44 protein-coding genes and 2 pseudogenes (1 of these 46 running past the window's edge) are annotated in these 57,671 nt (G+C 63.7%); 27 read left to right on the forward strand and 19 right to left on the reverse strand.

Annotation, left to right across the window (positions count from 1 at the left end; translation table 11 throughout):
- Window positions 1-274 precede the first annotated feature (274 nt).
- Window positions 275-1,331, reverse strand: a pseudogene (locus tag NF876_RS14435) (IS110 family RNA-guided transposase).
- A 109-nt stretch (window positions 1,332-1,440) separates the two neighbouring features.
- Between NF876_RS14435 and NF876_RS14440 the strand changes: the two are divergent.
- Together NF876_RS14440 and NF876_RS14445 are read left to right on the forward strand one after the other, a co-directional pair.
- Window positions 1,441-1,953, forward strand: a pseudogene (locus NF876_RS14440) (transposase); the annotation flags it as partial.
- A gap of 94 nt (window positions 1,954-2,047) precedes the next feature.
- On the forward strand, window positions 2,048-3,202 hold the full coding sequence (locus NF876_RS14445; protein WP_262269488.1) for a sensor histidine kinase: 1,155 nt from the start codon (window positions 2,048-2,050) through the stop codon (window positions 3,200-3,202).
- Between the two features lie 407 nt (window positions 3,203-3,609).
- On the opposite strand, the gene NF876_RS14450 is transcribed toward NF876_RS14445, so the two are convergent.
- From NF876_RS14450 to NF876_RS14470, 5 genes are all read right to left on the reverse strand, one after another.
- Window positions 3,610-4,014, reverse strand: a complete 405-nt coding sequence (locus tag NF876_RS14450) for a PRC-barrel domain-containing protein (protein ID WP_262269489.1) — start codon at window positions 4,012-4,014, stop codon at window positions 3,610-3,612.
- 70 nt (window positions 4,015-4,084) lie between these two features.
- Window positions 4,085-4,675: a hypothetical protein gene (locus tag NF876_RS14455; protein WP_262269557.1), complete on the reverse strand. Its 591-nt coding sequence runs from the start codon at window positions 4,673-4,675 to the stop codon at window positions 4,085-4,087.
- 276 nt (window positions 4,676-4,951) lie between these two features.
- Window positions 4,952-5,596 carry a PRC-barrel domain-containing protein gene (locus NF876_RS14460; protein ID WP_262269490.1) on the reverse strand — a complete coding sequence of 215 codons (645 nt, stop codon included), beginning with the start codon at window positions 5,594-5,596 and terminating at the stop codon, window positions 4,952-4,954.
- Window positions 5,597-5,920: 324 nt separating this feature from the next.
- Window positions 5,921-6,133: a hypothetical protein gene (locus NF876_RS14465; protein WP_262269491.1), complete on the reverse strand. Its 213-nt coding sequence runs from the start codon at window positions 6,131-6,133 to the stop codon at window positions 5,921-5,923.
- Between the two features lie 134 nt (window positions 6,134-6,267).
- The gene (locus NF876_RS14470; protein ID WP_262269492.1) at window positions 6,268-6,696 is read right to left on the reverse strand and encodes a YybH family protein; all 429 of its coding nucleotides are present in this window, start codon (window positions 6,694-6,696) and stop codon (window positions 6,268-6,270) included.
- 367 nt (window positions 6,697-7,063) lie between these two features.
- Here NF876_RS14470 and NF876_RS14475 point away from each other — a divergent pair, with 367 nt between their 5' ends.
- The 6 genes from NF876_RS14475 to NF876_RS14500 all read left to right on the forward strand — a co-directional run bounded on the left by NF876_RS14475 (window position 7,064) and on the right by NF876_RS14500 (window position 17,803).
- Window positions 7,064-7,366: a hypothetical protein gene (locus tag NF876_RS14475; RefSeq protein ID WP_262269493.1), complete on the forward strand. Its 303-nt coding sequence runs from the start codon at window positions 7,064-7,066 to the stop codon at window positions 7,364-7,366.
- Between the two features lie 126 nt (window positions 7,367-7,492).
- Window positions 7,493-8,245 carry a LuxR C-terminal-related transcriptional regulator gene (locus tag NF876_RS14480; RefSeq protein ID WP_262269494.1) on the forward strand — a complete coding sequence of 251 codons (753 nt, stop codon included), beginning with the start codon at window positions 7,493-7,495 and terminating at the stop codon, window positions 8,243-8,245.
- A gap of 291 nt (window positions 8,246-8,536) precedes the next feature.
- Complete coding sequence (locus NF876_RS14485) at window positions 8,537-8,782, forward strand: hypothetical protein (RefSeq protein ID WP_262269495.1); 246 nt, start codon at window positions 8,537-8,539, stop codon at window positions 8,780-8,782.
- A 204-nt stretch (window positions 8,783-8,986) separates the two neighbouring features.
- Window positions 8,987-9,199, forward strand: coding sequence for a hypothetical protein (locus NF876_RS14490; protein WP_262269496.1), 213 nt, complete (start codon window positions 8,987-8,989; stop codon window positions 9,197-9,199).
- Window positions 9,200-9,848: 649 nt separating this feature from the next.
- On the forward strand, window positions 9,849-15,698 hold the full coding sequence (locus NF876_RS14495; RefSeq protein ID WP_262269497.1) for a HAMP domain-containing protein: 5,850 nt from the start codon (window positions 9,849-9,851) through the stop codon (window positions 15,696-15,698).
- Complete coding sequence (locus NF876_RS14500) at window positions 15,695-17,803, forward strand: response regulator (RefSeq protein WP_262269498.1); 2,109 nt, start codon at window positions 15,695-15,697, stop codon at window positions 17,801-17,803. Before NF876_RS14495 ends, NF876_RS14500 begins: the two co-directional genes overlap by 4 nt.
- 481 nt (window positions 17,804-18,284) lie before the next feature.
- Here the strand turns inward: NF876_RS14500 and NF876_RS14505 are convergent, their stop codons facing one another.
- Window positions 18,285-19,049: an SDR family oxidoreductase gene (locus tag NF876_RS14505; protein ID WP_262269499.1), complete on the reverse strand. Its 765-nt coding sequence runs from the start codon at window positions 19,047-19,049 to the stop codon at window positions 18,285-18,287.
- 407 nt (window positions 19,050-19,456) lie between these two features.
- On the opposite strand from NF876_RS14505, the gene denD reads away from it, so the two are divergent.
- Window positions 19,457-20,437, forward strand: coding sequence for a D-erythronate dehydrogenase (denD, locus tag NF876_RS14510; protein WP_262269500.1), 981 nt, complete (start codon window positions 19,457-19,459; stop codon window positions 20,435-20,437).
- Window positions 20,438-20,482: 45 nt separating this feature from the next.
- Here denD and NF876_RS14515 read toward each other — a convergent pair whose 3' ends face one another.
- Window positions 20,483-20,809, reverse strand: a complete 327-nt coding sequence (locus NF876_RS14515) for a hypothetical protein (RefSeq protein ID WP_262269501.1) — start codon at window positions 20,807-20,809, stop codon at window positions 20,483-20,485.
- A gap of 362 nt (window positions 20,810-21,171) precedes the next feature.
- A complete protein-coding gene (locus NF876_RS14520) occupies window positions 21,172-21,399 on the reverse strand; it encodes a hypothetical protein (RefSeq protein ID WP_262269502.1) in 228 nt (75 codons plus the stop codon).
- 242 nt (window positions 21,400-21,641) lie between these two features.
- Here NF876_RS14520 and NF876_RS14525 point away from each other — a divergent pair, with 242 nt between their 5' ends.
- The 7 genes from NF876_RS14525 to NF876_RS14555 all read left to right on the forward strand — a co-directional run bounded on the left by NF876_RS14525 (window position 21,642) and on the right by NF876_RS14555 (window position 28,387).
- Window positions 21,642-22,058, forward strand: coding sequence for a protoglobin domain-containing protein (locus NF876_RS14525; RefSeq protein WP_262269503.1), 417 nt, complete (start codon window positions 21,642-21,644; stop codon window positions 22,056-22,058).
- A 300-nt stretch (window positions 22,059-22,358) separates the two neighbouring features.
- Window positions 22,359-24,323: a recombinase family protein gene (locus tag NF876_RS14530; RefSeq protein ID WP_262269504.1), complete on the forward strand. Its 1,965-nt coding sequence runs from the start codon at window positions 22,359-22,361 to the stop codon at window positions 24,321-24,323.
- Window positions 24,274-24,939 (forward strand): methyl-accepting chemotaxis protein, encoded by a 666-nt coding sequence (locus tag NF876_RS14535; protein WP_262269505.1) that lies wholly within the window; start codon window positions 24,274-24,276, stop codon window positions 24,937-24,939. The genes NF876_RS14530 and NF876_RS14535 overlap by 50 nt, the downstream gene beginning before the upstream one ends.
- Window positions 24,940-25,208: 269 nt before the next feature.
- On the forward strand, window positions 25,209-25,421 hold the full coding sequence (locus NF876_RS14540; RefSeq protein WP_262269506.1) for a hypothetical protein: 213 nt from the start codon (window positions 25,209-25,211) through the stop codon (window positions 25,419-25,421).
- A 175-nt stretch (window positions 25,422-25,596) separates the two neighbouring features.
- The gene (locus tag NF876_RS14545) at window positions 25,597-26,577 is read left to right on the forward strand and encodes a S1C family serine protease (protein ID WP_262269507.1); all 981 of its coding nucleotides are present in this window, start codon (window positions 25,597-25,599) and stop codon (window positions 26,575-26,577) included.
- A 103-nt stretch (window positions 26,578-26,680) separates the two neighbouring features.
- Complete coding sequence (locus NF876_RS14550) at window positions 26,681-27,517, forward strand: aldo/keto reductase (RefSeq protein WP_262269508.1); 837 nt, start codon at window positions 26,681-26,683, stop codon at window positions 27,515-27,517.
- 30 nt (window positions 27,518-27,547) lie between these two features.
- A complete protein-coding gene (locus NF876_RS14555; protein ID WP_373696665.1) occupies window positions 27,548-28,387 on the forward strand; it encodes an inositol monophosphatase family protein in 840 nt (279 codons plus the stop codon).
- Here NF876_RS14555 and NF876_RS14560 read toward each other — a convergent pair.
- Window positions 28,291-28,869: a helix-turn-helix transcriptional regulator gene (locus tag NF876_RS14560; RefSeq protein ID WP_315975041.1), complete on the reverse strand. Its 579-nt coding sequence runs from the start codon at window positions 28,867-28,869 to the stop codon at window positions 28,291-28,293. The genes NF876_RS14555 and NF876_RS14560 overlap by 97 nt on opposite strands.
- Between NF876_RS14560 and NF876_RS14565 the strand changes: the two genes are divergently transcribed.
- On the forward strand, window positions 28,834-29,067 hold the full coding sequence (locus NF876_RS14565; protein WP_262269510.1) for a hypothetical protein: 234 nt from the start codon (window positions 28,834-28,836) through the stop codon (window positions 29,065-29,067). The genes NF876_RS14560 and NF876_RS14565 overlap by 36 nt on opposite strands.
- 261 nt (window positions 29,068-29,328) lie before the next feature.
- On the opposite strand, the gene NF876_RS14570 is transcribed toward NF876_RS14565, so the two are convergent.
- The 3 genes from NF876_RS14570 to serA form a co-directional block, all read right to left on the reverse strand.
- Window positions 29,329-29,934, reverse strand: a complete 606-nt coding sequence (locus NF876_RS14570) for a hypothetical protein (protein ID WP_262269511.1) — start codon at window positions 29,932-29,934, stop codon at window positions 29,329-29,331.
- A 181-nt stretch (window positions 29,935-30,115) separates the two neighbouring features.
- Window positions 30,116-30,421, reverse strand: a complete 306-nt coding sequence (locus tag NF876_RS14575; RefSeq protein ID WP_262269512.1) for a hypothetical protein — start codon at window positions 30,419-30,421, stop codon at window positions 30,116-30,118.
- A 387-nt stretch (window positions 30,422-30,808) separates the two neighbouring features.
- The gene (gene serA / locus NF876_RS14580; RefSeq protein ID WP_262269513.1) at window positions 30,809-32,056 is read right to left on the reverse strand and encodes a phosphoglycerate dehydrogenase; all 1,248 of its coding nucleotides are present in this window, start codon (window positions 32,054-32,056) and stop codon (window positions 30,809-30,811) included.
- Window positions 32,057-32,744: 688 nt separating this feature from the next.
- On the opposite strand from serA, the gene NF876_RS14585 reads away from it, so the two are divergent.
- From NF876_RS14585 to NF876_RS14595, 3 genes are all read left to right on the forward strand, one after another.
- Window positions 32,745-33,986 carry an O-antigen ligase family protein gene (locus NF876_RS14585; protein ID WP_262269514.1) on the forward strand — a complete coding sequence of 414 codons (1,242 nt, stop codon included), beginning with the start codon at window positions 32,745-32,747 and terminating at the stop codon, window positions 33,984-33,986.
- A 114-nt stretch (window positions 33,987-34,100) separates the two neighbouring features.
- Window positions 34,101-34,868, forward strand: a complete 768-nt coding sequence (locus tag NF876_RS14590; RefSeq protein WP_262269515.1) for an endonuclease/exonuclease/phosphatase family protein — start codon at window positions 34,101-34,103, stop codon at window positions 34,866-34,868.
- 105 nt (window positions 34,869-34,973) lie between these two features.
- A complete protein-coding gene (locus NF876_RS14595; RefSeq protein ID WP_262269516.1) occupies window positions 34,974-35,918 on the forward strand; it encodes a lysylphosphatidylglycerol synthase domain-containing protein in 945 nt (314 codons plus the stop codon).
- A gap of 3 nt (window positions 35,919-35,921) precedes the next feature.
- Here the strand turns inward: NF876_RS14595 and NF876_RS14600 are convergent, their stop codons facing one another.
- The gene (locus tag NF876_RS14600; RefSeq protein WP_262269517.1) at window positions 35,922-37,418 is read right to left on the reverse strand and encodes a phospholipase D-like domain-containing protein; all 1,497 of its coding nucleotides are present in this window, start codon (window positions 37,416-37,418) and stop codon (window positions 35,922-35,924) included.
- Window positions 37,419-37,735: 317 nt separating this feature from the next.
- On the opposite strand from NF876_RS14600, the gene NF876_RS14605 reads away from it, so the two are divergent.
- The 4 genes from NF876_RS14605 (at window position 37,736) to glgA (NF876_RS14620) (ending at window position 41,772) form a co-directional block, all read left to right on the forward strand.
- The gene (locus tag NF876_RS14605) at window positions 37,736-38,353 is read left to right on the forward strand and encodes a DedA family protein (RefSeq protein WP_262269518.1); all 618 of its coding nucleotides are present in this window, start codon (window positions 37,736-37,738) and stop codon (window positions 38,351-38,353) included.
- Between the two features lie 196 nt (window positions 38,354-38,549).
- The gene (locus NF876_RS14610; protein WP_262269519.1) at window positions 38,550-38,888 is read left to right on the forward strand and encodes a DUF2934 domain-containing protein; all 339 of its coding nucleotides are present in this window, start codon (window positions 38,550-38,552) and stop codon (window positions 38,886-38,888) included.
- A gap of 152 nt (window positions 38,889-39,040) precedes the next feature.
- Complete coding sequence (gene glgC / locus NF876_RS14615) at window positions 39,041-40,324, forward strand: glucose-1-phosphate adenylyltransferase (RefSeq protein ID WP_262269520.1); 1,284 nt, start codon at window positions 39,041-39,043, stop codon at window positions 40,322-40,324.
- Entirely contained in the window at window positions 40,321-41,772 is a 1,452-nt protein-coding gene (gene glgA, locus NF876_RS14620) for a glycogen synthase GlgA (protein ID WP_262269521.1), read from the forward strand. Before glgC ends, glgA (NF876_RS14620) begins: the two co-directional genes overlap by 4 nt.
- A 541-nt stretch (window positions 41,773-42,313) precedes the next feature.
- Here glgA (NF876_RS14620) and NF876_RS14625 read toward each other — a convergent pair.
- From NF876_RS14625 to treZ, 5 genes are all read right to left on the reverse strand, one after another.
- Window positions 42,314-42,706 (reverse strand): GFA family protein, encoded by a 393-nt coding sequence (locus NF876_RS14625; protein ID WP_262269522.1) that lies wholly within the window; start codon window positions 42,704-42,706, stop codon window positions 42,314-42,316.
- Between the two features lie 78 nt (window positions 42,707-42,784).
- Window positions 42,785-44,992 (reverse strand): glycogen debranching protein GlgX, encoded by a 2,208-nt coding sequence (gene glgX / locus NF876_RS14630; protein WP_262269523.1) that lies wholly within the window; start codon window positions 44,990-44,992, stop codon window positions 42,785-42,787.
- Window positions 44,993-45,073: 81 nt separating this feature from the next.
- On the reverse strand, window positions 45,074-47,320 hold the full coding sequence (gene glgB, locus NF876_RS14635; RefSeq protein ID WP_262269524.1) for a 1,4-alpha-glucan branching protein GlgB: 2,247 nt from the start codon (window positions 47,318-47,320) through the stop codon (window positions 45,074-45,076).
- Between the two features lie 166 nt (window positions 47,321-47,486).
- Window positions 47,487-52,331, reverse strand: coding sequence for a malto-oligosyltrehalose synthase (locus NF876_RS14640; protein ID WP_262269525.1), 4,845 nt, complete (start codon window positions 52,329-52,331; stop codon window positions 47,487-47,489).
- Entirely contained in the window at window positions 52,328-54,148 is a 1,821-nt protein-coding gene (treZ, locus tag NF876_RS14645) for a malto-oligosyltrehalose trehalohydrolase (RefSeq protein WP_262269526.1), read from the reverse strand. Before treZ ends, NF876_RS14640 begins: the two co-directional genes overlap by 4 nt.
- A 256-nt stretch (window positions 54,149-54,404) precedes the next feature.
- Between treZ and glgA (NF876_RS14650) the strand changes: the two genes are divergently transcribed.
- The 3 genes from glgA (NF876_RS14650) to urtB all read left to right on the forward strand — a co-directional run.
- Window positions 54,405-55,931, forward strand: a complete 1,527-nt coding sequence (gene glgA, locus NF876_RS14650; RefSeq protein ID WP_262269527.1) for a glycogen synthase GlgA — start codon at window positions 54,405-54,407, stop codon at window positions 55,929-55,931.
- A 312-nt stretch (window positions 55,932-56,243) separates the two neighbouring features.
- Window positions 56,244-57,500, forward strand: coding sequence for an urea ABC transporter substrate-binding protein (urtA, locus tag NF876_RS14655; protein WP_262269552.1), 1,257 nt, complete (start codon window positions 56,244-56,246; stop codon window positions 57,498-57,500).
- 68 nt (window positions 57,501-57,568) lie between these two features.
- Window positions 57,569-57,671: the 5' portion of an urea ABC transporter permease subunit UrtB gene (gene urtB / locus NF876_RS14660; RefSeq protein ID WP_373696666.1), read on the forward strand. 1,487 nt of this gene lie beyond the right edge of the window; 103 of the gene's 1,590 nt are visible here — the first part of the coding sequence; it begins with the start codon at window positions 57,569-57,571; its stop codon lies off the right edge, out of view.

Here is a 57,671-nt window from a genome sequence, read left to right on the forward strand (position 1 = left end):
AAAAATCTATGGACCGGCCGTGCGTTGCAAGAGGGCTGTGGCAGATTGGATGATGGACGGTTCGCATCAATCTATCCGGCCTCTGGATGGAGCCTGAGCTCCGGGCCATCATGGGAATCCGCGCGCACCAGGCCTGCTTAGTCGCGAGACCTCGGAGGCCATTTTTTTAATCAGGTTTCCGATGCGCCGGGCAACCGTTCATCCATCCTGTCACATCCTTCTCGCGAACCTCGGCGGGAACGCTATCCTCGAACTGTCTGCCGTCTGAGCAGGCTCAGGCCGTCCGTGCGGCAAACTCCGGATCGTAACCGTTCGCGTGGGACAGCACGCTCCAGGCGATGCGCGCGAGCTTGTTCGCCAAGGCGGCCGCCAGCACATTCCGGTGGCAGCCGGGCCCGTGCCGCGGCCAACCAGCGGCCGAAGCCGTGCCCGTCCCAGTGGCGCGGTCGCTGCAGGAGAACCTGCGCTCCTCCGACGAAGAGCGTGCGCAAGTAGCGGTTGCCGCGCTTGGAGAGGCCACCCAGGATGGTGCGATTGCCGGTCGAGATCTGCTTGGGTACGAGACCGAGCCAGGCGGCAAAATCGCGGCCTTTGGCGAACGCCGCTCCGGTGCCAATCGCCGCCACCATGGCGCTGGCGGTGATCACGCCGACGCCCGGGATCCCCATCAGGCGCTGGCAGCCCCCATCCTGACGGGCCAGAGCCGTGATGTCCCCGGTGATCGCGTCAATGCGCTCATCCAACCGATGCCAGTCTCCCGCCAGATCCTCGATCAGGTGGATCATGCGCGGCGAGAGCACGTCCGTGCGTTGGGACAGCAGAGTGGGCAGAGCCTCTCGTAAACCGGCAAGTCCCTGCCTCACCGGGATGCCGCATTCGAGCAGGAAGCCGCGGATCTGGTTGATCACCGCCGTGCGCTGCCCGACCAGGCGGCTGCGCACCCGGTGCAGGGCTTGCAGATCGAGCTGCTCCGCCGACTTCAGCGGCACCGGACGCATGGTGGGCCGTTGCGCCGCCTCGGCGATCGCTTCAGCGTCGCGATAGTCGTTCTTGTGCCCCTTGAGAAACGGTTTGACATACTGGGCCGGCAGCAGGCGGACGTCATGGCCCAGAGCGGCGAGCTGACGCCCAACGTGATGGGCGCCCGCGCAGGCCTCCATGCCGATCAGGCAGACCGGCACATTGGCCAGGCAGGACAACAGCTGCCCGCGCGAGACTTTGCGGCGCAGCACGATCCTGCCGCGGGCATCCATGCCGATCAGGTGGAAGGTGGTTTTGCCCAGGTCGATGCCGATGGTGGCAATGGTCTCAGCTGTAGTCTGCTGTGTCATGACGTGGCTCCTTCGCTGCGGGACAATCCCGTGCTCCCATGCTCCACCCGGGAGCACGGCCGGTCCATGCCATTAGGCGCGCCGGGAGCACCGCACGCTCCTCCTCTGGGACGAGACCGGCCATAGCTTCCGGGCGCGGCCAGCCACGACCTGGGCCCGGCGCGGCCTGACCCCGGTGTTGCGGCGGGTCAGCAAGCGGCGCGAGGTCTCGAGCATCGTGGCGATCACGCCGGATGGCCGGCTGTATGCCCGTCACGTCCGCACGAGCGTCTCGAGCCGCTGTGTCATCCAGGCCTTGCGCTTCTTCCGCCGGAAGGTCGGCACGCCGCTGCTGGTGGTGTGGGATCGGCTGAATGCCCACCGCTCCCGAGCAACCAGCGCCTTCATCGCGGCCTACCCGCAGGACTACGCGGTGGCCTATCTGCCGGCCTATGCGCCAGAGCTCAACCCGGAGGAGCAATGCAATGCCCTCGTCAAATGCGCCATGGCGAACGCGCTGCCCGGGTCAGTTGCTGATCTACACCGTCTGGCCCGACGTGAATTCTGTCGCTTGCAAGGTCAACCCGAGATGATTGTCAGCTTCTTTCGCCACGCAGGCCTCTCTGTTGCAGGCCTTCCGTGAAGATCATTAAACTATCAGAAATAGTAGGGTATTTGGCCTGAACCCAAGCGCGCCGAGCCCGTTTTCATTCCTGTGACGTTGGTGTTAGCTCCCCGTGTTGAACGACAAATTGGCCCCGCACTGGAACGAGGGTGACCGGCTCGCAGCCCTGCGCAGCTATCGGATTCTCGATACGCCGCCGGAGCCGGAGTTCGATGGTCTCGTCCACCTTGCCGCCCGTAACTGTCGGGCTCCGGTCGCCATGATCAGCCTCATCGACGAGCGCAGACAATGGTTCAAGGCCGAGGTGGGGCTTGGAGTGCGAGAGACGCCGCTGGATTGTTCAATCTGTCTCACTGCCATGCTCGAGCCTGGAACCATGATCGTTCCAAACCTGAGCGAAGACCCCCGGTTTGCTCATAATGCGCTCGTCGCCGGGGAACCGCGTCTGCGGTTCTATGCTGGCGCGGGGCTGAGGACGCCCGATGGGTATCCGCTGGGGGCGCTGTGTGTGCTCGACTATGCTCCACGGGACCTGACTGAGGATCAAACGGCCACGCTCCGGTTGCTTGCTCAACAGGTGATGTCACAACTGAACTTGCGCCGTGCCATAGCCGAGCGGGACGAGCGGTTGGAGGTCGCCAGCCGGATCGAGAAACGACAGTCTCTCCTTGTCAGAGAGCTTCATCATCGGGTGAAGAATACCCTGGCGACCGTTCAGGCACTCGTTGGAGCGACAGGCCGGTCCGCGGGCAGCTTTGAAGAGTTCTATCGCTCCTTCGCCAATCGCATCACCTCGCTGGCGAAAACCCACAATCTTCTGACCGAGGGCTACTGGCAGACAGCCCCGCTGCGGGAGATCGTCCTCAATGAACTCAGGCCATTCACTGAGAGCAGAGTGCCTCGGTTCATGCTAATTGGTCCGCCCCTTGAGTTGGCGGCGGAACTCGCCGTGCCGGTTGGCATGGCGCTGCACGAACTGACCTCAAATGCCGTCCGGCACGGGGCGCTGTCGGTCCCGGCTGGGTACATCCAGGTTCGTTGGAACGTGGTCGAAACGAATACGGGCAGAACGCTCCATCTGGAATGGAGAGAGTTCGGCGGCCCACCCGTGAGCCAGCCGCAGCATCAAGGCTTTGGCTCGACGCTGTTACAGCGAGTCCTGCCCATGCAATGCAATGCCGACGTTGAGATTCTTTACGACGTGCAGGGAGTGCAGTTCCAGATGGATGCGCCACTGGTCGAGCAACGTCTTGTTCCAGGCTACTGAGACATACTTTGAAGACGAGGGTATGGCCGGAGTCAGCCCTTGGCTTTCCTTCGAGTTCCCGTCGCGGCATTCTTGGATGAGCGTGTCTTCGCCGACGTCCGAGGCTTAGGTCGCGTCATGTCGTTCAGCATAGATCTCTGCTGACGGTGCATCTCCGCCGACCAGAAACCACGGGCAGCACCAGCCCAAGTGTTTGCGGCACTCAGCCAGAGGCTGAGCCACGGGTTCTTCGTCATGTTGACCTTGGCCTCCAGCAGCTTTGTGGATGGGATCGAAGAGAAGCGCCGAAGCCGAATGCAGATTCAGACTATCCGGCATTCCTCAGTTCCCTCGTTCATACGCGCCAAAGGGGCCTTGGGGCTCCTCTGGCCATCGACGGCACCGTGAGTGTTGATCGGGCCGGAAACTCATATGCCCCAATAGTAAGGAGTTCTCCAATAGTCATGGAGCTCGCGCTCACGCTCCCGGTCCGTCCAGTCGTAGTCGTCACGATCTCGGTAGAAGCTCGGGGCTCCGCGTAACTGCTCTTCCGTGATGTCCGTGCGGTAGCCACCCAAGCCTGTGTCATAGGTGAGCTTGCTCCACGGGATGGTGTGCTCGTCCTCACCTATTCCGAGAAAGCCGCCGAACGACATCACGGCATAGGCGACTTTGCCGCTGATCTTCTCGATCATCATGCGCTTGATCGAGCCAAGGTGGTTGCCTTGCGGATCGTACACGGCGGTGCCCTCAACCCGATCACTCTCGATCAATGGCTTACCCGTCATCTCACCAGAGGCATCCGTGCGAGTCGTCGTATCGACTTGAGCCATCACTTCCTCCTTTCAAAAGCGTATCATTGATCTCGCTTCCTGCGTATGTGCTGGTGTGCGCCTCTTCCTGTTAGTGCTGACCTTGCGAAGCAAAGTTGCGTCTGGTTCTGGCATAATCCGGCACGTGCCTGCCTCGGTTTCGCCTCTCGCCATGGATCATCCAAGCCATCGCATAGCCGAGGGCTCCAGCGACGACGAGCGCGAGGAGTGGGTTCCCAGTCGTATATCGGCCCACGAGACTTTGGCCTTCACGAATATAGCGCTCAGCTTGAGGGTACTGTTCGCCCGCTTGCCGCACGTAGCCCTTGCCTCGGTCGTATACAGTGCCGGCGGCCTCAGAGGCACTCTCGGCAATGTCGTTGAGCGCCTCCCGCACCTGATCCAGAACTTGCTCAGTGGAGCCTTGCTCCGGTTGGCCCTGTTGATCATCCGCCAATGAGGAATGGGACTCCTGGGCAGAGTGATCAGGCGCCGGACCTTTGGTGATGGTCACAGAAACCGGATCGCTGGTTGGGAAGGTCTCCTCGATGGCATGGTCGAGCCTTGCATCGAGGTTCTCCTTCGAATTTTCGGGCAGCTTGCTATCCGGGGGACACTCCGGGGACTTAGGCACTTTACTGTCGGAATTAGGTTGGCTGCTAATACTGGACGCGTTCACCATAGGAGCCCTCCAGGATACTCAGAGTGGTTTGTCAGCCCCGCACCCCATTGTAACGCCACGGCTGCGAGCACCGTTCCAGGATAGTTTAACCTATGTGAAGTCCATGGCTGATGAGCTGAGCCCACCCGCTCGCCAATCCTGCCAAGTCTCCAAACGTTGCGGCGGCAGACCGCTTGCTCTCAAGGCGAGGCAAGAAGGTGCATCAACGCAGCCGCCGAAAGCAGCCGCAACATAGCGAAAGGGGCCTCGCGGCCCCCCGTGGCAGGATCGATCGTCTCAGCGGGCGTATTTGAACTCGGGAGCCGCCTTCAGCTGATCCTTGGTCATGTTCGTTGTCAGTTCGGCATGATCCGGAGCGGAGCGGACCGCATTGTCGGGGGACCGATCCGTCGCCACTGTGCCGGTCGTGGTCGGCGGTGTCGGGCTGACCGTTCCCGGAGCGGCTGGGGCTGTCGCGGTGGCTCTTGGAGCCGCCGGGCCATTCGGATCGGTCGCGGTCGCTGTGGTCGCCACCGCACGGGGCTCGTTCACGAACCTGATCTGGTCGAACGGGATCGCCACATCGCGCTCGCCGATGCCCAGGAACCCGCCGACACCCACGACGACGGCCTGGACCTTACCGCTGCTGTCCAAGAGAAGTTCGCTGACGTCACCGATCTTCTCATTGTTCTGATTGTAGATGTCCAAGCCTTCGAGCTTGGAGGCTCGCCATTGCCCTGGCTGCTCCTGGGTCATCCAGTTGCCGGTGTTCATGCGGGCCGGTTCATTCGCGCCGAAGCCGGGGTCACCCGCCGAAGGTGCTGGCGTTGAACTCGTCGGAGGAGCCGTGGTCGAGCCTGCGGGCTGGTTGGTCTGGGACAGCGCCGAGGCCGAGATGAGGATCGTACCGAGAAGAGCCAATGCGAGGGGCTTGCCAGGCATGTCTTCCTCCATTGCCATATCCGCGCCAAGTGGCGCATGTGATGACAACGGGAAGCTACGCCCCTTCGTTCGGTTCACCTTTCTTTCGTCAGGGGCAGGAACTGCCTCAGGTGAGGTGACATTGCCCTGCGCAGCAGGATTTCCCCTGAGCCATCGAGAGCGTCGGACGCTTGCACGGACACATATTATGCCGCCACCAGCTGCTCCTTATACCTGAAGCCGCACCGGCACAGGCAGCCTGAGAGCATGGCCGGGACGGCCACCACCCCATGTTCCTCCAGCAGCCTTGCGGCGAGTTCAGGCCTAGAGCATCGGATCGATCCCTTAAGCGGCGCATCGTTCGGCGCGGGCCCGGCGGGCCACGTCAGCGACCCGGAGGGCCACTTGGACGGCATCAAGGGCGCTCGGCCGAGACACTGTCGCCTGCGGTGTTGGCGATCCGGCCTCGTCCCGGTTCATCAGGCGCGATGAGCCTGCCACATCAGCGGCGAAGATCGCCGCCAGTCGTCGCTCGATCCTGTGTTCCTGCCGATCCATGGGACCCTCGGCGCGAACTCGGAGGGAGTTATGCTGTGGGCTTGGTGAGGTGTTCAGCCTCCCTAGCTGAAAGGCAGTGCTCGAAAAGCTTTGCTGCTCAGCTTAGGCTGGAAGCGCCCGAGCGGTCATCTAAGCTACTTGTTCGTGTTCCATATATCGGTTGCGAGCTTCCAATCACCCCCGACCTTCTCCCAAACCACGACATACTTGCCGGTGATCTCCTGCGGCTGCGCTCCTTTCGTCCGGAACGTAAAGGTGCCGATCTCTCGTGCTGCCTCGCTGCCGAGCGGCTTCACATCGACGGTCGTGAGCTTCCCGTCGCCGAGTTGCTCGGCAGCGCCTTTCCAGAACGCCTGAATGGCACTTTTGCCCTTCGCCATCTCACCCCCAGGCGGAAGGATGACGGCATCTTCCGTGTAGAGGGCCGCGATCGCTGCGACATCCCCGGCATTGAAGGCTTTGGCGAACTGATCGCTCAGGCTTTGAATTGTGGCTTTGTCCTGCGCCATGGCGGGAGCCGAGAAGCACAGGCAGATCGCTGCAGCAATGACTTGGATACGCATAGCTTCCTCCCTCGGCCAAGCATAAATGTCGTATAGCGAAGCTACTATTATAGTTTGATCTGTCGGAGGAGATATCATCCTGCTGCCGCAGGCTAGCCTATACGAAATAGTTATATGTTGTGTCGGGTTTCCAACAGACAGATACCATCTTCTCCAGTACTTCGTGCCGCGTCTTCGGCAGAAACATCTAAGCAGTACGGATCAGCACCAATCAGTAATCTCTTACTGAGGTGATCAGAGCCGTACCATAACCGACATATGCTGAAGCAGGATGGTTTAGGGATGAACGTTTCTTGAAGTCGAGTCTGTGCCGAGCTTGGCGACCTGAGAGCAGGTGCGGCTCGGCACAGGCCAATCGGGGGCTCCAATGCAGAACCAGCAGCCTGTCTCCTCTGCGCTGAACCGCCTGATCGTCAGCGCAAACCAAAGCTTCGACCTGCATAGCCTGTTGCAGAGCACGTCGCGAACCCTGTCGAACCTTGATTTCGAGCATTTGCACGAGCTGCAGCGGCTCGAGCGCAGCCGAACTGATCCGATGCTGAAGAAGCAGATCGTGGAGAACCTTCAGCGAAGGCACCGCGAGCGGCGTCAGCCCTATGTGATGCTGATTGCTGAACTCCAGAGGCACCTCCCGTCAGCCATGGCGGGCGACCTTCAGGCCGCAGGCTGACCCGCTGTGACTGCATGTCACAGTTAGGAGTCTTCTTCTAACTGGAGGATTGTCTGGAATACGACAGACGCAGCTCTCCTGATCTATTAATTTTCTCTTAACGGGAGAAATTAAGCAGGGGCGCAAATGACTACGCTGACGCTTGCAGATGATCGCTCATCGAGCACGACCACATCGTCCAATACCCATACCGCATCAATTCCGACGGTCCTGATCGGCGACAGCCTTATCGTGCGCTCAGGACTTCGGCACATCCTACGGGACACACCGTTCGATCTCGCCACAGCACAATCTGAAACAAAGTTGCTTCAGTCTGGTAACTTCGAGCCTGCCCTGATCCTAATCGATGCTCATCAGACCACCGGTCGCATGCTTGGGACCATCCGGCAGATGCGAGAGCGCTTCCCACAGGCGCGGATTGTGGCTCTGGCGGATCGGTTCGATCTCGGCTTTGTACGCTCAGGTGATGAGGCCGGGTTGAACGGCTTCTGTTCACCAGCCGGAGCCCCCGACGTTCTGATCAAGTCGCTTGAACTGGTCATGCTCGGCGAGACCGTACTGCCCTTCGAGGCCCTGCGCCCCGTCATGGGCAGTGCTCCCCAGGCCCCGGAGCAGTCGCTCCACGGCTGCACGGCAGAGCCGAATTCGTCTGACCTGAAAGCCTGCAAGCTCTCGGTGCGAGAACGGGAAATCCTGGCATGCTTGACGCAAGGCGAACCGAACAAGGTCATCGCGCGCAAGCTCGACATCACGGAAGCCACCATCAAGGTCCATGTCAAAGCCATCCTGCGCAAGATCGGAGCGTCCAACCGCACGCAAGCTGCTCTTTGGGCCTCTCAGCGCCTGATCCCACGGGGTGGAGCATCGGTGAATGGCTGAGGTGAAGATCGCGGTGGGGGATCAGGTCCGGGTCCACCTCCATCCAGCCAATCCATGGAAGAGTTTCTCCGAGAAGGCAGGCGGATCGATGTGACAACGCCGGAGGGGCGCATTTTGTGGTCGAGGTCATCCACGAGGGTCTTCTCGACCGCGCACACCCCATCAGGCGCGGTTTCTCGGACTATGTGCCGCTTCAGGACGTGAGCATCGGATCGATCCCAGACCCGGGTCCATTTTTCACGTCCGATGCTCTATGAGTGCCGAAACGACTTTCCAGGGCGGATCGAAGTCTTGTCCGCCGCTCCCGTCGCGGAGCAAGAGCCTGCGCCCGATCTGACATTGATGGAGCCACGGGACGAAACGAAGCAAGACGCCACCGAGCAGCCTCCGGTTCGCGCGACGCTTCAGTCCCGAAGTTCGGTCAAACAAATACGCAAAGCCGAGACCGTCACCGATCCAACCCAGGTCGAAGTCGAGCATCAGCCTGCCCTCGCACGTGGTCGCCTGATCGCCAATCTCGTTCGCCGAAAGGCATGAGCGACTCGCCACAGGCACCATTCCTTTGGAGCGCAATGGTGTCCGGCGTCAGCATCTTGTCATGATGCCATACTGAAACATAATTCCAGTTTGTGTGAAGAGTAGAAGACAAGCTGCTCGGATCAAACATGCGGTGACGAGTTAGCTTCGGCAACGATGCTCCATGAACGCCGTTCACCTGATGCATGTGATCTGGAGGTGACCATGGCCGGCACGAAGCACCCGAACCCGGATACGGGTCTCGAAAACCTGAGCGTCAACAGCAGTCGCCGCAGCGGCGTGAAGGAAGACGGAACCGGCAACCCAACCCGCCAGAATGGAACGCACGATCCAACCGAGAGCGCGAAGGTGCCGGATCAGCAGATTCCGGTCGCACCTTCGCCAGACGTCGATGATACGGAGGGGCACCCGACCTGATAAGGCATGTCGTTATGATGAAGGACTTGGCGGCAACGCTTAGCGCTCTTGCAGAGGTGCGCGTTTTCTGAAGCCTACAATAATCTGGCTCGACCAAGACGACAGTGTCCGAACGTCTTGAGCGGCGCTGCGAGCAAATCATAGCAAAAGGTGATAGCGATGATTCTGAGGGTCGCCGGCGTGTGAGCTTTGAGTCCAACGTGGCGACGCAGTTTGACCGATTGCATCGCGCTATTTGGTTTTTGTTTCGCCTTATTTGCTTAAGGGTCCAGGCTCCTGCGATCCCTGGTCACATCCCGAGCCGCAACATGATTGTTGCGGCTTGATTTGTCATGGGCTCTATCGGGTTCCGAAATCCTCATATGCCGTAGCGTTAAGTCAGGCTGGACCGAGAAGCTCAGGGTGGGATGATGAAGCGGGTTGGTGCCTGCCGGAGCGACGTCGTCCTGACTGCGGGTCGGGGTTACTCTGATACAACATTCGGATTAACCCAACCGCCATAAATTTTCCTTGGGGCGGAACTCTCGCGCTTGAAAAGCGTTAAACGGGGTCGAATTCCATCCGAAGACGAACACAATAGCTTTGGGACGTCGGCACATGGGGATCCAGGTTGAGGGTTTGAGCCTGGAACAGCGTAACGGGGGGCCTTATGTCACAAGTCGAAACCACCACTTCGCAGCTTGATCCCAGGCTGCTGCTCAAAACCTTGCGCGCCTTCAGGAAAGGCGATTTCTCGGCCCGTCTGCCGTCCGACCTGACCGGCGTCGACGGCGAGATCGCCGAGGCCTTCAACGACATCGCGGACCTGAACCACGGCCTCGCCCAGGAACTGGAGCGGGTTGCCAAGGTCGTCGGCAAGGAGGGACGGATCGAGGAGCGCGGGCGGCTGGTGGGGGCGACCGGCTGCTGGAGCGAATGCGTCGATTCCGTCAACGCCATGATCGGCGACATCGTCCAGCCGACCGTCGAGGTGGCGCGGGTCATCGGGGCAGTGGCGAAGGGCGACCTGAGCCAGACGATCGACCTGGCGACGGACGGACGTCCGCTCCGGGGCGAGTTCCTGCGCATCGGCAAGGTGGTCAACACCATGGTGGGGCAGCTCGGCAGCTTCGCCTCCGAGGTGACCCGCGTGGCCCGCGAGGTGGGATCGGAAGGCAAGCTCGGCGGCCAGGCGAAGGTGAAGGGCGTGGCCGGCACCTGGAAGGACCTGACCGAGAACGTCAACCTCATGGCGGCGAACCTCACCGGCCAGGTCCGCAACATCGCCGAGGTGACCACGGCGGTCGCGAACGGCGACCTGTCCAAGAAGATTACCGTCGACGTGAAGGGCGAGATCCTGGAGCTGAAGGACACCATCAACACCATGGTGGACCAGCTCAATTCGTTCGCCTCGGAAGTGACGCGCGTCGCCAAGGAGGTGGGCTCCGAGGGCAAGCTCGGCGGCCAAGCGCAGGTGCGCGGGGTCGGCGGCGTGTGGAAGGACCTGACCGACAACGTCAACATGATGGCGGCCAACCTGACCGGCCAGGTCCGTAACATCGCGGAGGTCACCACGGCCGTTGCCCGGGGCGATCTGTCCAAGAAGATCACCGTGGACGTGAAGGGCGAGATTCTGGCGCTCAAATCGACCATCAACACCATGGTGGACCAGCTCAATTCATTCGCTTCGGAAGTGACGCGCGTCGCCAAGGAGGTGGGCTCCGAGGGCAAGCTCGGCGGCCAAGCCCAAGTCGAGGGCGTCGGCGGCGTCTGGCGCGATCTCACCGAGAACGTCAACATGATGGGCTCGAACCTCACCGCGCAGGTCCGCAACATCGCGGACGTGACGACCGCAGTGGCGAACGGCGACCTGTCGAAAAAGATTACGGTGGAAGTCCGGGGCGAGATCCTGGAGCTCAAGAACACCATCAACACCATGGTGGACCAGCTGAACTCCTTCGCGTCGGAAGTGACCCGCGTGGCCAAGGAGGTGGGCTCCGAAGGTAAGCTCGGCGGCCAGGCCCAGGTGCGCGGCGTGGCGGGCACCTGGAAGGACCTGACCGACAACGTGAACCTCATGGCGGCCAACCTCACCGGCCAGGTCCGTAACATCGCGGAAGTCACCACGGCGGTGGCAAACGGCGACTTGTCCAAGAAGATCACCGTGGAGGTCAGGGGCGAGATCCTCGAGCTGAAGTCGACCATCAACACCATGGTGGACCAGCTCAATTCCTTCGCCGGGGAAGTGACGCGCGTCGCCAAGGAGGTGGGCTCCGAGGGCAAGCTCGGCGGCCAGGCCCGCGTGGAAGGCGTGGCCGGTACCTGGAAGGACCTGACCGACAACGTGAACCTGATGGCGGCCAACCTCACCGGCCAGGTCCGTAACATCGCGGAAGTCACCACGGCGGTGGCGAACGGCGACCTGTCCAAGAAGATCACCGTCGATGTGCGTGGCGAGATCCTTGAGCTGAAGTCCACCATCAACACCATGGTGGACCAGCTCAACTCCTTCGCCGGCGAGGTGACCCGCGTGGCCCGCGAGGTGGGTACGGAAGGCAAGCTCGGCGGCCAGGCGCAGGTGCGCGGGGTCGGCGGCGTGTGGAAGGACCTCACCGACAACGTCAACATGATGGCGGCGAACCTCACCGGCCAGGTGCGCAACATCGCGGAAGTCACCACGGCGGTGGCGAACGGCGACCTGTCCAAGAAGATCACCGTCGCGGTCGAGGGCGAGATCCTCGAGCTGAAGTCCACCATCAACACCATGGTGGACCAGCTCAACTCCTTCGCCGGCGAGGTGACCCGCGTGGCCCGCGAGGTGGGCACGGAAGGCAAGCTCGGCGGCCAGGCGCAGGTGCGCGGGGTCGGCGGCGTGTGGAAGGACCTGACCGACAACGTCAACATGATGGCGGCGAACCTTACCGGCCAGGTGCGTAACATCGCGGAAGTCACGACAGCCGTCGCCAACGGCGACCTGTCCAAGAAGATCACGGTCGATGTGCGCGGCGAGATCTTGGAACTGAAGTCGACCATCAACACCATGGTGGACCAGCTCAATTCCTTCGCCTCGGAGGTGACCCGCGTGGCCCGCGAGGTCGGCATCGAGGGCAAGCTCGGCGGCCAGGCCCAGGTGCGCGGCGTTGCCGGAACCTGGAAGGACCTGACCGACAACGTGAACATGATGGCGAACAACCTCACCGGCCAGGTGCGCGGCATCGCCAGCGTGGTGACGGCGGTCGCCGAAGGTGATCTGAAGCGAAAGTTGACGGTGGATGCCAAGGGCGAAATCGCCGCGCTCGCCGAGACCATCAACGAGATGATCGACACGCTCGCCACCTTCGCCGATCAGGTGACGAACGTGGCCCGTGAAGTGGGCGTGGAAGGCAAGCTCGGCGGACAGGCGAGGGTGCCGGGCGCGGCCGGCCTGTGGCGCGATCTCACGGACAACGTGAACCAGCTCGCGGCCAACCTGACCACCCAGGTGCGCGCGATCGCGGACGTGGCGACGGCCGTGACCAAGGGCGATCTGACCCGGTCGATTTCGGTGGAAGCCTCGGGCGAGCTCGCCTCGCTCAAGGACAACGTCAACGAGATGATCCGCAACCTGCGCGACACGACGCTCAAGAATGCGGAGCAGGACTGGCTCAAGACCAACCTCGCCAAGTTCACCCGCATGCTGCAGGGCGAGCGCGATCTCACCACCGTGTCCAACATGATCCTGTCGGAGATCGCCCCGCTCGTGAACGCGCAGCAGGGCGTGTTCTATACGGTCGGGAACGACGGCAGCGAGCCCATCCTGGAGATGGTCGCCTCCTATGCGTTCACGGAGAGGAAGCACCTCAACAACCGGTTCCGTCTCCGCGAAGGTCTGGTCGGACAGGTTGCCTACGAGCGGAAGCGGATCCTGCTCACGAACGTGCCGGGCGATTACATCACCATCAGCTCGGCCCTGGGCGAAGCGCCGCCGCTCAACATCATCGTGCTGCCGGTGCTGTTCGAGCAGGAGGTGAAGGCGGTCATCGAGCTCGCCTCGTTCAGCCGGTTCTCCGAGACGCACCAGTCCTTCCTCGAGCAGCTTACGGAATCGATCGGCATCGTTCTCAACACCATCGCGGCCAACATGCGGACAGAGGGCCTGCTGAAGCAGTCGCAGCTCCTGACCACCGAGCTGCAAAGCCAGCAGGAAGAGTTGCGGAACACCAACGACCGCCTGGAGCAGCAGGCGGCAACCCTGCGCCAGTCGGAAGAACTCCTGCGGCAGCAGCAGGAAGCGCTTCAGAAGACCAACGAGGAGCTCGAGGACAAGGCACGGCTGCTCGAGCTTCAGAAGCGGGAGGTCGAGACCAAGAACCAGGAGGTGTCCGTCGCCAAGACGGCCCTGGAGGAGAAGGCCGAGCAGCTTTCGCTGACCTCGCGCTACAAGTCGCAGTTCCTGGCCAACATGAGCCACGAGCTGCGGACGCCGCTGAACTCGCTTCTGATCCTGTCGAAGCTCCTGACCGAGAACTCGGACGGCAACCTGACCGACAAGCAGAGGGAGTTCGCGAAGACGATCCACGCGGCGGGATCGGATCTTCTCTCGCTCATCAACGACATCCTGGACCTGTCGAAGATCGAGTCGGGCACCGTCAGCCTGGAGGTGTCGAGCGTCGCCTTCAAGGACCTGGTCGACAACATGGAGCGCACCTTCCGCCAGGTGGCGGAGGAAAGAAGGCTCGACTTCCACGTGGAGGTCGATCCCAAGCTGCCGCCGGCCATCCGGACGGATTCGAAGCGGCTGCAGCAGGTGCTGCGGAACCTCCTGTCGAACGCCTTCAAGTTCACGGAGCGCGGAGGCGTGACCCTTCAGATCGGATCGGCCGAGGGATCGCCCCTGCGGGCGGGCAGCCAGTGGATCGCCATGTCGGTGACTGATACCGGCATCGGCATCCCGGAGGAAAAGCAGCGCATCATCTTCGAGGCCTTCCAGCAGGCGGACGGCACGACGAGCCGGAAATACGGCGGAACCGGGCTGGGTCTCTCGATCAGCCGCGAAATCGCCCGCCTGCTCGGCGGCGAGATCGTGGTGTCGAGCACGCCGGGAAGCGGCTCGACCTTCACGCTCTTCGTCCCGGTCGAGCCCCCGGCCAGCCACGGACTTGCCGGCAGCGAATCCACCGCCAGGCCCAATGGAAATGGGAGCGGGCCATACGTCGCCTCAGACGAGTCGGCCGGATCGATGATCCGCCAGCCGTCGGCCGCGATGGCGCTTTCGGCCTCGCTCGACGACCGGCACGCGATCACCAGCGGTGATCGGGTGGTGCTCATCGTCGAGGACGATGCGATGTTCGCCTCGGTCCTGCTGGAGCTCGCCCGCGAGGAGGGCTTCAGGGGACTGATCGCCATGGACGGCGCATCGGCCCTTGCCCTCGCGCACCGCTACAAGCCGCACGCGATCACCCTCGATATCGGACTTCCCGACATGGACGGCTGGGCGCTCCTCGATCTGCTCAAGCACGATCCGCGCACCCGGCATGTGCCGATCCATGTGATCTCGGTGGATGATCAGAAGAAGCGCGGCCTCAAGGCCGGCGCCTTCGGGTTCCTGGAGAAGCCCGTCGACCGGGAGGCTCTCATGGGGGCGCTCAACCGCACCAAGGAGTTCATCGACCGGCCCGTGAAGAAGCTGCTGCTCGTCGAGGACGACGACAATCAGCGCATGAGCCTGTCCGAACTCATGAGGAGCGAACAGGTCGACGTCACCGCGGTGGGAACGGCCGAGAGCGCTCTGGAAGTGATCCAGTCGCGGCAGTTCGATTGTGCGGTCGTCGATTTGGGTCTTCCCGACCTTCCCGGCGCGGAGCTGATCGAGCGCATGCGCAAGACGAAGGGAGGCGAAGAGCTGCCGATCGTCATCTATACCGGGCAGGACCTGACGAAGTCCGAGGAACGTCGCCTGCAGAGCATCGCCGCCACGCTCATCGTCAAGGGCGAGGGCTCGTCCGAGCGCCTGCTCAACGACACGGCTCTCTTCCTGCACCGGGCGATCAGCGGGATTCCGGAAGAGAAGCACATCATCGTCGAGCGGCGCGGCGACGGTTCCCTCAACGGCCGGAAGGTGCTGATCATCGACGATGACATGCGCAACATCTTCTCCCTGACGAGCGCCCTCGAGCAGCATGGAATCTCGGTCGTCTTCGCCGAGAACGGACTGGAGGGCATCGAGAAGCTCCAGGCGAATCCGGACGTCGACGTGGCTCTCGTCGATATCATGATGCCCGAGATGGACGGCTACGAGACCATGCGGGCGATCCGGAACATCTCGCGCTACCGTGACCTTCCTCTTGTCGCCGTGACGGCAAAGGCCATGATGGGCGATCGCGAGAAATGCCTCGAGGCGGGTGCGACCGACTACGTATCGAAACCTGTCGATGTGGATCAGCTTCTGGCCGTCTTGCGCGTTCAGCTCAGCCGGAGCACATATATCCCGGATGGGACGATGGTTCCCAATGGTGCGGCAGAGACCGGGCTGAACTCATGACGGACGACGTAAGGCGAGGGGAGACGGGTCCGAATCCGGATGAATTTCATCTCATATCGGCCCGTCCCCTGTCGGACCCGATTCCGGCCAAGATCCTGGTCGTCGACGACGACCCCCGCAACCTCATCGCGGTCCAGGAAGTGCTCCGCTCTCCGGGCGTGGAGATCATCACGGCCGATTCGGGTGAGGGAGCCCTGAGGCATGTGCTGAAGGATGACTTCGCCGTCATCCTTCTCGACATTCAGATGCCGCGTCTCGACGGATACGAGGTTGCGAGCCTGATCAGGAACCGGCCGCGTTCATCGCGGGTGCCGATCCTGTTCCTGACGGCCTTCAACAAGGACGACATGCACGTCTTCAAGGGATACTCGGCAGGGGCTGTCGACTATGTCTTCAAACCCATCGAGCCCCTGATCCTGAAGTCCAAGGTCGATATCTTCGTCGATCTTTATCGCAAGACCGAGGAGATCCGCCGGCAGGCCGAGCAGGAGCGCCGCCTGCTGATGGACAACCTTCATGTCCGCAGCGAAAAGCTGAAGGCGGAGCAGGCCTTGCGCCGGCGCGAGGAGCATCAGTCGATCGTCCTGCAATCCCTGCCGATCGCGCTCTATACGGCGTCCGTCGACGAGGATCACCGGCGTCTCCATTTCACCAACGAGAGCATCGAGCGCATCACCGGATTCGGACCGGCGGCCTTCCTCGAGCGGCCCGACTTCTGGTCCTCCCGGATCAACCCGGACGATCAGGAGCGGGTCCTGCTTCAGCTGAAGCGCCTCGGGGAAGAAGGGTCCGTCAACCTCGAATACCGGTGGCGGTGCGCCGACGGCGTCGAACGCTACTTTCTCGATCAGACGGTGCTCATGCGGGATGAGGACGGGCGTCCGCGCGAGTTCTTCGGCATGTGGTTCGACATCACCGAAAGCAAGCAGATGGAGCAGAACCTGCTTCACGCCAGCAAGCTCGAGGCCGTCGGCCGCCTCACCGGCGGGATCGCGCACGACTTCAACAACATGCTGAGCGTCGTGATCGGCAATCTCGACCTGCTGAAGAAATCCATCCAGGGGAACGAGAAGGCCGAGCGCCGGGTGCGCATGGCCCTGGAGAGCGCCCAGCATTGTGCGGACCTCACGTACAGGCTCCTGACCTTCTCCCGGCGTCAGGCGCTGCAGGTCTCGACGATCGACGTCACGAGTCTGATGCCGAGCCTTCTGGAGCTGATGCGCCGAACCCTGGGCGAACATATCAATGCAAGCTTCCGGTCGGGCGACGGCATATGGCCTATCCAGGTCGACCGTGCTCAATTCGAGGCAGCCCTGCTGAACCTCGCGGTCAATGCCCGCGACGCCATGCCCGACGGCGGCGATCTGACGATCAGCGTCGAAAACCAGGTGGTCGAGGAGGGCAGATCCACATCCGGCGGCGAGTTCGTCGTGATTTCCGTGAGCGATACGGGCATCGGCATGCCACCCGAGGTGCTCGAGAAGGTCTTCGAGCCGTTCTTCACCACCAAGGAGAGCGGCAAGGGCACCGGCCTGGGCCTGAGCATGGTCTATGGTTTCGTGCAGCAGTGCCACGGCCATGTGGAAATCGACAGCACGCCGAACGCCGGTACGACGATCCGTCTCTTCCTTCCTCGTTCCCATGAGGCTGCGGAAAGCGGGCCTGATCATCAAGCAGGCGTGGCTCATCCCTTCGGGGACGGGCGCACGGTGCTCGTGGTCGAGGACAACCCGGCGGTTCGCCAGGTGGCGCAGTCCACCCTCCATGCTCTCGGCTTCAAGGTGCTCGAAGCCGAGACCGGCGACGAGGCCGCCCGGCTCCTGAAGACGCAGAAGGACATCAATCTCGTCCTCTCCGACGTTCGGATGCCAGGAGAACTCAGCGGCATCGACCTCGCGCGGCTCATTCAGCGGGAGCAGCCTGAGATCCAGGTTCTCCTGACCACAGGCTACTTCGATGGCGAGGACAAGCTCGAGGATCTCAATCTTCTCTACAAGCCCTATCGGGCGACGGACCTCGCGGAGAAGATCCAGTCTCTGATGAAGACGCCGCAGAGCGTCGAGTTGGAGAACACGGCGATCCACCAAGCCGCGGCCGTCGCTTAGCTCGGTTTCCAGACGGTCGGTGGAGAGGTGTCGGCGGAGAAGATCGTGCCATCGCGGCCGGCGCTTGCCGGCTCTCATTCGGGCCGAGTGATCTGCAGAGATCCCGGGAATGCACTCACGCCTCGGCGCTGAGGCTGTCCCGCCCTCCGCGCCAAGCCGTATAGAAGTCGCCGGTCCGATCGAGAACGAAGACGGTGGGACGGTTCGATATGGCCGACCAGCAAGCCGATTCGACCGCGAATTTCAGGGCTTTCGCGCGGAAATGAAAGGATCCAAGATCCCGACCAAACTGAGAAACGGTCCAGCGATTATGTTTGAATGCAACGCAGTACGCTCCGTGGGGCATGAAGCACCTCCCAAGTAGCTTTCCAAGTAGCTTTCCGGCAAATCACAGGTGACGTTGCTAACCATCCTGCACCGAGATGGCAACCGCCAATGGCGATCTACGGCTCAAACGTTAACGGCGGGTTTCGGAGCCCGTTCAGAGGGAGGCCGTCACGCCCCCATCCACATAGAGGATCTGCCCATTGACGAAGTTGGAGGCGTCCGACGCCAGGAACACGGCCGCTCCGACGAGGTCCTCCAGTTCTCCCCAGCGTCGGGAGGGCGTGCGGGCAATCAGCCACTCGGAGAAGGCTTTGTCCTCGACCAGGGCCTGATTGAGCTCCGTCTTGAAATAGCCCGGCCCGATGCCGTTGACCTGGATCCCGTGCTTGCCCCAATCGATCGCCATCCCCTTCGTCAGCATCTTGACGGCGCCTTTCGTCGCCGCGTAGGGGGCGATCGACGGCCGGCCGAGTTCGCTCTGCACCGAGCAGATGTTGATGATTTTCCCCCGGCCGCGCGGAATCATCCGCCTGGCAACCGCCTGGCTCACGTAGAAGACGCTGTCGACATTCGTCGTCATCAATTGGTGCCAGGCTTCCTCCGGGTAGTCCTCGAGCGGCCCGCGACGCTGCATGCCCGCATTGTTGATCAGGATGTCGATGGGTCCGATGCCGGCTTCGATGTCGTCGACGGCTGCGATCACGGCGGAACGGTCCGTCACATCGAAAACCGTCTCGAACACCGATGCGCCCTGGTCCCGAAGCGTCTTTGCCGCATCGGCGACTTTCTCCGGCCGGCGCCCATTCAGAACGACCTGCGCTCCCGCTCGCCCGAGCCCGCTCGCGAGTGCGCGGCCGATCCCGGCGCTCGATCCGGTCACCAGGGCGATACGACCTGAGAGATCGAAGAGATTCTCCATGTTCCTCATCATCGCGGGCCCTCGCTTGAACCGGCACGTTCGTCAGAGAATGCGACCTGGATCGACGGCGTTCAACGGATCAGCGCCCGCCTCGACTTCGCCATCGGCCGGGTTCGAATTCTTCATACCGCACGCATAAAGGCCCGAACGCGACCGTCAATCAAGCCGTCGCGTGCATGCCGGGAAGCCCGGACGCGGCATGGCCAGCAGGGCCGGTGGACCGGCGCCCGTTCGTGCCGCCGTCCACGCACGCGGTACTGGACAAGGTTCGGCAAAAATGACCTATTCTGTCTGAACGAACCAGCGGCGCTGAGCGAACTCGAACCCGAAGCGGCGGCGCCAGCCAACATCCCCGACCTGGAAGTCCCTCGTGGCCGCCGGGCATGACCTGAAAGGATTGCTGATCGATGCGGATCCTCATTCTTGGAGCGGCCGGCATGGTCGGCCGCAAGCTTACGGAACGCCTGGTGAAGGACGGTCGGCTGGGGGGAGAGGCGATCACTCATCTCGACCTCCACGACGTGGTCGAGCCCGAGCGTCCTGATGCTCCCTTCGCGGTCGAGACGATGACGTCGGATTTCTCCATGCCGGGAGAGGCGGAGAAGCTCGTCGCCGGCCGCCCCGATGTGATCTTTCATCTGGCGGCCATCGTGTCCGGCGAGGCCGAGGCCGATTTCGATAAGGGCTACCGGATCAATCTGGACGGCACCCGGTACCTGTTCGATGCGGTGCGGGTCGTCGGGGGCGGGTACAAACCGCGGCTCGTCTTCACATCGTCCATTGCGGTCTTCGGCGCTCCCTTCCCGGATGCGATCGGGGACGAGTTCTTCCTGACGCCGCTCACGAGCTACGGCGCGCAGAAGGCAATCGGTGAATTGCTGCTGGCCGATTACACCCGACGCGGGTTCTTCGACGGCGTCGGAATCCGGCTCCCCACGATCTGCGTGCGCCCCGGCAAGCCGAACAAGGCCGCTTCAGGTTTCTTCTCGGGCATCATCCGTGAGCCGCTCAACGGTCAGGAGGCGGTCCTGCCGGTCTCGACAGATGTCCGGCATGCCCATGCCTCGCCCCGATCGGCCGTTAATTTCCTCATCCATGCGGCGAGCATGGACACGTCGAAGATCGGCCCTCGCCGCAGCCTGACCATGCCGAGCGTGTCGGTGACCGTGGGCGAGCAGATCGATGCGCTCCGGCGCGTCGCGGGGGATCAGGCCGTCGCCAGGATCCGTCACGAACCCGATCCCGCCGTCATCCGGATCGTCGAAGGTTGGCCCCGCCGCTTCGATGCCCGCCGCGCCGAGTCCCTCGGTTTCCGCGCCGAATCCAGTTTCGACGAGATCATCTCCATCTACATCGAGGATGAGCTTGGGGGCGTCATTCCGAGGTGAGCGGCAGTCCCGCGCGACCCGGTTGGCCGGTCCTCGCGACCGGCCTCAGCCCCTCGGGGGCTGCGGGAAGAACCATTGCCGGAAGGATGCCCATTTCTGGATCGCCCAGAGGGTGAAGCGACCGACCGGCTTCTGCAGGAAGGGGATGTCGTAGGCGATCAGGAGCAGGCCCAGAGGGAGCATCCAGAGGCCGAGAATCGGCAGAATCGAGAAGATCCCCCCCAGGATGAGCAGGATCCCTGCGGGAATCCTCACCCAGCGCGAGTCCGGATGACGGAGGCTGCGAAGAATGCGAGCGATCTTGCCCGGCACCTCCTGCTCCAGCCGCCTGAACGCCCGCCTCAGAACGGCTCTTCCGCTTTCATGTTCCATGCTCTTCGACATATCCATCGGCGAGAGGAGTTCCAAGACGCACCGGCACGATGGCCAGGCTCTTCCTCGAGTTCAGCTCTTCTGAGCCATGGACCTTGAACGCGACCTGAATCGGCGCCTGCCGTCAGGCGGGACGGGGATGCAAGGAACTCCGCTCGCCGCGAATGCACTCAAGCGCACCGTGCGAAAAAGTGGACCCGGTTTTTCGCGTCGAGCGGTGCGCCAGCCAAGAGGGGAGCACCGTGCGAAAAAGCGGGCCCGGTTTTTGGCGTCGAGCGGTGCGCCCCTCAAAGGGCTGAGCATCAGACCCAAAAGTGGGTCCACTTTTCGCTGACGCGGCCCTCTGGGTCACGTCCGATGCTCTAGAACTCAAGCCCCGAGAGTGCGTCGGCGACCGCCCGCGTGCCCTGTTCCCGAGCCCTCATGAGCCTGAGAGCCCGCTCTTTCTGCTCGAGTCGGTAGAGATATGGGTCGAATTCGAGCGGAAGCGCAGAATCGCCGAGGTAACGCGGCTTTTCCGTCCTCTCATAATAGTCGGCTCTCAGCATCTGACCGAGATGTTCCTGCACCGCATGGGGAAGCGGCGGCACATTGTGCCTCGCCGGAAGCATCCGCGAACCGGAATGGGAGGAACCCGAATGGTTTGCAATGTTATCAAGCATCTCAAAGCCCCGCAGAACCGCTAAGGTTAACGCTCGGTTCACGGAATGGTTTCAGCCCGGACAGGCACAAACTGACGCAGCTTGCGGGCCGATGCCGGAGCGAGGGATCAGCTTCGGCCAAGCATGGCGCTCTAGAGATTTCGCCGATTGTCGAATCTTGGGGAAGTCCGGTGCAAAATGACTCATCGCTCGCAGAGCGGCTCGCGTTCATGGGCATCGATGGAGGGGTATGTCAGGATCTCCCCTCCATCTGGAAGGACATCTCGTCCGAACTGCCTCGGATCCTCGAACTGTTCTATGCCCATATGCATCGGCAGCCGCACCTGTCCACGATGATCGGAACCCAGCAATCCCGGCTGGTGTCCGCTCAAATGCAGCACTGGAGCAGGCTATTCAGCGGCAGGTTCGACGCAGCCTATGTCGAGGGGATCCGGCGCATCGGGCTCATTCACAACAAGATCGGCCTTGAGCCTCGGTGGTACATCGGCGGCTATGCCTTCATCATGAACGAGCTGGTGAGGGCGTTGGCGAAAAAGCACCGCTTCAACGGAACAGCGCTCGCGCGCAAGCTGACCGTGGCGTGTTAGACAATGGTGCAAAGTTTGCGATCAGCTTTGTCTATACAGTCGCTCGCGAGGCTCTCCGGCGTCATACGACAGGTCCTGCGTTAAATCCCTCAACGGCTCTGGACAACCCAGACCGATGACGGACGAGGACCGCCATGGCCAAGCTTTGCAAGCGGCGCCGCCGGCTGCGCCTTGAGGTCGGCTTCGAGGTCAGACGGGGCAGTCGGGACGTCTTGGGACGCGCCTATGAACGCCTCGTGCCCCTGTGCAGCTGTTCGCTGCCATCCCAGGCACAGGCCACCCTTTCCGAGGGAGCATGCGATGAGAACTCCGCACCTGAGAACCGTTTCGGCATCGCAGACCCTGCAGGTTGCTCTCTACGCCCGAGTCTCCACCGACCAGCAGGCGGAGCATCACACCATCGACAGCCAGTTGACGGAATTGACCGCGCGAGCAGAGCAGGACGGCCATCGCATCCGGGATGACCTGCAGTTCATCGACAACGGCCACAGCGGTGCCAGCCTGATCCGTCCCGCTCTGGAGCGTCTGCGCGACCTCGTGGCGCTATCGGCCATCGATCTCGTCTACATCCATGCCCCGGATCGCCTCGCCCGCAGCTATGCGCATCAGGTTCTGTTGATCGAGGAGTTCACCCAAGCCGGCACGCAGGTGATCTTTCTCAATCACCTGATCGGGACCACGCCCGAGGACAGCCTGCTGCTGCAGTTGCAGGGCATGTTCGCCGAGTACGAAAGAGCCAAGGTGCTGGAGCGCAGCCGGCGCGGCAAGCGCCACCGCGCCCAAACCGGGGCCGTCAGCGTTCTGTCCCGCGCGCCCTTCGGCTACCGCTACATCACGCGTGAGGCAGGCGGGGGAGACGCACGCTACGAGATCGATGAGGAGGCCGCCCGGATCGTGCGCCAGATCTTTATCTGGGTCGGGCACGAACGCTCGACGCTAGCCGGGGTCTGCCGGCGCCTGCACGACAGCGGACTTCCAAGCCCGACTGGGCGGCGACACTGGAGCCGGGCGATGATCCATAGCATGCTGCTCAACCCTGCCTATGCGGGACAGGCGCTTTATGGTCGGCGCCAGAGTGTGCCGTGGCGGCCGCCGCTGCATCCGCCACGCGGCCACGATGGCCTGCCGCGACGGCCATGGCGGCAAGTGCTCGCCCCGGCTGAGCGGCACATCAGCATCGCGGTGCCAGCGATTGTCGACGAAGACCTCTTCGCGAGTGTCGCCGAGCAGCTGGAGGCCAGCCGCAAGCGCAATCGCGAGCGGCTTGCGGGCGTCCAGTATCTGCTGCGCGGCCTGCTGGTCTGCCAGAAGTGCGGCTATGGGTTCACCGGCCATCACCATCGCGGGCATTGGCGCTACTATCGCTGTTGCGGCACGGACCGGAGCCGCTTCCACGGTGCGTTCCGGTGCGATGCCCGGCTGGTCGCCACGGAGTTGCTCGACGAGGCGGTGTGGACCGAAGTCTGCCGGCTGCTCGACGATCCGGCACAGGTTATCGCAGAGTATCAGCGGCGCCTGGACGCCATGCAGGCCACGCCGCATCGGCTCGAACTCGATGCCCTCGACCGTCAATTGGCTAAGGCCCACCGCGCGCTCGAGCGGCTGATCGACAGCTACACGGAGGGCTTGATTGAGAAGCCTGAATTCGAGCCGCGCCTGGCTGCGTTGCGGCGCCGGACAGCTCGGCTGGAAGCTGAAGCCAAGGCTCACCAGGAGGCCGATGAGCAAGTCCGCTCGCTGCACCTTGTCATTGGTAAGCTGGACCTGTTTGCCGCTATGGTGCGCGAGCGGCTCGGGGCTGCGGATTGGGCGACCAAGCGCGACATTATCTGTATCCTCGTCAAGCGCATCGAGGTGGGCGATGATGTTGTTCGGGTGATCTTCCGGGTGGATCCCGGCGTCTCAGGTTCACCTGAGACAGGCCGAACTTTGCACCATTGTCCAACACGTCGTGGTGAACCAAGCGGTCATGCTGGACATGGATTTCGCGATCTCCGTGTATCAGGATGCCTTCGTCCAGGATCGCCAGAAGAAAGGCGAGGTTCTGTCGCAGGCCGTCGCCGCCTTTTCGGACGCCGTGCAGGAGAGCCTCCATATCTCGGGCCAGGCGAGCGGCGCTCTGTCCGAGAGCGCGACGGTTCTCGACGAGGCAACCGGAAGTGCCAGCAGCCTCGCCGTTCAGGTCACGACGGCGGCCGAGCAGACGGCGTCGAACATGCAGTCGGGAGCCGCCGCAACGGAGCAGCTGGCATCGTCCGTGCGTGAGATCGGGCAGCAGGCGAGCCGGTCGGCCGACGTCGCGCGCCATGCTCTGCAGAGCTCGCAGCGGACGAAGGAGACAGTCAACGGCTTGGCCGAGCAGGCAAGACAGATCGGGGATGTGGTCGACCTGATCGAGCGCATCGCGGCTCAGACCAATCTGCTTGCCCTGAACGCCACGATCGAGGCGGCCCGCGCGGGAGAGATGGGCAAGGGCTTCGCGGTCGTCGCGCAGGAGGTCAAGACCCTCGCCAACCAAACCGCCAAGGCGACCACGGAGATCGGCTCCCGCATCGGGGCGATCCAGGAGGCGACGCAGCGCAGCGTATCCGACATCGACGACATCGGCCGCATCATGGAGGAACTGAGCGGTATCGCTACGGCCATCGCGGCCGCGGTCGAGGAACAGGCCGCGGTCACATCGGACATTGCCGTGAACGTCAGCCAGACCACCGATCACACGCATGCGGTCGTTCGCAGCATCGAAGCTCTGACCGGATCGACGGCATCCGCGGCAGCGGCGGCGCAGCACGTCTCGAGCGCGAAGCAGACCCTGGATCAGCAGCTTCGCCGCCTGAGGCAGGATATCGACCTGTTCCTGGCGACGGCGAGGGCCGCCTGAGCAGGGGTGTGATGCCGAGCAGGACGGATCGGACCGTCTTCGTTCGACAAGGCGGACACTGAGAGCGCGCCTGAAGAAGCGGATCGGATCCGACGGCGAAGCCTTTGCCCTGCCCATAGCGGACGATCTGCCGATGCGCATTTGCGGCGGAATCGTGTCTTTTCGGGTACAGACACGAGTCCGCAAATCAGACACCTTGCCGACAGTTGCAGCCGAAAGTGCGTTTCGGTGCAGTTGACGGAGCCGTCAGGGCTTCTGTGGGGGCACAGGTGGATCAGACAGACCAAGAAATCGAGCAGATCGCTCGGGCATTCTTCGTCGCTCGGCATGAGACCGGGGTTTGGGAAACTGCGTCGCGGGTTCTCAAGCACGAGTTTCGTCTTTATGCCCGGCATGCACTGCGCACTCTCGACAAGAAGCAGGAGCAGATCTGGGTCGAAGCCCGGACCGTGGCTGTGGTGGAAACCCGCGAAGCGGCGTAACGCACTCCCTCTGCCTTCATCGCGTCGGGCTCGTCCCGAGGCTGCCCATCGTTGCCGGATCCGCTGGCCGAGGTCCGGTTTTTGTGCGTCAAAAGGGGGAGGCCTGTTGAAGGCGCCGCGTTTCCTGCCATTTTGAAGGGTGCAGGCTCTCTGCAGGGAGCCTGAGGAGCTGTTCATGCAGTCACCCGACGAATGGGAAATCCCTCCTGAGTACCAGCCCGATCCGCGAACCCTCGACTATGATCTCAAGAACGCCCTGGCCGCCGTAGTTTCCCTTAGGGCACGGGTGCCCGACGACGCCTTCACGGCGGAAACGCTTGGGACGGAACGGGCCGGGCAGGGCGTCGTCATCCGGGATGACGGCTTGGTCGTCACCATCGGGTACCTGATTGCCGAGGCGGAGGAAGTCTGGCTCACCACCAACAAGGGTCGCGTCGTTCAGGCACATGTGCTCGCTTACGACTACGAGAGCGGCTTCGGACTGGTGCAGGCGCTCGAGCCTCTGGGAGTGCCGGTCCTGACGCTCGGAGACTCCCGGCGTTTGCAGCCCGGTGACCAGGTCGTCGTGGGAGGCAGCGGAGGCCAGAGCCATTCGCTTGCCGCACAGGTCGTCGCGTGTCAGGAGTTTGCCGGTTACTGGGAATATCTGATCGATCCGGCCATCTTCACCGCGCCGGCCCACCCCAATTGGGGCGGAACGGCGTTGATCGGTCCACGGGGAGACCTGATCGGCATCGGGTCCCTGCAACTCCAGCATCAGGCTTCCGGCGGCACCGTGGTTCCTCTGAACATGAGCGTGCCCATCGATCTCCTGAAGCCAATTCTGGACGAGCTTCTGACTCATGGTCGGACCGGGCACCAGCCAAGGCCCTGGCTCGGATTCTATGTCGCCGAGGCGGAGGACGATCAGATCATGATCATAGGCCTCGCCGGGGATGCGCCCGCACAGCGGGCCGGCCTGCGGGCCGGAGACCAGATCCATGCGGTTGCAGGCCAGCCGGTGACATCGCTGGCCGAGTTCTATCGCGCCATCTGGGCTCTTGGCGCTGCCGGCGTCGACGTTCCCCTGACCCTCGAGCGGGAAGGAGACAGGTTCGATGTGACGATACGATCCGCCGACCGAAGCCGCTTCATGAAGGGACCCCGTTTGCAGTAGCCGTCAAAGGGTCGACGCACGTGCCGAGGCACTGCGGACGACATTGTTTTCCGCTACGGCTCGTGCGGTCCCGATTATCAACAACCGACGAGGAGGTTGCGACATGAGCCTCAATGCAACCCTGCCAGGCGGCGGGACGGTTCCGGCTCTCGGGCAGGGAACGTGGCATATGGCCGAGAATGCGGGCCGACGGAGGGAGGAGGTCGAAGCGCTCCGCCTCGGCGTCGAACTCGGCATGACCCTGATCGACACCGCCGAAATGTACGGCGAAGGAGCCGCGGAGGAACTCGTGGCCGAGGCCCTTGCCGACCAGCGTGATCGCCTCTTCCTGGTGAGCAAGGTCTATCCCCACAATGCGAGCCGACAGGGCGTCGTCGAGGCGTGCGAGCGGAGTCTCAAGCGTCTGCGGACGGACCGGCTGGATCTCTACCTCCTGCATTGGCGTGGGGGTGTGCCGCTGGAGGAGACCGTGGCCGGATTCGAGGAGCTCCGGCGCTCCGGCAAGATTCGCCATTGGGGCGTCAGCAATTTCGATGTGGATGACATGGAGGAACTGCTTCAGGCACCGGGAGGCGAGACCTGCGCGACCAACCAGGTGCTCTACAACGTCACGCGGCGTGGACCGGAATTCGACCTCCTTCCGTGGATGGCCAAGCGCCGCATGCCGCTCATGGCCTACAGTCCGGTCGAGCAGGGCAGGCTCCCTCGCGGGGGCGCTTTGCAGGCGATCGGGCAATCTTACGGCGCAAGCCCGTTCCAGATCGCCTTGGCCTGGCTTCTGCAAAAGCCGAACGTGATCGCGGTCCCCAAGGCGTCCCGTGCCGATCATGTGCGGGACAATCATCGAGCGCTTGAGATCCGGCTCAGTCCGGAGGATCTTGAAGCCATCGACGCAGAATTTCCTCCGCCCCGGCGCAAGCGCCCACTCGAGATGATCTGACAGGTTGCCGAGAAACAAGAGGGAGACCGGATGCCCATGACCTTCACCCGAGCCGATGCACTCGACGTCGCGCACATCCTCAGGACGACGGCTCAGGCCGAGATCCTGCCGCGGTTCCGAAACCTGTCGGCTGATTCCATCCGGACCAAATCCTCCCAGCTCGACCTCGTGACGGATGCCGACGAGGCCGCCGAGCGCGTCATCGAAGCCGAGCTCCTGCGCCGCTTCCCGGGAGCTCTGGTCATCGGCGAGGAGGGAGTGAGCCGCGACGCGAGCCTGCTCGATGGTCTCGGCAACGCCGACCTCGCGTTCATTCTCGATCCCGTCGACGGCACCTTGAATTTCGCCTCCGGCCTGCCGCTCTTCGGCGTGATGGCGGCGGCGGTCATGAAAGGCGAGATTGTCGGTGGCGTGATCCTCGATCCGATCTCTGACGACTGGTCCATGGCGGTTCGCGGCGAAGGAGCGTGGATTCAGCGCCCGGACGGCAGCAGCAGCCCGCTTCAGGTTGCCGCGCCAGTGCCCTTGTCACAGATGGCGGGCAACGTCTCGTGGCGTTATCTGCCCGAAGACCTTCGCCCCACGGTAACGGGGAGCCTGCCGAAGGTCGCGATGGCGGCCGATCTCCGGTGTGCGGCCCACACCTACCGCCAGATTGCGGCCGGCTACCTTCACTTCTCGTTCTCGTCCAGCGTGATGCCGTGGGATCATGCGGCCGGATGGCTGATCCATCGCGAGGCCGGCGGCTACACGGCGCATTTCGACGGTTCGCCTTACCGCCCCGTGACTCGCAGCGGCGGTCTCATCAGCGCGCCGGACAGGGAGAGCTGGCAGGCCATCCGCGACGCGCTCCTTCCGCCTCGGGCCTGATCCCTCTTGAGATGGTTGTAGACGGTCGCATTGCGTCCGCCGAACGCTCCATCGCCGGCCGGATCCGCGACGAGCTGCTGCTTCTGTGCGCGGCTCATCTCGGTGACGGCGAGACCGCGTGCGCGGGTCCATGACTGGATATACTCGTTGATCCGGTCATGCCAGTCCTCCTTGAACAGGGAGGCGGGCTTCCCGGGCGATTGCGGCACGGCGACGAGCGCATTCAGCGTCTGCATGACCGCATGAAAGTGCGAGACGTCCACATTGATGCACAGGATACCGATGGACTTGCCGTTCGTGCGCAGGACGGCACTGACGGATTTGATGCGGCGGCCGTCCCAGTTCACTTTCTCATAAGGCCCGATGATGATGTCGGACGGCTTGAAATCGATCTCGTGCAGAAGCGACGGCTCGCCGAGCTCCCGCTTGGAAAACGGATTGGAGAGATGCACCACGGTCTCGGTCACGAGATCGTGGAGCACGACGTCCGCGTAGGGCTGGAAGAGCAGGGCGAGGTTAAGGCCGATATCGTCGTGACGGACAGCAGGCGCCAGGCCGGATCGCGGGGCGAGCTGGGACGGGCATACGATCCCGATGCCGTCCTGAGCAGAGTGCTCGAAATCGGCGAGATCGTCATGGGCACGGCGCAGGGACGCGCGATGCTAAAGCATCGGACGTGAAAAGTGGACTTGCACTTTTGGGATCCATCCGATGCTTTCTTCTCGAATGAGAGCATCGGTCAGAACGGACCCAGCGGGCCGCGCCAGCGACCCGAAGGGCCACGCTAGTGAAAACCGGATCCACTTTTCGCTGACGCGGCCCTCTGGGTCCGTCCGATGCTCTAGATCAGATTACGGTTTCGACATTCTCCGGACTGGCCGTTCAGGACATCGTGATGGCGTCGGCCGTTCTGCGGCAGCGATAGAGGCTGCGAGGGGCGATCAGCCGGCCAGCCCGATGCGATCGATCAGGGCGTCGATCTCGACGATCTTCCTGAGCCGGCGCTTGCATTGCCCGTCGAGGTACCAGGCTCTTCCGATACTCAGTCCCAGAAAGGGCAGGGCCCAGAGAAGCCCGACCGCGTTGAGGAGAACCAGCGCGAGGAACGCGACTGAGAGAATCCAGACCTCGATCCGCCCGAAGCCTTCCGTCAACTCGTTCTTCATGAGCAAGTGCTGCCGCTCGATCAGAAGCTGACCTCTCGCGTGGTCGAGCCTGGCCCTTTGCGCCATCGAGGGAAGGGTGCTGCGAAGGGTTTCGAGAGAGCCCTTGATCTGCGTCAGGTGCGGGTCTCGTTCCGCCGTTTCAGGCTCACGTTCGGCTGCCACTAAGGCTGCGGCGATGCGCCGATAGAAGGCCACGAGTGCAGGCGGGTGATTATCCTGCTCGGTCTTGATCCCGTCATGAGGAAGTCGGTCCGTGATCCGAGTGCGGACGAGGGAGGTGAGCGAGGCGGCCTTGTCGTTCCTGGCCGTGCGCCGGAATGCGTTCGCGACGTGTTCGGCGATGGCGGTTTCTACGGCAGCCCCGACCCTGTCCGTCGACATCAACAGCTTCCTTCACGTCTGCGCCCGGGACATGGATGCGCCGTGTCCGCGAGTTAAAGACTCAGGCCAGTGCACGCTCCAATTCCACTGCGGCTTTGCTCACCGTGAAGGAGCATGGTTAATGAACGGTTAAGCATGGCGCCGGGGAGATCCTGCGCCTTCCGGGCAGCTGCCGCCTGTCTCAGCGTTGGTCGTCCGGAAGCATGCCGGCGAGATCCTGCAGAAACTTGACGGATGCGGGCGGGCGGCCCTCCTGTTCGGCGATCCTGATGATGTTGTTGAGAATGTGGGCGATCTCGCTCAGCTTGGCGACGCGGCCTGCCGAGAGAACGTGGAAAAAGGTCGAGAAGGCGACGGCGATGGCCTGATCGTGCTCTTCGAGGCGGCGGCATTGCTCCTTGAGGGCCTTGATGTCCCTTTCCTGAGCCGAGACGATCTCCACCAGGGTCAGCATCTGTTCGGCCAGGGTATCCACTGAAGCGTTCATGTCGGATAGGCGTCCCAATTCTTCGATTTTGGTGAGAGGAGGCGGCTGAAAGTCTGCGGCGACCTGGTGCCGGAGCGACTCGCTGACGGCGTGCAGCGCGGCTGACAGCCGATCCGTTCCCTCCGACGGAGGGGTGATTGTCAGGGATGGGGACGGATGGGGCACAGCCTCCGACTCGTCCGCAGTGATCCTGGGCAGACCTGTCGCGCGGGTGAACCCGGACATCGCCAGTCGCACGAATCGACGCACCCTCACCTGAACATCGGCAATCACGATCCCACGTCTGCTCCCGCCAACCTGCACGCAGCCTCCTCGAGAGAAAGGCGCCCGACGGTAACATGACTTCCGGGGAAATGCTTCAGGAAGCTCTCGCACGCGCGGGACAGGTTATCCCCTTGCATAGAGCAGCCGCGCCCGAATGGTCCCGTCGAGGGCGCGGATCTCGTCCAGAGTCTCCCGGCTCTGCTCCGGCAAGCCTTCCGCTTCGATCACGACATATCCGATCTCGCCATCGGTCTGCAGGTGCTGGCCCGTGATGTTGAGGCCGCGTTGCGAGAACGCGTTGTTGAGGCGGCCGAGGATGCCCGGCACGTTGCGATGCACATGGATGTAGCGCGTGCCGGCTGCGCGGGACGGGAGCTGGACCTGCGGGAAGTTGACGGCCCCGACCGTCGTGCCGACGTCCGAATATTCAACGAGCTTCTTCGCGACCTCGGCGCCGATCCGCTCCTGCGCTTCTTCCGTCGATCCGCCGATATGGGGTGTCAGAATAACGTTGGGGACCCCCTGGAGGGGAGTGACGAACGCCTCCTTGTTGGAGGCCGGCTCGACCGGAAAGACGTCAACGGCCGCGCCGCGGAGGTGTCCGCTTCTCACAGCCTCCGCGAGTGCATCGAGATCGACCACGGTGCCGCGGCTGTTGTTGATGAGATAGGCGCCCTTCTTCATGGCGGCGATCTCGGCTCGTCCGATCATGCCGTGCGTGGCCGGCGTCTCCGGAACGTGAAGGCTCACCACGTCGCTCTGGCTCAGCAGCGCGTTCAGGCTGTCGGCCGGCTCGGTGTTCCCGTGGCGCAGCTTGTCGGTCTGATCGAAGAAGATCACCCGCATCCCCATCGCCTCGGCCAGGTAGGACAATTGCGAACCGATATTGCCGTAGCCCACGATGCCGAGCGTCTTGCCGCGGACCTCGTGGCTGTCGACCGCTGACTTGTCCCATTGCCCGGCATGAGCGGCGGTCGATTTGGGGAAGGTGCGCCGCAGCAGCATGACGATTTCGCCGATCACCAGTTCGGCGACGCTCCGGGTATTGGAGAAGGGGGCGTTGAAGACCGGAATGCCGGCGTGGCGGGCCGCTTCCAGGTCGACCTGGTTCGTGCCGACGCTGAAGCAGCCCACGGCGATCAGCCGGTTCGCGGCCTCGAAGACCTTCCGCGTCAGCTGCGTCCTGGAGCGGATGCCCAGAAGATGGACGCCCTGCAGCGCTTCGATCAGTTGATCTTCGTCGAGAGCCGTCTTGAGATAGGTCAGGTTCGTGTAGCCGGCGCCCTTGATCAGCTCGACAGCGCTGTCGTTCACCCCCTCGAGCAAGAGAACGCGGATCTTGTCTTTCTGAAGAGAGAACATTTCGGACATGTCAGCTCCATTTGGCCTTGCGCCGGCATGCCATACTCCGCCTCAGCGGTCGCGGAAATCCCCTTCCGTGCATTGAGCCCATGCCTGCCAGAGAGGATCCTCGACCGGGGGAGCCTCATACCTCCTATGCCCCGTCCCCCCGGAACAGGCCTGGAGTATGATGACTCAATCCGGTTGCAGCGCCAGCCGGTCAAGGAGACGGGAGCCGTTGCCGGATGTACGCACGGCTCCCGTTCCATTGCGGCACGGGGCTTGTCATCCTGGCTTCGGCCTTCTCCCAAACCCAGTCAATCGCGCCGAAGGGCCCTCGGTTGTCCCGCCGTGCGCCGATGAGATGTCGTCCTCTCGGTGCATGCCTGGGTCCCATCCTGCTGAAGCAGCGATCCATTGCCGCGAAGCTGACCCATCGGCTATCGTGGTTCTGCGCCGTCATGGTGTTCCGCCCCGGCAAGGGTCGGGTGGGCATTGCGTGATTCAGCCGGCCCGGGAGCGTCGCCCCTGTTCGGACTGGATATGGTGTTGCATATCGATTGTCGATGTGACTGCTCAGGATCAGGTTGCAGAACCCGCGGCGATCGAATTGTCAAATCGAAGTGGCGAGATTAAGAGAATTCGCATGTTTGCTGAATATAGACCTGCCTATAGGCAAGAACATGCGGACGATGTGACAAGTCTTGCGACCGCTGAGATGAATGACAGGAGGCGATCTACAGAACGAAACCGTCGCCTTGCTCTTCATCTCGACAATATTGGGCACGGTCTGATCGTCAGTCTGCCGGTCGCCATGGTGGCCGCCAACCGGTCGTCTCCTCTGCTTCTCACCAGTGCGGCTCTTTTCATCCTCGTCGCGCGATTGATCACCGGCGCTGTGGCTCCGCATCGGGGGGCCATGCGAATCCCGCGAAAAGGCGTCCTCGTCCTTCTCCTCTGCGGGATCGCCTATCCATTGGTCACGCTCGGCTGGGCCATGAAGCCGGCCGTGGGGCTTTTTTCCTGGGGCGAGGCCGTCCTTCCGGCCGCATCGAGCGCGATCCTGATCCTCAGCTGGCGCGCGGCGCCCCCGCCTCGATGGCTGGCCGGAGCCTTGGCCATGGCACTGATGATCGCGGCGGCGCTGATCGCCGCGGAGCTCCTGCTCCACTTCCCGTTGCGGCATGTCCTGCGCGACCGCGTAGGGACCTTCATTCACAACAGACCAACCGTGACGCTGTTTCTGCTGCTTGGGCCCGTGATCGCCGTGCTCGGGTTGCGCAAGCGGCGGACGCTTTGTCTGGCGCTATTGCTGACAACGGTCCCGACCATCCTCATTTCCGACAGCGAGGCCGCGAAGCTCGGGCTGCTGGCTGCGGTCGGGACCCTCGCGCTCAGCTATGCCCCCTTCGCCTGGGTGAGGCGCTTCCTGACGGTCGCGCTCCTCTGCCTCGTGTGGGTGCAGCCGTTTTTCGGCAGCATCGTTGTCAGATCCATGCCCGACAGCGTGGTCGAGGCGACCAAGGGGGCCCACACGCGGGAGCGCATCGCGCTCTGGCAAGCCTTCAGCGACGTTGCCCGTCGTTATCCGATCCTCGGCACGGGCTTCGCATCGTCGCCGCATATGGACCATCATCCGGTCGCGGCTGACATCGATCCTGCTTATCGTGAGATGCTGAAAGTCGGCCATCCCCACAATGCTTTCCTTCAGGTATGGGTCGAACTCGGGGCGGTTGGCGCTCTCTGGGTGAGCTTGCTCATCCTCTGGGTGATGGGGTGTCTTGCCAAAGCACCGGACGATATCCGTCGGGTCGGATTGATGACCCTCATGTCGGCGAGCGCGATCGCGCTGGTCAGCCACGGCGCATGGCAGGGCTGGTGGATTTCCGCCGTGACCCTGGCGGCGGCACTCCTGACCCTTCGTCCGAAGTCCCGGAAGAGCGAGCAAAGCCCCGAGTAAATTGTCAGGCTTGGCGGGGATCCAAGCCGCCCTGGTGTGTGTTTGGCCTCAAACCGGTTTGATCGACCTCCCGAAGCGGCCGCTTTCACGGGGTGGATGACGAGAGGGGGCCACGTGCCGCGAATCCTGACCTACAACGTGCACCGCTGTCTCGGCACGGACGGTCGGCTTTCCCCGGCGCGGATCGCCGATGTGATTGCAGCCTATGAGCCGGACGTCGTGGCGCTTCAGGAACTCGACGTGGGGCGCGCCCGGACCGGCGGGATCGATCAGGCCCTGGCGATCGCCAGGGCTCTCGGAATGCAGGTGCATTTCCACGCCAGCCTGAAAGTTCTCGAGGAGGAATACGGCAACGCCATCCTGACCCACAGGCCGTCGCATCTGGTGAAGGCGGAGGCGCTGCCCGGCTGGGCGGGCAAGCCGGGGCTGGAGCCGCGGGGTGCCCTTTGGGCGGAGGTCCAGATCGGCGGCGCCGGGGTCCAGGTGATCAACACCCATCTGGGCCTGCGCCGGCACGAGCGGCTTGCCCAGATCGAGGCTCTCCTGGGCCCCCGTTGGCTCGGGCATCGGGCCTGCCGAGAGCCGGTGATCCTGGTGGGCGACCTCAACGCGACGCCTCGCTCGCGGGCCTACCTGCGGCTGGCTTCGCAACTCTGGGACGCGCAGGCCCGGCTCGCGAAGCCCAGGGCAACCTTCCCGTCCCGCCTGCCGTTCCTGCGCATCGACCATGTTTTCGTGAGCCGCTCGATCCGCGTCTTGCGGGTCGAAACGGTGCGGACCCCGCTCGCCCGCGTGGCCTCGGATCACCTGCCCCTCCTGGTCGAATTCCAGGTCGCTCATGGGCAGGTCAACAAGCCCGGTTTCGCCCATGCACAGGAATAGACGGCCCGGGGCGGCTGCGACGGATCGCCAGGCTCGCCACGGCGTTGAGTTCCATGGACCTCAGTGGTTGCCTGCGGGCCGGATGGATGGAAGCAAGGAGAGTGGATGCGGTACTGGAAATACGTGATCGCTGCGGCGGCCGTCTGCCTTGCAGCTTTTCTGCTCTACCGCACGCTCAGCCGCTACGGCCTGGACCAGCTCACGGCCGCCGTGGCGTCCGTTCCCGGACCCAGGCTTCTGGGCGCTTTCGGCTTCGCCGCCGCGAGCTACCTGTGCCTGACATTCTTCGACTATCTGGCTCTGCATTACGTGAAGCGGCCGCTGCCCTATCCGAAAGCCGCCCTGGCCTCGTTCACGGCCCTGTCCCTCGGCCATAACATCGGCCTGGCCGCGTTGAGCAGCGGCGCGGTCCGCTACCGTTTCTATACCCGCTGGGGCTTGAAGACCGCCGAGGTCGCCAAGGTGATCGTCTTCTGCGGCGTCACGGTCGGGCTCGGCCTCCTGGTCCTCGGCGGCGGCGCGCTCCTGTTGCGTTCCGGCCTGGCGGTGGAGATCACCGGTCTCTCGCGGCCGGTCGTCCTGGCGCTGGGAGTCGGCTGCCTTGCGCTGCCCGCTCTCTACCTGATCCTGTCCGCCTTCGTCCGGAGGCCTTTGAGGATCAGGCGATGGACCCTCGAAATGCCGCCGTTGAAGCTTGCCGTCGCGCAGGTCCTGGTCGGCTCCATCAATTTCGCTTTCGTGGCGGCCTGCCTTCATCAGGCGCTCGCGGCCGTCGCCGAGGTGGCTTACCTGGGTGTGGCGTCCGTCTACGTGATCGCCAACGCCACGGCCCTCGTCAGCCATGTGCCCGGTGGCCTGGGGGTGATCGAGAGCGTGGTCATGTATCTGCTGCCGCAGACCGATCTGATCGGGCCGCTCCTGGTGTTCCGGTTCGTCTACTTCCTGGTGCCGCTGATCCTGGGGATCGCTCTGTTCGCCGTGACGGAACTGGTCCATCGCCGCAGCGATACCGCCTACGCGCCGGGTGCAGAGGTCGAGGCGAAGGCCTGACGGCTACTCCCTCCGGCGGCGGAACAGGGAGAGAGGCTCGAAGGGCTCGAGAGGATCGAGGAGCCCCGTCCCGGCGGCCGGCACGTCGGGGCCGTCGTCCGACATCGCGCCGAACGCCCGAAGACCGCGCGGGCCGGTGTTGAGCGTCTCGATGGCCGCGAGGACGGATCCGTTCGCGAGGTCCACGGTTTTCCTGAACGTTCCCGGGCTGATGTCCAGGTGCTCCGCCAGCAGACGGTCCCGGAGCCGCGCGATGGTCCGGCGCATTTCCTCGGCAGTGGCCTCGATCGCCACGTCGCACTCGCTGTCGAGACCGATCGAGCGGTTGTTGAGGTTCGAAGACCCGATGCGCAGGAACACGTCGTCGACGATGATGAGCTTGGAATGGATCAGGACCTGGCATTCTCCACCCTGGTCGTTGGGAATGACCGGGTAATAGACCCGCAGGCGGCCGTAATGATCGCACTTGCGCAGGCGGCGGATCAGCCGGTCCCGATTGGTGCCCATGACCAGTTCCTCGGCCCAGCCGTGCGATTCGTGGGTCTGGATGACGATGATCTCGGGGCCGTCGGGATCGGCGAGGTGCCGCTCCAGGACGTCGCCTACGGCAGGTGCCGTCATGTACTGGGCTTCGATGTAGATGGTCCTGCGTGCCGCCGCGAGGGCATCGAGGGTCAGGGCGGCCGCCTCATGGGCCGCAGGCTGCTCTCCCCAGGCCGGGTAGGTTCGGGCAATGGCGATCGGCACCTGGCGGAAGTCGGGTTCCAGGCCGGGTGGCCAGGGGGCGGGTCCGGCGGCTGCAGGGCCCAGCTCTTCACCGGTGGCGAATTTCCAGCGTCCGTAACCGACCTCGGCGATCGCCCGCCCGGCGTCGCCGTCGACCAGCATCTGAAGATCGTGAACGGGCTCGTAGATGGTCCCGTCATCCTTCAGCCGGATCGGATCGTCACAGGCATGGTGGTGGGTATCCCAGCGTTCGACGGTCAGATCCATGCCGCCCACGAAAGCCAGCGCGTCGTCGATGCAGACGATCTTCTGGTGATGGGCCGCGTAGAGCGGATGATGCGTGTCGAGCTTGAGTTGCAGGCGCGGGTGGTTCTGCCAGTCGGCGCCGAAGATCAGCGGCCCGGGTGCGCCGGGGGCATGCACGACGGCGACGCTCCACACGAGAATGCGGACAACGAGATCGGGATTGTCCTCCACGAGCGAGCGCAGCAGGGGACCGAGCGGAGGCGATTCCTCGATGCTCGCGTCCGGACGCAGCCGGATGCTGCCGTCGAAATCCCAGCCGATGATGAGGATCGATCGCTGGGCCCGGCGCAAGGCGGCTTCGAGATGCGCGAAATAGGGTGCTCCGTCGACCAGCACGCTGGCCCGGTCGGCCTGAGCCACGCGCCAGCAGTTGTGGCCCGGACGCAGAATCGGGCCCGCTGATCCGCGTGCGGACCCATGGCCCTGGGCGATGGCCTGCGCTCCTGTCGATTCTTCCAAAAGTTGCACGTCAGCCACGTTCTCGAACGGAATATTCTGCCAACTCAGGACTGAAGCCAAGGTTCCGGGAGGGGGGCCGAGCCGGATTCGAGCCCTGTCCCTGTGGATCGGGCGTGCGCCTAGAGCATCGGACGGACCCAGAGGGCCGCGTCAGCGAAAAGTGGATCCGGTTTTCGCTGGCGCGGCCCGCTGGGTCCGTTCTGACCGATGCTCTCATTCAAGAAGAAAGCATCGGATGGATCCCAAAAGTGGACCCACTTTTCACGTCCGATGCTCTAGGGCCATATAGAGCCGGCAACTCCGCCTTGGGACGATGGTGAAGCCCGGTGTTCGATTGGATTGTCAGCCTCATCGATAAGGCCGGTTATGTCGGCATCGCGGTCCTCATGCTGCTGGAGAACGTGTTCCCTCCGATCCCGTCGGAGGTGATCATGCCTCTGGCGGGCTTTTCCGCCGCCAAGGGTACGCTCAGCTTCGCCGGCGTTGTCGCCTCCGGGACGGCCGGGTCTCTCGCAGGCGCCTATTTCTGGTTTCTGATCGGGCGCTGGATCGGTCCGAAGCGCCTGAAGCGGTTCGCGGCCCGGCACGGCCGCTGGCTCACGATGCATCCCGACGAGCTGGAGCAGGCCCGGGCCTTCTTCGCCCGTCATCAGGGCGTGGCGCTTTTCGTGGGACGCCTCATTCCCGCCATCCGGTCGCTCATCTCCGTTCCCGCCGGCGTGAACTGCGTTCCGGTCCCGACCTTCCTTTTGTGGAGTTCCCTCGGAACGGCCCTCTGGACTCTGCTGCTGGCCGGCGCGGGCTATCTGCTGGAGAGCCAGTACGAGCGCGTCTCGGAATGGCTCAACCCGGTCTCGAACGTGGTCGTGGCCGGGCTGGCGATCTGGTACGGCTATAGGGTCTTCACCTTCAAGTCTCCGGCGCCTATCCGAGAGGAGCGCTGAAAGCTTCCTCGGCGATGGTTCGACTCCAGGCAGACATTTGCCGCAGATTCGGTATGCAGCCGTTGCTATTCGCGGGAACCGCCTAATAATTTACACAGTTCATATCCGATGGACGCGTAACCTTGTGACGACCGGCGAGGCCGGTCGGCTCGGCGCGTCCTTGGGGCGAGGCACGGCATCAGGTTGAAGGGCAATCATGGACAAGCAGACCGAAGAAAGAATCCGCGAGCGGGCCTATGAGCTCTGGATGCGGCATGGGAGCATCCATGGCCGCGCGGACGAATACTGGTATCAGGCGGAACGGGAGGTTCTCGGCGAGGGCGACGAGGGGAACGCCACGAAGGCGCCGATCATCGATCCTGCCCCCTTGGGCATGACGAGCATGACGGCGGACGAAGAGCTTTCGAGCCCGGTCGCCCCGAAAACCCGCAAGAGACGCAGCCCGGCCGCCGTTCCCGTCGCGGAGGGGAGTGCAGAAGCCAGCGAGACCCCCGTGGCAGCGCCGAAGCGTCGGCGCACGACCCGGGTCTCCTGACGCAAGTCGTGACACGAGCCTCCGACCCGTGCGGCCGGAGGCTCAAGGGGCAAGTGCAAAACTGAATCCGGAACAGATCAGCGAGAACTCGCGGCCGGTTTCAGCGTCTACAGAGCGGGGCAGGTGGCTGCCTTTGATGTGAGGACCCGGTCTTGCCGAATTCCAGCGTTTCCCACGCACCTCTCTCCCGCCATGCAATGGCGTATGTTCTCGCCGGCGGACGCGGCAGTCGGTTGATGGAGCTGACCGACATCCGCGCGAAGCCCGCCGTCTATTTCGGCGGCAATACGCGGATCATCGATTTCGCCCTGTCGAATGCTTTGAATTCCGGCATCAGGCGCATCGGGGTGGCGACGCAGTACAAGGCGCACAGCCTGATCCGCCATCTCCAGCGGGGCTGGAATTACTTCCGTGCGGAGCGGAACGAGAGCTTCGACATCCTGCCGGCGAGCCAGCGCGTATCCGAGACGATGTGGTACGAGGGCACGGCCGATGCGGTGTATCAGAACATCGACATCATCTCGAGCATCGACCCCGAGTACATCATCATTCTGGCAGGCGATCACGTCTACAAGATGGACTACGAGATCATGCTTCGGCAGCATGTGGACTCGGGAGCCGATGTAACCGTCGGATGTCTCGAGGTGCCGCGCATGGAAGCCGTCGGCTTCGGCGTGATGGCCATCGACGAGACCGACCGCATCATCTCGTTCCTCGAGAAGCCGGCCGACCCTCCGGGCATGCCGGACAAGCCCGACATGGCGCTGGCCAGCATGGGCATCTACGTTTTCAACACCCGCTTCCTCTTCGAGCAGCTGCGGCGCGACGCGTCGACGCCAGGTTCGAACCGGGACTTCGGCAAGGACATCATCCCCTATCTGGTCGAGCACGGAAAGGCGGTGGCGCACCGCTTCACGACCTCGTGCGTCCGCTCGGGTGCGGAGGCCGGCGGCAGCGATGCGGAGGCCTATTGGCGCGATGTAGGCACGGTCGATGCCTATTGGGAGGCCAATATCGACCTCACCGCCATCGTTCCGTCGCTCGACCTCTATGACCGCGACTGGCCGATCTCGACCTTTTCCGAGACATGGCCGCCGGCCAAATTCGTTCATGACGAGGAAGGCCGGCGCGGGCACGCCATCAACTCCCTGGTGTCGAGCGGCTGCATCGTCTCCGGCGCGGCCCTGCGCCGGTCGCTCGTCTTCACGGCCGTGCACCTGCATTCCCATGCCGACGTCGAGGGCGCCGTCCTGCTGCCCTATGTCGAAATCGGCCGCGGAGCGCGGTTGAGGAACGTGGTCGTCGATCGCGGCGTGCGCATCCCCGATGGACTGGTGGTCGGTGAGGATCCCGAACAGGATGCGCAACGGTTCCGCCGCACCGAAAAGGGCATCTGCCTCATCACCAAGCCGATGATCGAGAGACTGGCCGGATGAAGCCTCTGAGCGTTCTGTCGGTCACGTCGGAGGTCTTTCCCATCATCAAGACAGGCGGCCTGGCCGATGTGGCCGGAGCGCTTCCGTCCGCGCTGGCCGAGGAGGGCGTGACGGTGGTCACGCTCGTGCCCGGCTATCCCTCGGTTCTGGCGGCGCTGGAACGTCAAGAGGTCCTGCACCAATATCCTGGCTTCTTCGGCGGAGCGGCTCGACTTCTCTCCGGCAAGGCAGCCGGCCTCGAGCTTTTCGTCATCGACGCGCCTCATCTCTTCGAACGCCCGGGCTCTCCCTATCTTGCTCCGAACGGCCGCGACTGGCCCGACAATGCCCGGCGCTTCGCGGCGCTCGGACGGGCCGCCGCCGATATCGGCCAGGGGCTGACCCCGGGTTTCGTCCCCGACGTCATTCACGCTCACGACTGGCAGGCGGGCCTCGTGCCGGTCTATCTGAGCCTCAGCGACAGCCCGCGTCCGGGCACGATCATCACCATTCACAACATCGCCTTCCAGGGTATCTTCCCGGCCGATCTCCTGTTCGAGCTCGGCCTGCCCACCAGCGTCTTCACGGTGGATGGGGTCGAGTATTACGGGCAGATCGGGTTTCTGAAGGCGGGCCTGCAGCTTGCGGACCGCATCACGACCGTGTCGCCGACCTATGCCAAGGAGATCCAGACGCCCGAAGGCGGGATGGCGCTGGACGGATTGCTGCGCGCGCGCTCGAACGTGGTGTCGGGCATTCTCAACGGCATTGACGACAAGGTATGGGATCCCTCGACGGACGCGCACTTGGCGCAATCGTACGGCCGCGACAGCCTCGACGCGCGAGCGGCCAACAAGAAGGCGCTGCAGGAGCGCCTTGGGCTCGCGCCCGATCCGGATGCTCTTCTGTTCGGCGTCGTCAGCCGGCTGTCGGAGCAGAAGGGGCTCGATCTCGTGCTCACCGGTCTGTCCCGCCTGCTCGCGGACGGCGCGCAACTGGCTCTGCTCGGCGCAGGAGACAAAGCTCTCGAAGACAGCTTTCAGACGGCGCGCATCGTCTATCCCGGCCAGGTGGGCTGCTTCGTCGGCTATGACGAGGCGCTGGCCCACCAGATCCAGGGAGGAAGCGATGCGCTTCTCGTCCCATCGCGCTTCGAGCCCTGCGGCCTGACCCAGCTCTGCGCCATGCGCTACGGCAGCATCCCGATCGTCTCACGGGTGGGAGGGCTGGCCGATACCATCATCGACGCGAACGAGATGGCCATCGCCACCGGGGCGGCAACGGGATTCCAGTTCGGGCCCGTGACTCTCGGCGCGGCGCTCGATGCCTTCGACCGGGCAAAGCACCTGTGGCGCGACAAGGATGCCTGGCGTCGCCTGCAGATGAACGGCATGGGGGCCGATGTGAGCTGGCACCGTCCGGCGAGGCAATACGCCAATCTCTATCGCTCGTGCGCCGGAGCGCCTTGAGGCGAGACGAGCTCCCCTCCGCGCAGGAGGGTGGATCCGGCACGGCGCCTGTCGTGACGGCCTAGCGCATCGGACGGAACCCTGTCTTGGCTCGACCAGATGGTCACCCCGTCGTCATCACCGGGCTTGTCCCGGTGATCTCGATTGTTTGAGGCGCGGCGCTTTTCAGCATCGGGATGGCCGGCACAAGGCCGGCCATGACGTGTGGAGAGAGCAGCACCGGCTTCTACCAGCACTCCACGTCATCACCCGCTCACACCACCCTCCACGTCATCACCGGGCTGGTCCCGGTGATCCCGATTGTTGGGAACGCCGCACCTCACCAGATCGCGATGGCCGGCGAGCGGTGTGTGATGACCGGCCGGCCATGACGGGAGAGCGTTTCGATCCTGTCCGGGAGTGGCGCGGGCGTTAGAGCATCGGACCCAAAAGTGGATTCCACTTTTGGGTCCGATGCATTCTCTTTAGATGAGAGCATCGTTGAGAGCGGAAAACCGGATCCACTTTTCGCTGACGCGGCCCTCTGGGTCCGCACGATGCGCTATTCTTCGGAACGGCTTGTAGCGTCGCGGTCGCGGTCGTAGCGCTTCCGGAGAGGGAACGGCGGCAGCCAGGACTCGCGGCGGATGGTCCAGAGCTCGTAGGTCGGCATCAACTGGTCTGGAGCATCCAGGGAGCCCAGGCTCACCTCGATCTCGTCTGCGCTGCGCGCGAATACGGACGAGCCGCAGCGGGCGCAGAAATGCCGGCCGGCATAGTCCCCCGTCGCGCCATCGATTGTCACCGCCTCCTGAGGGAAGATCGCAGAAGCGTGGAAGAGGGCCCCATGATGCTTGCGGCAGTCGAGACAGTGGCAGAGCCCGACGCGATAGGGCCGTCCCGATGCCACGATCCGCACATTGCCGCACAGGCAACCTCCCGTGAAACGGTCCATGCTGCGTCTCCTCCGGCACCAAGCGAGCCGCATACCATGGACAGCGCTGCCCATCCTGGTCAAGCCACCGATGCTCGTTCAGGTGGTCTTCTTCTTCTCCGCCCTGCGCTGCCTTTCCGGCTTGAGCTGGAAGAGCAGCAGGGAACGAGCGGTGACGGTGTATTCCTTCCCGAATCTGAACTCGGTCGGAACCTCCAGGTCGGGCTGGTTGGTGTCGATGTGGCACATCCAGGCTTCCCCGCCGACCACCTCGGGCAGGGTGCACTTCACGACGTCATGGTGCGCGTTGAGGATCAGCAGCAGGGTCACGTCCGTGCCGCGCCGGCGGATGCCGGTCGGCTGGGCGCGGCCGTCGAGCAGGATGCTGATGCAGCGGGCATTCGGATCCTGCCAGTGCTCAGGGGTCATCTCGTCCCCGGCAGGTGTGAGCCATGTCACGTCCTTGACGTCGAGCTCCTCGTTGTAGACGCCCGACAGGAACCGTCCCCTGCGCAGGATCGGCAGATCCTGGCGGAGCCGGATGAGCTTGCGGGTGAACTCGAGAAGCTCGATGCCGTCTTCGTCGATGCCCTCCCAGTCGATCCAGGAGATCTCGTTGTCTTGGGCATAAGCGTTGTTGTTGCCCTGCTGGGTGCGGGCAAACTCGTCGCCAGCGAGCAGCATGGGCGTGCCCTGCGAGAAGAGCAGGGTGGCAAGCATGTTGCGCATCTGGCGCAGTCGGAGCGTGCGGATCGTCGGGTCGTCCGTCGGACCCTCCGCGCCGTAGTTGAACGACAGATTGTGATCGTGGCCGTCCTTGTTGTCCTCGCCGTTCGCTTCGTTGTGCTTGTCGTTGTAGGAGACGAGATCGTTCAGCGTGAAGCCGTCATGGGCGGTGATGAAGTTGACGGAGGCCCAGGGCCGGCGCCCGCGCTTGTTGAAGATGTCGGCCGACGCGGTGAGGCGGGAGGCCAGTTCCGGCAGCTTGCCTTCCTCGCCCTTCCAATAGGCCCGCACCGTGTCGCGGTAGCGATCGTTCCATTCAGCCCATCCGGGCGAGAAGCGGCCGACCTGATAGCCGCCCGGTCCGCAATCCCAGGGCTCCGCGATCAGTTTGACCTGGCTGAGCGCCGGATCCTGGCGGCATGCATCGAGGAAACGCCCGTCTTCGTCGAAGCCGTGCGGCTCGCGGCCGAGAATGGTCGCAAGATCGAAGCGGAAGCCATCGATCTGCACCTCCTGGGCCCAGTAGCGAAGGCTGTCCGTCACCATCTGGAGCACGCGGGAATGGCTGAGATTGACCGTATTTCCCGTGCCGGTGTCGTTGATGTAATAGCGCTTGTCCGGAGCCAGTCGGTAATAGGAAGCGTTGTCGATCCCCTTGAAGGACAGGGTCGGCCCCAGCTCGTTTCCTTCAGCCGTGTGGTTGTAGACCACATCCAGGATCACCTCGATTCCGGCGTCGTGGAGATGGCTCACCATCTCCTTCACTTCGTTCACGAAAGGCGTTGCGAGGTAGCGCGGCTGCGGGGCGAAGAAGCCGATGGAATTATAGCCCCAGTAATTCCGTAATCCCTTCTCGATGAGATAGCTGTCGTCGACGAAGGCGTGGATGGGGAGCAGCTCGACGGCTGTGACCCCGAGGCTCCTGATGTACTCGATCACCTCGTGCTGCATGAGGCCCGAGAAGGTGCCGCGCAGCTCCCGGGGTACGGCCGGGTGCTGCATGGTGAAGCCGCGCAGATGGGTCTCGTAGATGATCGTGCGCTCCCACGGAGTCTGGGGCCGGCGCATGCGTCCCCAGGTGAAGGCCGATTCAACGACCCGGCATTTCGGCATGAAGCGCGCGCTGTCCCGCTTGTCGAACGACAGATCCGCATCCGGAGAGCCGATCGTGTAGCCGAACAGGGCCGGGTTCCAGACCAGATCGCCGACGAGCTGCCGGGCATAAGGGTCGAGCAGGAGCTTGTTCGGGTTGAAGCGGTGGCCCTCCTTCGGGTCGTAGGGGCCGTAGACGCGGTAGCCATACGTGGTTCCCGGCCGCGCATCCGGCAGGTACCCATGCCAGACCTCGTCCGTGTATTCCGGCAGCTCGATGCGCTCCAACTCGTTGCGGCCTTCCAGATCGAACAGGCAGAGTTCAACCTTCGTGGCATTGGCAGAGAAGATGGCGAAGTTGACGCCCAGTCCGTCCCAGGTGGCTCCGAGCGGGTAGGGCAATCCCTCCCGCACGCGGGACGTGCGTCTCACGTTCGGAGCGACGATCTGAGCGGCCGGGAACTCACGGGTATCGACTTTGTCGTTCATCTGGAATCTCGGAAACCAAGCGGAGCAAAACGTTCATTTCATCAACGCGCGAGGCTTGAGTTAAGTCCCACGCAAGCGGAACTATATGTTCGCACCCGATCCATCCTGGTCGAGGACGAGAATGAGCGTCGCCAGGGGTGGAATCGTGAGGGTCAGGGAGCAGGGCTGGCCGTGGCTCGGCGTGTCGCCGGCCACCACCCCGCCGAGATTGCCCACATTGGCGCCGCCGTACTGGGCAGCATCCGTGTTGACCGCCTCGCGATAGAAGCCCGGCAGAGGGACGCCGATGCGATAGGCTTCGCGAGGAACGGGCGTGAAGTTCGACACCACGACGGCAAGCGAGTTCTCGTCGTCCCCGCGCCGCGCCCAGGCGATGACGCTGTTGTCGCGGTCATCCGCCACGAGCCACTCGAATCCCTTCGCCTCGCAATCGCGCTCGTGCAAGGCGGGAATGGCCCGGTAGGCGCCGTTCAGATCTCCGATGAGCGTCTGCATGCCTTTGTGGGAGGAGTCACCAAGGAGATGCCAGTCGAGGCTCTCGTCGTGGTTCCACTCCCGCTCCTGGGCGAACTCGCCTCCCATGAACAGGAGCTTCTTGCCGGGGTGCCCCCACATGAAGCCGAAATAGGCGCGCAGATTGGCGAATTTCTGCCAGCGGTCGCCCGGCATCTTGCTGATGAGCGACCCCTTGCCATGGACGACTTCATCGTGACTCAGCGGCAGGATGAAGTTCTCCGAGAAGGCGTAGAGCAGGCCGAAGGTGAGGTCGTGATGGTGGTATTGGCGGAAGACGGGGTCCTTGCTGATGTAGCGAAGGGTGTCGTGCATCCAGCCCATGTTCCATTTGAATCCGAAGCCGAGGCCTCCCGTGTAGGTCGGCTGTGAAACGCCCGGCCAGGCGGTGGATTCCTCCGCTATGGTGATCGCGCCCGGCGAGGTGGCGTAGGCCACCTCGTTCATCTTGCGGATGAAGTCGATGGCGCCGAGATTCTCGTTGCCGCCGTAGCGGTTCGGGATCCACTCGCCGGGCTTGCGCGAATAGTCGAGATAGAGCATCGACGCGACCGCGTCGACCCGCAACCCGTCGAGATGGTAGCGCTCCAGCCAGAAGCGGGCGTTCGCCACGAGGAAGCTCATCACCTCCCGGCGTTCGAAATTGTAGATGTAGGTGCCCCAGTCCTGGTGAAATCCCAGCCGGGGGTCGGCATGTTCGTAGAGATGTGTTCCGTCGAAATAGGACAATCCATGCGGATCGTTCGGGAAATGCGCCGGAACCCAATCGAGAATGACGCCGATCCCGGCTGCGTGCGCCGCCTCCACGAACGCTGCAAAGTCCTCCGGCGTGCCGAAGCGGCTCGTGGGCGCGTAAAGCGAAATGGTCTGGTAGCCCCATGAGCCGTCGAAGGGATACTCGGTGATCGGCAGAAGCTCGATATGCGTGAAACCGAGATTTTTCACGTAGGGGATGAGCCGCACGGCCAATTCGCGATAGGTGAGATAGCGATTGCCTTCCTCAGGAACGCGGGCCCAGGAGCCGAGATGACACTCGTAGATCGACATCGCGGCCTTGCGGTGGTTCTGCGCGGACCGCGCGGTCATCCATGCGGCGTCCTGCCAGTCGAAGGTCGGTGCGTGTCTGAGAATGGATGCCGTGGCGGGCGGATGCTCCGCGGCAAACGCGATGGGGTCGGCCTTGAGCGCGAGAAGGTTGCCGTGCAGGCCGATGATCTCGAACTTGTAGCGCTGATCCGGTCGTACGTCCGGAATGAACAATTCCCAGATTCCGCCCTCATGGCGGCGGCGCATGGGATGGCAGCGCCCATCCCATGCATTGAAATCGCCCACGACGCTGACCCGGCGGGCGTTGGGGGCCCAGACGGTGAAGAGGAAGCCCTGGATGCCGCCGAGATCGAGAAAATGCGCGCCCAGTTTCGTGTAGACGGCATCGCTCGCCGGATTGCCGACGTCCATGAGGTCGTCATGCGACAGGAAGGTGCCGAAACTGTAGGGATCGTGCCGGATCTCGGTGTTGCCCTGCTTCTCGATCCGCAGCCGATAGTCGGGCCGTTCGGAGGCGCTGAAGGACGCGACGAGGAGACCGTCCGGCGGCATCCGCTCCATGGTGCCGAGAACGGTCTGTCCGTCCTGGCCCACAACCGACACGGCCTCGACATCCGGCACGATGGCTCGGATTTCCCACCGGCCCGGAGAAATCTCGTGTGGGCCGAGAACCGAGAAAGGATCGCCCGAATTGACGATCTCCGCAACCGATGGCGGCTCGGCCGGGCGCGTCGGCGCGCTCTGCGATCCACGGCGGTGCTGATCCATTCGGCTGTTCCCCTTCATATGCTGTCCCGTGGCCGCCGACGAGCGGCCTCGTCCCATGGCAATCCGCTGAGAGATCTCATTATGGAGCACGCCAAGGCTTGGACCAGAACCATCGGGGTCCTCTCGCCGAGGTTGCGGCTATCTTTGTTAATGCGCCGCGCCCGCCTCACTCACGCTTCAGGACGAGGAAGGGAACGGAGGACATGAGCGACGCAATCTGATGCCGATCGCCGTCGATAAGACTATCGTCTCCTGTGAGAATGTTGCGCCACCGTCCGTGAGGCAGAGAAATTGCCGCGTTGCCCCAGACGGATGGATCGACGACCGGGCTTTCCGTGCGCAACACCTCGCTCCAGAGGCGGGGCACGACGACCACCAGGGCCGCCTCGCCCTGCTGTCTGACGAACGCGATGAGGCGAGAGTCCTGCTCGCCCTCGGTCGACAGGGGCTGGTAGCCGCCCTCGGCGTAGAGTGTGGGAGATTGGGCACGATCGTGAAGCAGCCTCATCAGGACATGCTGCTTGATCCGCCCGTCCGGCCAGGTTTTCAGAAGCGTGGACAAGGGCTCGTTCGCGGCGAGCGCCGCCCTGCGGGATTCGTAGTCCACCGGGCGGCGGTTGTCCGGATCCACGAGCGAGAAATCCCAGAACTCGGTCCCCTGATAGATGTCGGGTACGCCCGGCAGCGTCATCTTCAGGATGGTCCGCGACAGACCGTTCAGCATGCCGAGAAGGGCGAGGCGCCGGCCCAAAGGCCGCAGGCGATCGAGGATGGGTGCGGCGGGATCGAGCGCGGCATGGAGGAGCCTGCGGGCCGCCCCTTCATACGCGTCGTTCGGAGCCACCCAGCTCGTATGCCGCTTGGCCTCCCGAAGAGCTTTGGTGAGGTATTCCTCCATACGTTCCCGAAACGCCGCAAGCGGCTCGCTGTCGGGCTTCTCAAGAAGCTCCAGGGGCCATGCGCCGAGCAGGGCCTGGAGCAGGATCACCTGGTCGTTCGCGTCGGGCGCGGTCGCTCCATCCGTCTGCGACAGGTGAGGGGCAGCAGCCTCGCGCCAGAGATCGAGAGCCCGCTCCCATTCCTCGGGCATCTCGGACAGGGCGAGAAGACGCGCCCGCGCATCCTCGCCGCGCTTCGTGTCATGGGTCGCGGTGGCGATCATGGCGTGGGGCCAGTCGCGGGCGCGGTCCGCATTCGCCCGGTGGAAGGCGTCGGGAGAGAGGCCGAAATGACCCGGGTCGCCGCCGACTTCATTGAGGGCGATCAGGCGGCCATAGCGGTAGAACAAAGTGTCTTCCAGGCTCTTGGCCATGACGGGACCGGTCAGCTGCTGGAACCGCCGCCGGAATCGCCGGATATCGGCCGGATCCGCCACCGCCTTGCCGAGGAGGGCGGAGGCGATGAAGGCGTGGACGCTGCGATCCGCCAGGGTGCTGGCCTCCTGGGCCGCCCGGATGGTCTCGCCGATCAATGCGATGTCTGCGGCTGCCGGGTCCCCGTCGCGGAGATAGCTGCGGTAGACCGGGAAGGCCGCGATGATCTCGATCAGGGCCCGGCGGAGGGAGAAGGCCGTATAGTCCCGCGTGCGCCGGTCGGCGTCCGCAATCGCCTTGATGTCGGAGACGAGAACCTCCAGCTCGCTGGCGAAGTTCTTCTCGGTGATCTCGACCTTGGCGAGTTTCAGCAGGTCGTCATAGGAGCCCTGAAGTCCCGAGGCTCGCCGATAGAGGCGCTCGAACCAGTCACCCGCCCGCGCATTCACCAGCACGCCGTCGATCACGTTGAGCACGTCGTAACCCGACGTTCCGGCCACCGGCCAGGGGCGGAGCTCCTCGCCGGGCTCCAGGATCTTCTCGACCGCCACGTAGAAGCCAGGTCCCACCTTCCGCTGGAGCGCGCAGGCATAGCCCTCCGGATCGGCGAGGCCGTCGATATGGTCGATCCGCAGACCGTGGACGAGACCCTCGTTGACGAGACGGACGATGAGCTCATGCGTCTTCTCGAAGATTTCCGGGATCTCGACCCGGATGCCGGCCAGGGTGTTGATGTCGAAGAAGCGGCGGTAGTTGATGTCGCTCGATGCCACCCGCCAGTAGGAGAGGCGGTAGGCCTGTGCTTCGAGGAGGCGATGCAGGGCGTTGAAACTCTCAGGGTGCCCGGAAACGCCGTTGAGGGCTGCAACGGCGCTCTCGATGGCCTTCTTCAGTCCGGGGGAGGTGCCGACTGCTTGCGCGAGGTCGCGCTTCAGCCGTTCTCCTTGATCCGGCAGGTCGGCTTGGCCACCGCGTGATGCGCCGTCCTCCAGCGCCCGCAGGCGCTCCGTGATGCGACGCAACTCTCCCGCCTTCGCCGGATCGTCCAGGATGGCCAGCGTGCGGTCGAGAATCGCCGGATAGGTCGTCGGGCAGATCGGAAAGCGGTGCTCCCAGTGCCAGACGCTGAAGGAGCCTTGCGCCGCATCGAACTTCAGCTCCAGTTCGCCCTTCTCCAGAACCTCGCCGTAGAGCCCGCCCAGGGACGGAACGATGAGCTTGCCGTCGGCGCCTGGCCGCTCCCAGTCGATGTCGAAGGCCCGGGCCACGGGCGAGAGCCGGCCCCATTCCAGCACCGAGAGCCACCAGCCGTTGTCCTTCCCGCCGACGCCCATGTGGTTGGGCACGATGTCGAGGACGAGCTTGAGGCCGTGCTTCTTGAGAGCATCGGAGAGGCGGCGGAACCCGGCCTCGCCGCCGAGTTCCGGGTTGATCGTCGAATGGTCGACGATGTCATATCCGTGGGTGGATCCCGGGGCTGCGGTCTGGATCGGCGAGGAATAGACGTGGCTGATGCCGAGATCGGCCAGATAGGGCACGATCTTCACCGCGTCGTCGAAGGTGAAGTCCTTGTGGAACTGCAGGCGGTAGGTTGCCCGCGGCGGCGGCGAGGCGAGGGCGTTTCGACGGGAACGGACGTCCCGCCCTTCCTCGCACAGGGCGACGGCGAGCCGGGGCATCAGGCCGCCGGGCGCGCCGATGGACTCGATCGTGTTCGACAGGCGCCGGCGCCAGTTGGGGTGGCCCACATCCATGCCCGGCATGTTGGGCTGGTTCAGCTCGCCCGAAGCGTCTTCGATCTGCAGACCCGTCAATACCGACGACGTGCGGCCGAGATAACGGATTGTTTCTTCGAGGGGCGGCGTCTCCGGAACCTGCGCAGACGCAAGGAGACCCTCCTGGGCGAGGGCCTCGGCGAGGTGCCGCTTGTCGGCTGCCCGCGCGAGGCGCTCGTCGGCCGCCTGCGCCGGCTCGAAGATGCCCAGCGTCTGGCGCAGGTCGATGTCGAGGCCACGCCACCAGCCGGCAAAGGTCGGCAGGTCGTGGGTGGTGAGGACGGCGAGCGCCGAGCGGGGATAATCGCCCGGCCCCTTGAAGGCCGCTCCCTCCCGTTCGAAGGGCAGCACCCGGTAGCTCAGGACGCCCGATTCCATGATGGCGTCGGAGAAGCCTTCCGGAGCCGTGCCGAGATCCTCGGCGATCACCAGGCACTGGGCGCGGTGGCTCTCCACGCGCAGGACCGCGAGCATCGCCTCGAACGGGTAATCCACATAGGCGCCCTGAGACGCGGAAGCTCCCGAAGGGATGAGAAACAGCCGCTGAAGCTGAAACGCGTGGTCGATCCGGATTGCGCCCGCATGGCGCATGTTGGCCGCCACGAGATCGCGGAAGGCGGCCAGCCCCTGCTCCTCCAGGGTCAGCGGGTTGAAGGGCGGCAGACCCCAATCCTGGCCCTGAGGGCCGAGCGGATCCGGCGGCGCTCCGATGGAGAGTTTCGGGGCATAGCGCTCCGGCGCGGCCCAGATCTCGGATCCGCCCCCATCGGCGCCCACGGCGAGATCCCGGTAAAGGCCGATGGGCAGGCCCGCTTCATGGGCCCGCTCGGCCGCCTGCGCGAGCTGGAGGTCGGCCACCCATTGCAGCCAGGCATGGAACGCCACCCGGTCCGGGTGGTCCAGGCGGAAACGCCGGACCGCCACGGAATGGACCGAGCGGTATTCCTCCGGCCAATCGCCGATCCAGAACCGCCCCTGATCCCGGAAATGTTCCGACAGCGCCTCGAAGGTGGCGTGCGCCTCCAGGGCCTCGCCGCCTGCGCGCCGGAAGGCCTCGAAGGCGAGATGGTCGCCCGATGTCCGATGATGCGCCCACAGGGCCTCAAGCAGCGGACGCTTGACCGCCCAGACGTCGGCATAGTCGATCAGCTGAGCGCGCCTGAGCCGGGCAAGCCGCTCCTGAAGGTCGGGGGCTTCCAGAAGTCCCTGGGCGCCGCTCTCGACGAAGCCCTCCACGGCGGTCGGGTCGACATAGAGGGACTCGAGGAACAGGCGCGAGGATGGGGAATAGGGCGAAATCTTCGAGCGATCCGAGGCGAAGAGCGCGTGAACGGGGCTCAAGCCGAGGAACGCCCCGCCGAGGCGGCCGACAGTCTCGGACAACAGGGCCACGTCGGCATAGTCGCCGATTCCGAAATCCCGCTCCGAGCGCAGGGAATAGATCTGGGCGGCCGCGCCCCAGAGCCGGGCTTCTCCTTGAAGGGCCTCGGGCTCGAAGCATCGGGACGGGGCCGCGATGATCGTCGTCTCCCTGTCGCCCAGCCGGAAGCGATGGTAGCCCATCGGCAGGGCGGGAATGTCGACGGCAGCGTCAGTCCTGGCAAGCCGCCCTTCATGGACCGCGCCGTCCTCCTCGATCAGGATCCAGGACAGGGGCCCGGGCGCGGCGCGGAAGGCGAGGGTCGCGGCCTTGTCCGCATCGACCGTGACCACGGCCGGGACCGGCCCGCGCTTCAAACGTTCCAGCCGGGCCAGGCTCTCCTGTGCGCCTGCCTCGGACCAAACGTCGAGGCCCAGCGCGGCGAGGAGCGCCTGCCGGGTCGACGGGCTCGTCTCGACGCTCTGGCCGAACGCGTCGGTGTAGTCGGGCGAGATACCGACAAGGGCGGCCATGCGCTCCACGAGAGCGTCCAGCTTGCTCATGCCGATTGTCCTTTCAGGATGATGCCGGACCAGGGGGGAAGTCGCAGGTTCGTGCCGACCGGGTCGACACCCGGACTGGACCAGAGCACGCGCGCCCCGTTCTCGAAGGTCCCGCTCACGGGCGCTTCGCCGAAATTCGCGAGAAGGCGAAGGGATCCGCCGGCGAAGGTCCAGGTCACGTCGAGCGTCTTGTCCGGCGACAGCTTGTAGTCCGAGCCGCCATATTCGCTCTTGAGCAGCGGAACGATCTCCGTCCGCCTCAGATCGAGGAGATGACGGGTCTGGGACAGAACCTCCCGGTGCGGTGACCGGCCCGTCTCCGACCAGTCGATCCGGGATTGCTCGAAGGTGCTCCGGTCCGTGGGATCGGGGATTTTCTGAGACATCTCCGGATCGGTGAAGGCCTTGAAGCGCTTGAACTCGCCCCGCCGCCCGTCCCGGACGGCCTTTGCCAGATCGGGCTCGCTTTCGAAATCGACGAAGAACTGGAACGGCGTCGAGGCTCCCCATTCCTCGCCCATGAAGAGCAGCGGAATCTGAGGCGAGAGAAGGAAGATGCCTTGCGCCAGAGCGAGCCGATCCGGCGGGATCAGGTGCGACAGGCGCTCGCCGAAGGCCCGGTTGCCGACCTGGTCGTGGTTCTGCAGGAACGCCACGAAGGCGCTCGGCGGCAGATGGCCCGATTTCTCGCCACGAACGACGCCATCCTTGTGAGGCGAGGGATCGCCCTGATAGGCGAAGCCTTCCGCCAGCGCACGGCCGAGATGCTGGAGCGGCCTGTTCGCGTAATCCTCGTAGTATCCCTCGTTCTCGCCGGTCAGGAGGGCATGCCAGGAATTGTGGATGTCGTCCGCCCACTGCGCCGTGTGAAGCCTCGGCTTGAGCTCGTCGTCTCGGCCGAGCCAGCGCGCCTGGTTGGCCTCGTTCTCGAGCACGAGATGGACATGGCGGCCGGGCACCGCCCGGCGGATGCGGTTCGCCAGCTCCTCGATGAAGTGCGGATTCCCATCATCGGTAATGGCGTGGACCGCATCGAATCGCAGGCCGTCGATGTGGAATTCCTCGAGCCAGTAGAGCGCGTTGTGGAAGAAGAAGTCGCGGACCACGGAGCTGCCTTCGCCGTCCACGTTGATGCCGGCGCCCCAGGGGGTCGGATGCCGTTCGGTGAAGAAGGTCTTCGCATAGGCGTGGAGATAGTTCCCGGACGGCCCGAAATGGTTGTAGACCACGTCGAGGAACACCATCAGGCCGAGCTCATGTGCCCGCTCCACGAGGCGCTTCAGGTCCTCAGGGCTGCCATAGGCCGCGTCCGGAGCATAGGGCAGGACCCCGTCATAGCCCCAGTTGCGCCGGCCGGGGAACTCGCCGATCGGCATGAGCTCGATCGCCGTGACACCGAGGTCGCGCAGACCCTCGAGCTTGGCCATCAGGCCCGCATAGGTGCCCTCGGGCGTGGCGGTGCCCACATGGACCTCGTAGAGGACGGTTTCCTCCCAGGGTCGGCCTGTCCACGCGGAATCCGACCATTCGAAGGATAGCGGGTCGACGACGAGGCTGAGCCCGTGGACGTCGTCGGGCTGAAAGCGGGATGCGGGGTCAGGAACGGTGAGCTTGCCGTCGATCTTGTATCCGTAGCGGCTCCCCGGGCGAGCCTCCGGCGATATGACGCGGTACCAGCCGTCCCGGTCCGCGCTCAGCGGCAATTCGGACCCGTCGAGAACGAGACGCACATCGCCGGCCGTTGGCGCCCACAGGGCAAAGCGAACGCCATCGGGGGTTATCTCAGCCCCGAAGGGCATGGAGTGAACACGCCGCATCTGATCTCCGGAAAACATCGAGGAAAGCACTTGCGAACGAGCATGATAAGGCAATGTTCCAGGGGCCGGCAAAAAAACGGCCAAGCTCGCATCCAGGCACCCCAAGCTATGCAGTAAGCGAATGGGAAATCCGTCCGATCGGGCTAGCCAGAAATTTTTTGAAATTTCTTCGGAACCATTTCGCAGGTGCGAGAGTTAGACAGCGCGACTGCCTGTGGCGCGGGGGGTCGCTGGGGATCGCGCCGCCTGAGCGAACATGCTGGAATCATTTCAACTGGAAGCCCGTGGGGCTTACCCGACGGTGGCGCATGCCGAATTGCAGGGCGGCGTCCAGCCGTCGATTTCGGTCAAACGCCGTCAGTCCATTCTTTTCGTGACATCCGAAATCGCCGATTACATCAAGGCAGGCGGTCTCGGTGAAGTGTCGGCCGCCTTGCCGCGCGCGCTCCGTCATCACTACGACGTGCGCATCCTGATCCCGGGCTATCGTCAGGTTCTGGCGGCGATCGGCCATGTCGAGGAAATCGCGCGGCTGCCGGCCTCCTACGGCATTCCCGCCTGCGGCCTGGGGCGCGGCACGACGCAGGACGGCTTGACCGTTTACGTTCTGCTCTGCCCCGAGCTCTACGATCGTGACGGCTCGCCTTACGTGGACGGCTTCGGTGCGGACTGGAGCGACAACGACATCCGTTTCGCGCGGCTCGGCCTTGCGGCCGCGGATATCGCCTGCGGCAATGGCGACCATCTGTGGCGCGCCGATCTTCTCCACCTCAATGACTGGCCGTCGGGACTCGCATCGGCCTATCTCGCCTGGCGCGGGCAGCACATCCCGACGATCCTGACCATTCACAACCTGGCCTATCAGGGCATCTTCGACCGCAACCGGCTGTCTCATCTCGGCATTCCCGACGCGGCCTTCCAGATCAACGGCGTCGAGTTCTACGGCAAGCTGTCCTTCCTGAAGGCGGGCATCTATTACTCGTCCCACATCACGACGGTCAGCTCCACCTATGCCCACGAGATCACCCGGCCGGAATTCGGGTGCGGTCTCGACGGGCTGCTGCGGACTTGTGCGGAACAGGGAAGGCTGGACGGCATCATCAACGGCATCGACGCGAGCTGGGATCCGAGCACGGATCCCTATCTCGTCAGCCCGTTCTCGGCCGAGAACTGCCGGGGCAAGCGCGCCAACGCCAACAATGTGCGCGAGAATTTCGGACTCGCCCTGTCGAGCGGGCCGCTCTTTGCGGTCGTCTCCCGGCTGGTCCACCAGAAGGGCGTTGATCTTGCCATCTCGGCGGCCGAGACCATCGTGTCGCAGGGCGGCCAGATCGCCGTCATCGGTCAGGGCGAGCCGCGCTTCGAGGCCGAGCTTAAGGCGCTCGCAAACCGCCATCCCGGCTCGGTCGGCGTCAAGATCGGCTATGACGAGGGAGACGCGCGGCGCATGTATGCGGGCAGCGACTTCCTGCTCATGCCGTCGCGGTTCGAGCCCTGCGGTCTCAGCCAGATGTACGCGCAGCGCTTCGGCTCGCTGCCGATCGCTCATAAGACCGGCGGCCTTGCCGATACCATCGAGGATGGCGTCAACGGTTTCCTCTTCGGCGAGCCGTCGCTGAACCGCTTCAAGGATGCGATCAAGCGCGGGCTCGAGGCGTTCCGCTCGCGTCCACGCCTGACCGCCATGCGCCGCGCTGCCATGAAGCGGCCGCATGGTTGGGACCGCTCCGCATCGCGGTATCAGGAGGTCTACGAACGGGCACGTCAGGCGGCGCTTGCGTGACCCTAGCCGCACATGGATCGCTGAGAGAATGGGCTGAACCCGCGTTCAGCCCATTTTTCGTTCAACACGACCATTCGACGGTCATCCCTGTCATGATGTTGCAGCCTTATTCTTAAGCCTGTGCCGCTTTTTCGGGCAAAGCAAGCATGCGCGGTTTTCCCGCGTCCTTCGTCCGGAGGCTCCGACACTCTGCGCCGCCGGAGGAGATCGTTGCTGGCATGGTTCTTGCGTTAGGTCCCGCTGCTGCACCTGAAACAGGGCAGCCAAGGGAGAGGACCTATGTCGATGTTGAATGTGACCCGCAGACACCTCATGGCGCTGGCCTCTGCCGCGCTGGTTTCCGGCGCCGTGATGGGAACGGCGCAGGCGCAGGAGACCATCAAGGTCGGTGTCCTGCATTCCCTGTCCGGCACGATGGCGATCAGCGAGACGACGCTGAAGGACGTCATGCTGATGCTCATCGAGGAGCAGAACAAGAAGGGCGGTCTGCTCGGCAAGAAGCTCGAGGCCGTCGTGGTCGATCCGGCCTCCAACTGGCCGCTCTTCGCCGAGAAGGCGCGCGAATTGATCAGCCAGAACAAGGTCTCGGCGGTGTTCGGATGCTGGACATCCGTGTCGCGCAAGTCCGTGCTGCCGGTGTTCAAGGAGCTCAACAGCATCCTCTTCTACCCGGTGCAGTACGAAGGCGAGGAGAGCGAGCGCAACGTGTTCTATACGGGTGCTGCGCCGAACCAGCAGGCGATTCCCGCAGTCGACTACCTGGCCAAGGAAGAGAAGGTCGAGCGCTGGGTACTCGCCGGAACCGACTACGTCTATCCACGCACGACCAACAAGATTCTCGAATCCTATCTGAAGTCCAAAGGCGTGAAGGCTGAGGACATCATGATCAACTACACGCCGTTCGGCCATTCCGACTGGCAGACCATCGTGGCGGACATCAAGAAGTTCGGCTCGGCCGGCAAGAAGACCGCCGTGGTCTCCACGATCAACGGCGATGCCAACGTGCCGTTCTACAAGGAACTCGCCAACCAGGGCGTGAAGGCGACCGACATTCCGGTCGTGGCCTTCTCGGTCGGCGAGGAGGAACTCGCCGGCATCGACACGAAGCCGCTCGTCGGCCACCTGGCGGCCTGGAACTACTTCCAGTCGGTCGATACGCCGGAGAACAAGGCCTTCATCGAGAAATGGAAGGCGTTCACCAAGAACGACAAGCGCGTCACCAACGACCCGATGGAAGCGCACGTGATCGGCTTCAACATGTGGGTCAAGGCAGTGGAGAAGGCCGGCAGCACCGATCCTGACAAGGTGATCGACGCGATCGTCGGCGTCGAGGTCCCGAACCTCACGGGCGGCACGTCCAAGATGCTCCCGAACCACCACATCACCAAGCCGGTGCTGATCGGCGAGATCAAGGAGGATGGGCAGTTCGAGACCGTGTCGCAGACCGACGCGCTCGTGCCGGGCGACGCCTGGTCCAAGTATCTCGACGGCTCGAAGGACCTGATTGCCGACTGGAAGGACCTGAAGTGCGGCAACTACAACACCGTCACGAAGAAGTGCGGCGCCTGACCGCCTGACGAAAACGAGGGCGGCCGTTGCGGCCGTCCTCGCCTTGTCCTCCGTTTGAAGAAGATTGCATGACCAGCTTGCGCCGCCTTCTGCAGGCCTTCGTTCTGCTGATCGGAATGGTGTCCGCCGTCGTGGCGGGACCCTATGAAGACGCGTTGCCCAAGTTCGCGG

This window comes from Microvirga yunnanensis (assembly GCF_025460875.1).

Bases quoted from the DNA above. Each gene is read 5' to 3' on its own strand.
- NF876_RS14450 (WP_262269489.1), bottom strand. From the start codon at position 4,014: ATGGCTCAAGTCGATACGACGACTCGCACGGATGCCTCTGGTGAGATG.
- NF876_RS14455 (WP_262269557.1), bottom strand. From the start codon at position 4,675: ATGGTGAACGCGTCCAGTATTAGCAGCCAACCTAATTCCGACAGTAAA.
- NF876_RS14460 (WP_262269490.1), bottom strand. From the start codon at position 5,596: ATGCCTGGCAAGCCCCTCGCATTGGCTCTTCTCGGTACGATCCTCATC.
- NF876_RS14465 (WP_262269491.1), bottom strand. From the start codon at position 6,133: ATGGATCGGCAGGAACACAGGATCGAGCGACGACTGGCGGCGATCTTC.
- NF876_RS14470 (WP_262269492.1), bottom strand. From the start codon at position 6,696: ATGCGTATCCAAGTCATTGCTGCAGCGATCTGCCTGTGCTTCTCGGCT.
- NF876_RS14475 (WP_262269493.1), top strand. From the start codon at position 7,064: ATGCAGAACCAGCAGCCTGTCTCCTCTGCGCTGAACCGCCTGATCGTC.
- NF876_RS14480 (WP_262269494.1), top strand. From the start codon at position 7,493: ATGACTACGCTGACGCTTGCAGATGATCGCTCATCGAGCACGACCACA.
- NF876_RS14490 (WP_262269496.1), top strand. From the start codon at position 8,987: ATGGCCGGCACGAAGCACCCGAACCCGGATACGGGTCTCGAAAACCTG.
- NF876_RS14495 (WP_262269497.1), top strand. From the start codon at position 9,849: ATGTCACAAGTCGAAACCACCACTTCGCAGCTTGATCCCAGGCTGCTG.
- NF876_RS14500 (WP_262269498.1), top strand. From the start codon at position 15,695: ATGACGGACGACGTAAGGCGAGGGGAGACGGGTCCGAATCCGGATGAA.
- NF876_RS14505 (WP_262269499.1), bottom strand. From the start codon at position 19,049: ATGGAGAATCTCTTCGATCTCTCAGGTCGTATCGCCCTGGTGACCGGA.
- denD (WP_262269500.1), top strand. From the start codon at position 19,457: ATGCGGATCCTCATTCTTGGAGCGGCCGGCATGGTCGGCCGCAAGCTT.
- NF876_RS14515 (WP_262269501.1), bottom strand. From the start codon at position 20,809: ATGGAACATGAAAGCGGAAGAGCCGTTCTGAGGCGGGCGTTCAGGCGG.
- NF876_RS14530 (WP_262269504.1), top strand. From the start codon at position 22,359: ATGAGAACTCCGCACCTGAGAACCGTTTCGGCATCGCAGACCCTGCAG.
- NF876_RS14535 (WP_262269505.1), top strand. From the start codon at position 24,274: ATGCAGTCGGGAGCCGCCGCAACGGAGCAGCTGGCATCGTCCGTGCGT.
- NF876_RS14545 (WP_262269507.1), top strand. From the start codon at position 25,597: ATGCAGTCACCCGACGAATGGGAAATCCCTCCTGAGTACCAGCCCGAT.
- NF876_RS14550 (WP_262269508.1), top strand. From the start codon at position 26,681: ATGAGCCTCAATGCAACCCTGCCAGGCGGCGGGACGGTTCCGGCTCTC.
- NF876_RS14555 (WP_373696665.1), top strand. From the start codon at position 27,548: ATGCCCATGACCTTCACCCGAGCCGATGCACTCGACGTCGCGCACATC.
- NF876_RS14565 (WP_262269510.1), top strand. From the start codon at position 28,834: ATGCACCACGGTCTCGGTCACGAGATCGTGGAGCACGACGTCCGCGTA.
- NF876_RS14570 (WP_262269511.1), bottom strand. From the start codon at position 29,934: ATGTCGACGGACAGGGTCGGGGCTGCCGTAGAAACCGCCATCGCCGAA.
- NF876_RS14575 (WP_262269512.1), bottom strand. From the start codon at position 30,421: ATGAACGCTTCAGTGGATACCCTGGCCGAACAGATGCTGACCCTGGTG.
- serA (WP_262269513.1), bottom strand. From the start codon at position 32,056: ATGTCCGAAATGTTCTCTCTTCAGAAAGACAAGATCCGCGTTCTCTTG.
- NF876_RS14585 (WP_262269514.1), top strand. From the start codon at position 32,745: ATGAATGACAGGAGGCGATCTACAGAACGAAACCGTCGCCTTGCTCTT.
- NF876_RS14595 (WP_262269516.1), top strand. From the start codon at position 34,974: ATGCGGTACTGGAAATACGTGATCGCTGCGGCGGCCGTCTGCCTTGCA.
- NF876_RS14610 (WP_262269519.1), top strand. From the start codon at position 38,550: ATGGACAAGCAGACCGAAGAAAGAATCCGCGAGCGGGCCTATGAGCTC.
- glgA (WP_262269521.1), top strand. From the start codon at position 40,321: ATGAAGCCTCTGAGCGTTCTGTCGGTCACGTCGGAGGTCTTTCCCATC.
- NF876_RS14625 (WP_262269522.1), bottom strand. From the start codon at position 42,706: ATGGACCGTTTCACGGGAGGTTGCCTGTGCGGCAATGTGCGGATCGTG.
- glgX (WP_262269523.1), bottom strand. From the start codon at position 44,992: ATGAACGACAAAGTCGATACCCGTGAGTTCCCGGCCGCTCAGATCGTC.
- glgB (WP_262269524.1), bottom strand. From the start codon at position 47,320: ATGGATCAGCACCGCCGTGGATCGCAGAGCGCGCCGACGCGCCCGGCC.
- NF876_RS14640 (WP_262269525.1), bottom strand. From the start codon at position 52,331: ATGAGCAAGCTGGACGCTCTCGTGGAGCGCATGGCCGCCCTTGTCGGT.
- treZ (WP_262269526.1), bottom strand. From the start codon at position 54,148: ATGCGGCGTGTTCACTCCATGCCCTTCGGGGCTGAGATAACCCCCGAT.
- glgA (WP_262269527.1), top strand. From the start codon at position 54,405: ATGCTGGAATCATTTCAACTGGAAGCCCGTGGGGCTTACCCGACGGTG.
- urtA (WP_262269552.1), top strand. From the start codon at position 56,244: ATGGCGCTGGCCTCTGCCGCGCTGGTTTCCGGCGCCGTGATGGGAACG.